57 protein-coding genes and 1 tRNA gene are annotated in these 55,284 nt (G+C 63.1%); 25 read left to right on the forward strand and 33 right to left on the reverse strand.

What is annotated here, in order from left to right:
- The first annotated feature begins 250 nt into the window (after nucleotides 1-250).
- Nucleotides 251-1,210: a patatin-like phospholipase family protein gene (locus KYK29_RS00825; protein ID WP_254688956.1), complete on the forward strand. Its 960-nt coding sequence runs from the start codon at nucleotides 251-253 to the stop codon at nucleotides 1,208-1,210.
- A gap of 82 nt (nucleotides 1,211-1,292) precedes the next feature.
- Here the strand turns inward: KYK29_RS00825 and KYK29_RS00830 are convergent, their stop codons facing one another.
- On the reverse strand, nucleotides 1,293-1,721 hold the full coding sequence (locus tag KYK29_RS00830; RefSeq protein WP_254688957.1) for a CBS domain-containing protein: 429 nt from the start codon (nucleotides 1,719-1,721) through the stop codon (nucleotides 1,293-1,295).
- Between the two features lie 164 nt (nucleotides 1,722-1,885).
- Nucleotides 1,886-2,638, reverse strand: coding sequence for a rhomboid family intramembrane serine protease (locus KYK29_RS00835; RefSeq protein WP_254688958.1), 753 nt, complete (start codon nucleotides 2,636-2,638; stop codon nucleotides 1,886-1,888).
- A 293-nt stretch (nucleotides 2,639-2,931) separates the two neighbouring features.
- Between KYK29_RS00835 and KYK29_RS00840 the strand changes: the two genes are divergently transcribed.
- From KYK29_RS00840 to KYK29_RS00865, 6 genes are all read left to right on the forward strand, one after another.
- Complete coding sequence (locus KYK29_RS00840; RefSeq protein WP_254688959.1) at nucleotides 2,932-3,540, forward strand: PAS domain-containing protein; 609 nt, start codon at nucleotides 2,932-2,934, stop codon at nucleotides 3,538-3,540.
- Nucleotides 3,541-3,674: 134 nt separating this feature from the next.
- A complete protein-coding gene (locus KYK29_RS00845) occupies nucleotides 3,675-4,286 on the forward strand; it encodes a PilZ domain-containing protein (protein WP_254688960.1) in 612 nt (203 codons plus the stop codon).
- 502 nt (nucleotides 4,287-4,788) lie between these two features.
- The gene (locus KYK29_RS00850) at nucleotides 4,789-5,337 is read left to right on the forward strand and encodes a transglutaminase-like cysteine peptidase (RefSeq protein ID WP_254690040.1); all 549 of its coding nucleotides are present in this window, start codon (nucleotides 4,789-4,791) and stop codon (nucleotides 5,335-5,337) included.
- Between the two features lie 249 nt (nucleotides 5,338-5,586).
- Nucleotides 5,587-6,339 (forward strand): hypothetical protein, encoded by a 753-nt coding sequence (locus KYK29_RS00855; RefSeq protein WP_254688961.1) that lies wholly within the window; start codon nucleotides 5,587-5,589, stop codon nucleotides 6,337-6,339.
- A 139-nt stretch (nucleotides 6,340-6,478) separates the two neighbouring features.
- Complete coding sequence (locus KYK29_RS00860) at nucleotides 6,479-7,906, forward strand: SPOR domain-containing protein (protein WP_254688962.1); 1,428 nt, start codon at nucleotides 6,479-6,481, stop codon at nucleotides 7,904-7,906.
- Between the two features lie 170 nt (nucleotides 7,907-8,076).
- Nucleotides 8,077-8,349, forward strand: a complete 273-nt coding sequence (locus KYK29_RS00865) for a hypothetical protein (RefSeq protein ID WP_254688963.1) — start codon at nucleotides 8,077-8,079, stop codon at nucleotides 8,347-8,349.
- Between the two features lie 12 nt (nucleotides 8,350-8,361).
- On the opposite strand, the gene KYK29_RS00870 is transcribed toward KYK29_RS00865, so the two are convergent.
- Complete coding sequence (locus KYK29_RS00870; RefSeq protein WP_254688964.1) at nucleotides 8,362-8,799, reverse strand: DUF1489 family protein; 438 nt, start codon at nucleotides 8,797-8,799, stop codon at nucleotides 8,362-8,364.
- A 181-nt stretch (nucleotides 8,800-8,980) separates the two neighbouring features.
- Nucleotides 8,981-10,381, reverse strand: coding sequence for an L-serine ammonia-lyase (locus KYK29_RS00875; RefSeq protein ID WP_254688965.1), 1,401 nt, complete (start codon nucleotides 10,379-10,381; stop codon nucleotides 8,981-8,983).
- A 618-nt stretch (nucleotides 10,382-10,999) separates the two neighbouring features.
- On the opposite strand from KYK29_RS00875, the gene KYK29_RS00880 reads away from it, so the two are divergent.
- The 3 genes from KYK29_RS00880 to KYK29_RS00890 all read left to right on the forward strand — a co-directional run bounded on the left by KYK29_RS00880 (nucleotide 11,000) and on the right by KYK29_RS00890 (nucleotide 13,268).
- Nucleotides 11,000-11,689 (forward strand): DUF599 domain-containing protein, encoded by a 690-nt coding sequence (locus KYK29_RS00880; RefSeq protein ID WP_254688966.1) that lies wholly within the window; start codon nucleotides 11,000-11,002, stop codon nucleotides 11,687-11,689.
- Between the two features lie 63 nt (nucleotides 11,690-11,752).
- A complete protein-coding gene (locus KYK29_RS00885) occupies nucleotides 11,753-12,790 on the forward strand; it encodes an acetyltransferase domain-containing protein (RefSeq protein ID WP_254688967.1) in 1,038 nt (345 codons plus the stop codon).
- A 4-nt stretch (nucleotides 12,791-12,794) separates the two neighbouring features.
- The gene (locus tag KYK29_RS00890) at nucleotides 12,795-13,268 is read left to right on the forward strand and encodes a methyltransferase family protein (RefSeq protein ID WP_254688968.1); all 474 of its coding nucleotides are present in this window, start codon (nucleotides 12,795-12,797) and stop codon (nucleotides 13,266-13,268) included.
- A 30-nt stretch (nucleotides 13,269-13,298) separates the two neighbouring features.
- On the opposite strand, the gene KYK29_RS00895 is transcribed toward KYK29_RS00890, so the two are convergent.
- Together KYK29_RS00895 and mgtE are read right to left on the reverse strand one after the other, a co-directional pair.
- Nucleotides 13,299-13,685, reverse strand: a complete 387-nt coding sequence (locus KYK29_RS00895; protein ID WP_254688969.1) for a MerR family transcriptional regulator — start codon at nucleotides 13,683-13,685, stop codon at nucleotides 13,299-13,301.
- Between the two features lie 62 nt (nucleotides 13,686-13,747).
- Complete coding sequence (mgtE, locus tag KYK29_RS00900) at nucleotides 13,748-15,178, reverse strand: magnesium transporter (RefSeq protein WP_254688970.1); 1,431 nt, start codon at nucleotides 15,176-15,178, stop codon at nucleotides 13,748-13,750.
- 435 nt (nucleotides 15,179-15,613) lie between these two features.
- Here mgtE and KYK29_RS00905 point away from each other — a divergent pair, with 435 nt between their 5' ends.
- Nucleotides 15,614-16,327, forward strand: a complete 714-nt coding sequence (locus KYK29_RS00905) for a hypothetical protein (protein WP_254688971.1) — start codon at nucleotides 15,614-15,616, stop codon at nucleotides 16,325-16,327.
- Between the two features lie 116 nt (nucleotides 16,328-16,443).
- Here the strand turns inward: KYK29_RS00905 and KYK29_RS00910 are convergent.
- Together KYK29_RS00910 and KYK29_RS00915 are read right to left on the reverse strand one after the other, a co-directional pair.
- Nucleotides 16,444-16,520 (reverse strand) — tRNA-Arg (locus KYK29_RS00910).
- Between the two features lie 11 nt (nucleotides 16,521-16,531).
- Entirely contained in the window at nucleotides 16,532-16,837 is a 306-nt protein-coding gene (locus KYK29_RS00915) for an ETC complex I subunit (RefSeq protein ID WP_254688972.1), read from the reverse strand.
- Between the two features lie 317 nt (nucleotides 16,838-17,154).
- Here KYK29_RS00915 and lexA point away from each other — a divergent pair, with 317 nt between their 5' ends.
- Entirely contained in the window at nucleotides 17,155-17,868 is a 714-nt protein-coding gene (gene lexA, locus KYK29_RS00920; protein ID WP_254688973.1) for a transcriptional repressor LexA, read from the forward strand.
- On the opposite strand, the gene KYK29_RS00925 is transcribed toward lexA, so the two are convergent.
- The gene (locus KYK29_RS00925) at nucleotides 17,862-20,339 is read right to left on the reverse strand and encodes a ComEC/Rec2 family competence protein (RefSeq protein WP_254688974.1); all 2,478 of its coding nucleotides are present in this window, start codon (nucleotides 20,337-20,339) and stop codon (nucleotides 17,862-17,864) included. The genes lexA and KYK29_RS00925 overlap by 7 nt on opposite strands.
- A 430-nt stretch (nucleotides 20,340-20,769) precedes the next feature.
- Between KYK29_RS00925 and gltA the strand changes: the two genes are divergently transcribed.
- On the forward strand, nucleotides 20,770-22,059 hold the full coding sequence (gltA, locus tag KYK29_RS00930; RefSeq protein ID WP_254688975.1) for a citrate synthase: 1,290 nt from the start codon (nucleotides 20,770-20,772) through the stop codon (nucleotides 22,057-22,059).
- Between the two features lie 33 nt (nucleotides 22,060-22,092).
- On the opposite strand, the gene lpxB is transcribed toward gltA, so the two are convergent.
- The 14 genes from lpxB to KYK29_RS01000 all read right to left on the reverse strand — a co-directional run bounded on the left by lpxB (nucleotide 22,093) and on the right by KYK29_RS01000 (nucleotide 36,414).
- Nucleotides 22,093-23,265: a lipid-A-disaccharide synthase gene (lpxB, locus tag KYK29_RS00935; RefSeq protein WP_254688976.1), complete on the reverse strand. Its 1,173-nt coding sequence runs from the start codon at nucleotides 23,263-23,265 to the stop codon at nucleotides 22,093-22,095.
- A gap of 45 nt (nucleotides 23,266-23,310) precedes the next feature.
- Nucleotides 23,311-24,213, reverse strand: coding sequence for an LpxI family protein (locus tag KYK29_RS00940; RefSeq protein ID WP_254688977.1), 903 nt, complete (start codon nucleotides 24,211-24,213; stop codon nucleotides 23,311-23,313).
- A gap of 4 nt (nucleotides 24,214-24,217) precedes the next feature.
- Entirely contained in the window at nucleotides 24,218-25,030 is an 813-nt protein-coding gene (lpxA, locus tag KYK29_RS00945) for an acyl-ACP--UDP-N-acetylglucosamine O-acyltransferase (RefSeq protein ID WP_254688978.1), read from the reverse strand.
- The gene (fabZ, locus tag KYK29_RS00950) at nucleotides 25,027-25,500 is read right to left on the reverse strand and encodes a 3-hydroxyacyl-ACP dehydratase FabZ (RefSeq protein ID WP_254688979.1); all 474 of its coding nucleotides are present in this window, start codon (nucleotides 25,498-25,500) and stop codon (nucleotides 25,027-25,029) included. Before fabZ ends, lpxA begins: the two co-directional genes overlap by 4 nt.
- Entirely contained in the window at nucleotides 25,493-26,560 is a 1,068-nt protein-coding gene (gene lpxD, locus KYK29_RS00955) for a UDP-3-O-(3-hydroxymyristoyl)glucosamine N-acyltransferase (protein ID WP_254688980.1), read from the reverse strand. Before lpxD ends, fabZ begins: the two co-directional genes overlap by 8 nt.
- A 49-nt stretch (nucleotides 26,561-26,609) precedes the next feature.
- Nucleotides 26,610-28,943 carry an outer membrane protein assembly factor BamA gene (bamA, locus tag KYK29_RS00960; protein ID WP_254688981.1) on the reverse strand — a complete coding sequence of 778 codons (2,334 nt, stop codon included), beginning with the start codon at nucleotides 28,941-28,943 and terminating at the stop codon, nucleotides 26,610-26,612.
- A gap of 243 nt (nucleotides 28,944-29,186) precedes the next feature.
- Nucleotides 29,187-30,320, reverse strand: a complete 1,134-nt coding sequence (rseP, locus tag KYK29_RS00965; RefSeq protein WP_254688982.1) for an RIP metalloprotease RseP — start codon at nucleotides 30,318-30,320, stop codon at nucleotides 29,187-29,189.
- A 24-nt stretch (nucleotides 30,321-30,344) separates the two neighbouring features.
- Nucleotides 30,345-31,178 (reverse strand): phosphatidate cytidylyltransferase, encoded by an 834-nt coding sequence (locus KYK29_RS00970; RefSeq protein ID WP_254688983.1) that lies wholly within the window; start codon nucleotides 31,176-31,178, stop codon nucleotides 30,345-30,347.
- Nucleotides 31,178-31,945, reverse strand: coding sequence for an isoprenyl transferase (locus KYK29_RS00975; protein WP_437437221.1), 768 nt, complete (start codon nucleotides 31,943-31,945; stop codon nucleotides 31,178-31,180). Before KYK29_RS00975 ends, KYK29_RS00970 begins: the two co-directional genes overlap by 1 nt.
- 17 nt (nucleotides 31,946-31,962) lie before the next feature.
- Entirely contained in the window at nucleotides 31,963-32,523 is a 561-nt protein-coding gene (gene frr, locus KYK29_RS00980) for a ribosome recycling factor (protein ID WP_254688985.1), read from the reverse strand.
- 54 nt (nucleotides 32,524-32,577) lie between these two features.
- On the reverse strand, nucleotides 32,578-33,300 hold the full coding sequence (pyrH, locus tag KYK29_RS00985) for a UMP kinase (RefSeq protein ID WP_254688986.1): 723 nt from the start codon (nucleotides 33,298-33,300) through the stop codon (nucleotides 32,578-32,580).
- A gap of 186 nt (nucleotides 33,301-33,486) precedes the next feature.
- Entirely contained in the window at nucleotides 33,487-34,410 is a 924-nt protein-coding gene (tsf, locus tag KYK29_RS00990) for a translation elongation factor Ts (RefSeq protein ID WP_254688987.1), read from the reverse strand.
- Nucleotides 34,411-34,657: 247 nt separating this feature from the next.
- Nucleotides 34,658-35,422: a 30S ribosomal protein S2 gene (gene rpsB / locus KYK29_RS00995; protein WP_254688988.1), complete on the reverse strand. Its 765-nt coding sequence runs from the start codon at nucleotides 35,420-35,422 to the stop codon at nucleotides 34,658-34,660.
- Nucleotides 35,423-35,595: 173 nt separating this feature from the next.
- Complete coding sequence (locus KYK29_RS01000) at nucleotides 35,596-36,414, reverse strand: cell envelope integrity EipB family protein (RefSeq protein ID WP_254688989.1); 819 nt, start codon at nucleotides 36,412-36,414, stop codon at nucleotides 35,596-35,598.
- 165 nt (nucleotides 36,415-36,579) lie between these two features.
- Here KYK29_RS01000 and KYK29_RS01005 point away from each other — a divergent pair, with 165 nt between their 5' ends.
- Genes KYK29_RS01005 through KYK29_RS01020 form a run of 4 tightly spaced genes read left to right on the forward strand, consistent with a single transcriptional unit; the run spans nucleotide 36,580 to nucleotide 39,403 of the window.
- Nucleotides 36,580-37,044 carry a RidA family protein gene (locus KYK29_RS01005; protein ID WP_254688990.1) on the forward strand — a complete coding sequence of 155 codons (465 nt, stop codon included), beginning with the start codon at nucleotides 36,580-36,582 and terminating at the stop codon, nucleotides 37,042-37,044.
- The gene (locus KYK29_RS01010) at nucleotides 37,041-37,766 is read left to right on the forward strand and encodes a glycerophosphodiester phosphodiesterase family protein (protein ID WP_254690041.1); all 726 of its coding nucleotides are present in this window, start codon (nucleotides 37,041-37,043) and stop codon (nucleotides 37,764-37,766) included. Before KYK29_RS01005 ends, KYK29_RS01010 begins: the two co-directional genes overlap by 4 nt.
- Before the next feature lies 1 nt (nucleotide 37,767).
- Complete coding sequence (locus KYK29_RS01015; RefSeq protein WP_254688991.1) at nucleotides 37,768-38,964, forward strand: GNAT family N-acetyltransferase; 1,197 nt, start codon at nucleotides 37,768-37,770, stop codon at nucleotides 38,962-38,964.
- A 13-nt stretch (nucleotides 38,965-38,977) separates the two neighbouring features.
- The gene (locus KYK29_RS01020; protein WP_254688992.1) at nucleotides 38,978-39,403 is read left to right on the forward strand and encodes an HIT family protein; all 426 of its coding nucleotides are present in this window, start codon (nucleotides 38,978-38,980) and stop codon (nucleotides 39,401-39,403) included.
- Between the two features lie 9 nt (nucleotides 39,404-39,412).
- On the opposite strand, the gene KYK29_RS01025 is transcribed toward KYK29_RS01020, so the two are convergent.
- The 8 genes from KYK29_RS01025 to KYK29_RS01060 all read right to left on the reverse strand — a co-directional run bounded on the left by KYK29_RS01025 (nucleotide 39,413) and on the right by KYK29_RS01060 (nucleotide 46,296).
- Nucleotides 39,413-39,754 carry an AzlD domain-containing protein gene (locus KYK29_RS01025; RefSeq protein WP_254688993.1) on the reverse strand — a complete coding sequence of 114 codons (342 nt, stop codon included), beginning with the start codon at nucleotides 39,752-39,754 and terminating at the stop codon, nucleotides 39,413-39,415.
- Nucleotides 39,751-40,506 carry an AzlC family ABC transporter permease gene (locus tag KYK29_RS01030; RefSeq protein ID WP_254688994.1) on the reverse strand — a complete coding sequence of 252 codons (756 nt, stop codon included), beginning with the start codon at nucleotides 40,504-40,506 and terminating at the stop codon, nucleotides 39,751-39,753. The genes KYK29_RS01025 and KYK29_RS01030 overlap by 4 nt, the downstream gene beginning before the upstream one ends.
- A 72-nt stretch (nucleotides 40,507-40,578) precedes the next feature.
- Nucleotides 40,579-43,089: an ATP-dependent Clp protease ATP-binding subunit ClpA gene (gene clpA, locus KYK29_RS01035; protein WP_254688995.1), complete on the reverse strand. Its 2,511-nt coding sequence runs from the start codon at nucleotides 43,087-43,089 to the stop codon at nucleotides 40,579-40,581.
- Between the two features lie 10 nt (nucleotides 43,090-43,099).
- Nucleotides 43,100-43,450 carry an ATP-dependent Clp protease adapter ClpS gene (gene clpS, locus KYK29_RS01040; protein WP_437437204.1) on the reverse strand — a complete coding sequence of 117 codons (351 nt, stop codon included), beginning with the start codon at nucleotides 43,448-43,450 and terminating at the stop codon, nucleotides 43,100-43,102.
- 269 nt (nucleotides 43,451-43,719) lie between these two features.
- The gene (locus tag KYK29_RS01045) at nucleotides 43,720-44,082 is read right to left on the reverse strand and encodes a phasin family protein (RefSeq protein WP_254688996.1); all 363 of its coding nucleotides are present in this window, start codon (nucleotides 44,080-44,082) and stop codon (nucleotides 43,720-43,722) included.
- A gap of 173 nt (nucleotides 44,083-44,255) precedes the next feature.
- Nucleotides 44,256-44,459, reverse strand: a complete 204-nt coding sequence (locus tag KYK29_RS01050; RefSeq protein WP_254688997.1) for a DUF3126 family protein — start codon at nucleotides 44,457-44,459, stop codon at nucleotides 44,256-44,258.
- Between the two features lie 95 nt (nucleotides 44,460-44,554).
- Nucleotides 44,555-45,388, reverse strand: coding sequence for a serine O-acetyltransferase (gene cysE / locus KYK29_RS01055; protein WP_254688998.1), 834 nt, complete (start codon nucleotides 45,386-45,388; stop codon nucleotides 44,555-44,557).
- A gap of 116 nt (nucleotides 45,389-45,504) precedes the next feature.
- Entirely contained in the window at nucleotides 45,505-46,296 is a 792-nt protein-coding gene (locus KYK29_RS01060) for an alpha/beta fold hydrolase (protein ID WP_254688999.1), read from the reverse strand.
- Between the two features lie 163 nt (nucleotides 46,297-46,459).
- On the opposite strand from KYK29_RS01060, the gene KYK29_RS01065 reads away from it, so the two are divergent.
- Together KYK29_RS01065 and KYK29_RS01070 are read left to right on the forward strand one after the other, a co-directional pair.
- A complete protein-coding gene (locus KYK29_RS01065) occupies nucleotides 46,460-46,708 on the forward strand; it encodes a zinc-finger domain-containing protein (RefSeq protein ID WP_254689000.1) in 249 nt (82 codons plus the stop codon).
- Between the two features lie 23 nt (nucleotides 46,709-46,731).
- Entirely contained in the window at nucleotides 46,732-47,898 is a 1,167-nt protein-coding gene (locus KYK29_RS01070; protein WP_254689001.1) for an FAD-dependent monooxygenase, read from the forward strand.
- 3 nt (nucleotides 47,899-47,901) lie between these two features.
- Here KYK29_RS01070 and KYK29_RS01075 read toward each other — a convergent pair whose 3' ends face one another.
- Complete coding sequence (locus KYK29_RS01075; RefSeq protein WP_254689002.1) at nucleotides 47,902-49,092, reverse strand: cystathionine beta-lyase; 1,191 nt, start codon at nucleotides 49,090-49,092, stop codon at nucleotides 47,902-47,904.
- 337 nt (nucleotides 49,093-49,429) lie between these two features.
- Between KYK29_RS01075 and KYK29_RS01080 the strand changes: the two genes are divergently transcribed.
- The 5 genes from KYK29_RS01080 (at nucleotide 49,430) to KYK29_RS01100 (ending at nucleotide 54,322) form a co-directional block, all read left to right on the forward strand.
- Complete coding sequence (locus tag KYK29_RS01080) at nucleotides 49,430-50,458, forward strand: amino acid ABC transporter substrate-binding protein (protein ID WP_254689003.1); 1,029 nt, start codon at nucleotides 49,430-49,432, stop codon at nucleotides 50,456-50,458.
- A 98-nt stretch (nucleotides 50,459-50,556) separates the two neighbouring features.
- Nucleotides 50,557-51,765 carry an amino acid ABC transporter permease gene (locus KYK29_RS01085; protein ID WP_254689004.1) on the forward strand — a complete coding sequence of 403 codons (1,209 nt, stop codon included), beginning with the start codon at nucleotides 50,557-50,559 and terminating at the stop codon, nucleotides 51,763-51,765.
- A 1-nt stretch (nucleotide 51,766) separates the two neighbouring features.
- The gene (locus tag KYK29_RS01090; protein WP_254689005.1) at nucleotides 51,767-52,924 is read left to right on the forward strand and encodes an amino acid ABC transporter permease; all 1,158 of its coding nucleotides are present in this window, start codon (nucleotides 51,767-51,769) and stop codon (nucleotides 52,922-52,924) included.
- A gap of 18 nt (nucleotides 52,925-52,942) precedes the next feature.
- A complete protein-coding gene (locus tag KYK29_RS01095; RefSeq protein WP_254689006.1) occupies nucleotides 52,943-53,719 on the forward strand; it encodes an amino acid ABC transporter ATP-binding protein in 777 nt (258 codons plus the stop codon).
- 183 nt (nucleotides 53,720-53,902) lie between these two features.
- Complete coding sequence (locus KYK29_RS01100; RefSeq protein ID WP_437437205.1) at nucleotides 53,903-54,322, forward strand: BA14K family protein; 420 nt, start codon at nucleotides 53,903-53,905, stop codon at nucleotides 54,320-54,322.
- A gap of 117 nt (nucleotides 54,323-54,439) precedes the next feature.
- Here the strand turns inward: KYK29_RS01100 and KYK29_RS01105 are convergent, their stop codons facing one another.
- Nucleotides 54,440-54,631, reverse strand: coding sequence for a KGG domain-containing protein (locus KYK29_RS01105; protein ID WP_254689007.1), 192 nt, complete (start codon nucleotides 54,629-54,631; stop codon nucleotides 54,440-54,442).
- A gap of 259 nt (nucleotides 54,632-54,890) precedes the next feature.
- Between KYK29_RS01105 and KYK29_RS01110 the strand changes: the two genes are divergently transcribed.
- Nucleotides 54,891-55,253, forward strand: coding sequence for a lysozyme inhibitor LprI family protein (locus KYK29_RS01110; RefSeq protein ID WP_254689008.1), 363 nt, complete (start codon nucleotides 54,891-54,893; stop codon nucleotides 55,251-55,253).
- The last annotated feature ends 31 nt before the right edge of the window (nucleotides 55,254-55,284 follow it).

A 55,284-nucleotide genomic window follows, 5' to 3' on the forward strand; every position in this document is an offset into this window, starting at 1 on the left:
AAATAATGGAACCCTTTCGCTGGAATGCGTCACGACCGGCTTCGAGTCTCCGCCTATGTGGGACCAGACAGGCGTGCACGGATTTCCCGCTTCTCAGTCCGCCGCCGCTTTCGACGGGCAACCAGACGCAAAATCTCGTCCCCGCAGTCACGGATTGCGCTATCCTTGTCTTCGAACGTGAAGCCATCGCGGCCTATTGGGAGGAACCGATTGCGCGGCTGCGAATTTCTCTTCAGGAGGGAGACGTGGCATGTTGAACTGGAGTCTTAATCGCAATCTGGAAGCCAGCGCCTCCGACTTTGGCGACCCGACCTTGAACGACATGCCCCCCGAGCCAATTGCAGCCCCGCCCGTCAAGCCGAAGATAGCCCTCGCATTGGGCGGCGGTGCCGCGCGCGGCTGGGCGCACATCGGCGTCCTGCGTGCGCTCGACGAGGAGGGGATAGACGTCAGCATGATTGCCGGGACCTCCATCGGCGCGCTGGTCGGCGGCTGTTATCTGGCCGGCAAACTCGATGAACTGGAAGCCTTTGCCCGCTCGCTCACCATGCGGCGTATCGCAAGCCTTCTCGATTTCACGATCCGCGGTTCCGGGCTTTTTGGCGGCATGCGGCTGACGCGGCGCATGCAGGAGCATCTGGAAACCCATCTGATCGAGGATCTCGGACGGCCCTTCGTGGCCGTTGCGACCGAGGTCAACAGCGGTCACGAGGTCTGGATCAACAGCGGATCGCTGATCACCGCCATCCGCGCCTCCTATGCGTTGCCGGGTATCTTCGAACCGGTCAAATGCAATGGCCGCACGCTGGTCGACGGCGCACTGGTCAATCCAGTCCCGGTTTCCGTCTGCCGCTCCTACGAGGAGCAGCTGGTGGTGGCCGTCAATCTCAACTACGACCTCTACGGCCGATCGGCGGTGATCAAGCACAACGCCGGAACGCAGGGGCCGGAAGAGCCCCGGCAGGAGAGCGGCGCCGCCCGGCTGGGCCTTGCCGCCGTCATGGTGCAGTCCTTCAACATCATTCAGGACCGCGTGACCCGGGCGCGGCTTGCCGGCGATCCGCCGGACATGGCGCTGCACCCGAAATTGTCGGATATCGGTCTGTCGGAATTCCACCGCGCCGGCGAGGCGATCGAGCGGGGCTATCTGGAAGCCAAGGCGCGGATTTTCGAGATCACACGGATACTGGACGTGATACACGCCCGATAGGCGATGGGAAGAGCTGTGACCGGAATTTCTCGGGGGTATGGGTTGGCGGGCGAAGCGGAACAATCCCTCCGCCCGGCAAAAATCAGCTGGCGATATAGGCCTTGATGGCGTCCGCTTCCCGTTCGATGACGCGGATATGGGATTTCACCACGTCGCCGATGGAGATGATGCCGACGAGACGGCCGTCCTTTTCGACCGGGATATGACGAGCGCGGAAATTGCTCATCATTTCCATGATCTCCTCGACGGTCTGGGTTTCGTCGCACCGGTGGACGTTCCCCCACATGATGGAGGATATCGGCTTATCCAGGCATTCGCCTCCGACCCGGGCGATGGCCGCCACGATATCGCGCTCGGTAAGGATTCCGGCGATCCGGTCGTTGCGGTCGACAATGACGATGGCGCCGATATGGTTTTCATGAAGATAGACGGCGGCCTGCCGAACCGTCAGTTGCGGACCGCCGGTAACGACGTTACGGCCCTTCTCGTCCAGGATCGTCTTCACATGCATGCTTACCTCCCGTGTACATCATGACCAGAGAGGCGGGGCCGCCGTACAGGCTCGCCCTGCCAGCCTCGACGGCTCCCTCCTCCAGAGAGAAACCGCCGAACCGGCCGCATGCGCGACCGGAACACGATCATGGTGCGTCACGAAAAAGGCGAATGCAAGACCGCTCACGGACTATCGTTAATCCCGTGCGTGGCCCGGCCCACCGCATCGAAAAGCGGGAAGAATATGAAACCGAACAGGAAACCGCCGATATGCGCTTCCCAGGCGATCGCCGCGCCGGAGGCCGCACCGAAAAGCTGGCCGAAGCCGATCAGGAAATTGGTCAGGAACCAGATACCGGAGAAAACGAGGACGGATCGGTTCGACAGGGACTGGCGGATCGTCAGCCGGCGATTGAGGTGGGAAAACTGGCGGCTGATCCGCCCGCTCGGCGAGAAGACGAAGCGCGCCGCAGCACCCATCAGCGCCGAGACAACGCCGGAAGCGCCGACGACCACGATCATCTCGCCCCAATGCATCGCCGAATGCAGGGCCACGGCCGCCGCCGCCGAAAGGCACCAGAAAAGAACAAAACGCGCCGGGCCGATGCGGCGGGCGACGGGCGCGCCGAAGGCGACCATCCAGAAGGCGTTGAAGACCAGATGTTCCCAGCTGCCGTGCAACAATGAATAGGTGACCGGGCTCCACAGCCAGCCAAGGTCCTGGCCGGCCAGCGGCATGGCGTAGCGGGCAGGAATGAAGGCGAACGTCAGGATGACGAACTCATCGGTGGAGGGCGAAAGAAGGTAGCTGCGCAGGATATGGATCGCCGTCAGCAGGGCCAGCGCCGCCACCAGGCTTCCCGGCAGGTTGAATGCGGGCTCCCGCCGGGAAAGACGCATTTCCGCACCGCCCTCGTTTTGTTCCGTGTCATTCATCGTCGGCCCACCGCTTCCTCAATCATGCGTCATTTTCCAATACAGACCGGAAACGGTCTTGCAGTCGATACCGGCCGCCGGGGCTCCGGATCCCGATGATGAATCAAACGGGCCGCAGACACATTTGCCGATGGAGAAGGCCGGACGTTTTCCCAAGATGCGCGACAAGGCAACGCAATGCGGTCATTAACCTTAACGGCGAGGTGGCACGAAACTCGCAAGTTCCGGTTCGACGATCCCTTCCGGCGCCATTTCGTACCGGAACGGGACGATTGGCCATTGGAATTCGGAATATGCAGACCACAGCAGCGATTACCCTTCATAGCTACTGGACGGAACGACGCGGCAGGCGACCGGCGCCGTTGCGCAGCGAAATAGAGCCGGCGCACCTTGCGACCATCCTGCCGGACGTCTTCATTCTGGAAAGCGACCGGCGGGGTCCGCGTATCCGCCTTGCCGGCACGCGCTTCTGCGCACAGTTCGGCCGGGAACTGAAAGGCTGCGCTTTCGCGGAACTCTTCACAATGGCCGGGCGCGAGCGCGTCCTGCGCGCCGCCGACCGGGTGTTGAAGGATCAGATGCCCGTCGTCCTGACCGCTCATGCCGAAGGCGCAGACCGGGATACAACCGTTGTGGAAATGGTCCTTCTCCCCCTCGCCTCGCGTGAACGCACAGTGGATCGGATCCTCGGCGCCTTCGCCCCCTTTGCCAACCAGCGCATGCCGCTTGCGGCGTTCCGGCATATGATGCTCGGGAGCCTGGCAGTCGTTCGTGACCATCCTGTGGCCGACGACAACGCGATCCACGCACCCGCGTCCCTCACCATCGCCCGGCCGGCCGAAGCCGGCGGAACCATGCAGCGCGTCCTGCACCTGCGAATCTTCGATGGCGGCAAACGATAGGCCGGAATACAACCCGACACATCCAAAAGCTGCACAAGGCGCCAGAAAGTCATCCGCCCGCGGGTAAGGCAAACCTTCTATTAACCCGGTAAGCTTAAGGCTGTAGCCGATAGTATAGGCGGGCGCTCGCACTCATGTATTCACCTCAGCAGACATCCTTCTCCTCGGCAAGGCCGCAGCCGGAGCAACGCAGTTTCCAGCACGTCACGGTCAACCTGCCCGGTCGCCTGATGCTGCCGAGCCATGAGGAATACAACTGCACCATCATCGACATGTCGCCGGGTGAAGCCACCTTCACCTGCCCGGCCCGTCCGCGCCTCGGCGATCGTGTTATCGCTTACATGGACCATATCGGCCGCCTTGAGGGAACCGTCACGGGATTTCAGGCCGACGGCTTCGAGTTGCAGCTGACCGCGACGGAACGCAAACGCGAGAAACTCGCAGCGCAACTGACGTGGATCGCCAACCGCCATGAACTCGGCCTTCCCGAAGATCGGCGTCACGGGCGGCTTACGCCCCGCAACACCCTCACCGAACTCACGCTGGACGACGGCAGCCGGGTCCATTGCAGGATCATCGACCTCTCGCTTTCGGGAGCGGCCATCGACACCGATCTGCGCCCTGCCCTTCAGACGCCGGTGCGTCTTGGCCATATGCAAGGGCGCGTCGTCCGGCATTTCCAGGAGGGAATCGCCATCGAATTCTCTTCCATCCAGCCAAAGGAAGCGCTGACGGCGTTCCTCTGAGGGAAAAAGCCGCAAACCAACCACGAGACAAGGGCCTGCGAGGCCCTTTTTTTATCTCTGGCATGCGTGGTTTTCCGAATAAAAAATCGAAAGATTTTTTCCAGCGTCCGGCCTCCCGCGAGCAACGGGAGCGTTCGATCCGCTCTCCTTCCCGTTGGACTTGCGGAACGGGCGCGAGCCGTCATGCCGTCGATACGATCTGCGGCGAAAGGCTGACGATGCGCGCTTCCAAAGATACACCGTCTTTTCAATAGGTTGCAGGATTCCCTCCAGCGACCCGCCGATGCGATTTCACTAAAATTCTAATCAAATTTTCCTAAATATAGATTCAAATATATCTCTAATTCTATTCTTTATTTAGTCTTATTTTTCGAAAAATATACTTCGCAACTTGGCGGAGAAGCAAAACATCCGTGTCATTGTCGACCCATCAAACGGGGACAAGGCAATGACAAAAAGAAACTTCAGGACAGGGACGCTCGGTTTTCTCTTTTCCCTCGCGATGGCACAGGCGGCCGTCGCGCTTCCGGCCAACATTCCGGTCGCGGGTACGACGAACCAGCCCATCGGCCATTACGAATTCTGCAAGCGCGCTGCCGGCGAGTGCCGGGCGATCGCCAAGGACGCCGGTCCTCTGGTTCTGACGCAGGACAACTGGAAAACGATCCTGCGCGTGAACTACGACATCAATGCCGCCATCGAGCCGATGACCGACATGGAACTCTACGGCGTCGAGGAACACTGGGTTTATCCGACCACCGCCGGCGACTGCGAGGACTATGTCCTGCTGAAGCGCAAATTGCTGATGGACGCCGGCATTTCGGCGTCGAATCTCCTGATCACCGTCGTATTGCAGCCGAACGGCGAAGGCCATGCGGTCCTGACGGTCCGCACCGATCGCGGCGACTTCATTCTCGACAACATGCGCAACAAGGTCATGCTCTGGTCGGAAACGGAATATCGCTACCTGAAGCGTCAATCCTCCAGGCATGCCGGAAAATGGGTCAAGCTTCAGGACGGCCGCGCCGATCTCGTCGGCAGCGTCAGATAGGATCCCGCATGAATTTCGCCCCGGCCGTCGTCGTCCGGGGCGCGAAACGGGCCCGGTCAGTCCCCTATCCCTGTCCCAGACCACGGCCCCGCGGCCGGCTCTCCTGTCCCGGAGCCGGCCGCTTTTCTTTTGCCCCTCCCCGGCCTTTACGGGAAATTAACCACATTCCCCGACGCTTGCGCATGACGCACCGGCAGAACGCCCCGCCACACTCCTGAGCGGCGACGCGCCGGCAAGGCGGAGAGGATAATGACGACGGCATCGCCAGGCACATCCATCGGCAGCAAGGATGACGCCCCCCTGCTCTCCACCCGGTTTCTCACCCGGCTGACATTGGGGATCGCGATCCTGGCCGGTCTTTCGGTCGCTGTCAGCCTTGCCGGCCGGACACTCGGGCAACGGATAGCCCTTGCCGGCCATAGCGAAAGCACAAGACCGGTCGATCTTCACGTCGGACAGGACCATCTGCGCCTCCCGGAAAACGTCATCCGCTTTGCCGAGCAGCGACAGGACGGGCGCGCCGAGCGGATCGACCTCTACCTCGCCTGGCCTGAAATGCAGGGTTACTCCCATGCCGGGCGCGACCGCTTCAACAACGGGTCACGCCCCGAGGGGCTGATCTTTCTCAATATTTCACAAAGCACCATGTCGAAAGACATGTCCGGCCGGCTTGCGCCGATCTATCGCCACATCTTCGCCGGCACAGCGGAAAGCGGCCCGGCCGGCCTCTCCCTCCATCGCCTCAAGCCGCAATCGGGCTATGGTGACGAAATCTTCTTCACCGGCCGCCTGACGGATGGTTCCGATTATGTGGTGCGCTGCATGATCCCGGCGGAAGAAAGCCGGACGACGAGCGCGGATTGCCAGCGCGACATCCATCTCGGCAGGGATCTTTCCGTACTCTACCGCTTTTCGAGCAGACTTTTGCCGCAGTGGCGCAGCATGGAGAAGGGCGTGCGCGCCTATCTGGCCGACGCGCTCACCGTCGGAGGCAGTCGATAAAATACGTGAGATTCCTGAAACCGATGATTCATCATAAACCGATTGGTAACGCTATGCCGATAGCCTCAAGGGCACGGTCATCTCCGGGAGAGGCACCGTCCGCCCCGTAATTCGCAATCCGAGACTGAAGAGTACCCCTGTGTCCCGATCCGTGTTCTCCGCCTTTCTCCCCCGCCCCTGCCGCGCTTTTGCAGCCGCTGCGAAAAGCCTGATACTGGCGGGCGCGATCGTCACCGTCGTGCACGCGGCGCCAGCCGAGGCAAATCCGAAATATGCCGGAATTGTTGTCGATGCGCGATCGGGCAAGGTTCTCTACAGCGAAGATGCGGATGCGCTGCGCTATCCGGCCTCCCTGACGAAGATGATGACGCTCTATTTAACCTTCGAGGCTCTGGAGGCCGGCAAAATCCGCCTCAACACGCGCGTTCCGGTTTCCAGGAACGCCGCCGCGGAACCGCCTTCGAAGCTCGGCGTCGGCGCTGGCAATTCACTGACCGTCGAGCAGGCGATCCTCGCCCTCGTCACCCGTTCGGCCAACGACGTGGCGACCGCGCTCGGTGAATTTCTCGGCGGTTCCGAAGAGCGCTTCGGACGGATCATGACCCAGAAGGCGCGCGCACTCGGCATGACGCGCACCGTCTACCGTAACGCCCATGGCCTGCCGAACACCGCACAGGTGACGACCGCTCGCGATCAGGCGCGACTCGGCATGGCGCTGCGCCAGCATTTCCCGCAATATTACAGCTATTTTTCCACGCGCAGCTTTCGCTTCGGCAAGAGCGTGATCGGCAATCACAACCGTTTGCTCGGCAATGTGACCGGCGTCGACGGCATCAAGACCGGTTATACGCGCGCTTCCGGCTATAATCTCGTCACCTCCGCTGTCGTCAACGGCCGCAGCGTCGTCGGTGTCGTCATGGGCGGCCGTTCCGGCGCGTCCCGCGACCAGCAGATGCGCAAGCTCATCGCCGCCTACCTTCCGAAGGCCTCGCGCCGTGGCGGCGGCAATTTCATTGCCGAAACCCGCAACGCGCCGACGCTCACCGCCCAGGCGGCAGAAAATGCCGTCGCAAGCCGCATGGCGGAATTGCCGGAGAACGGCCCGGTCCCGGCCGTCCGCTATGAGACCAGCGGTTTCGAGACCGCCTATGCCGCCCCCATGAATTCCGCCGATGTCGTCGGCAAGCGGGCGCTCGCCGCCACGCTGAAGCAACAGCAGGCCGTCGCCGTGCCGCAACCCGCACCGGTCGAGGACGTGGCCGCCGAAGTCGATGCGCTGACCACATCCTCCACCACGGCGGCATCATCCGACGCACTCCCCTCCGGCTGGGTCATCCAGATCGGCGCCACGCCCGATCGCGGCATGGCGGAAGAACTTCTGGCGAAGGCCCACAGCCAGGGCGGCAAGGCCCTCTCGGGCACGAAGCCCTTCACCGTTGCGGTGTCGAGCGGCGGCGGCCAGCTCTATCGCGCCCGGTTTGGCGGCTTCGCCAGTCAGGATAGCGCATCCACGGCCTGCAAGGCGCTGAAACGAAAGGGTTTCGCCTGCTGGGCCAGCATGCAGTGAGATCGATGCGGCGGCCGCAAGCTTGGCTCGCCGCGTCCCGATAATTCTGCCTTGCGTTCCCCTCGATCGCCGGACCGGTATCGCGTACCGGAGATCGGGAATGCAAGGCGGGTGAAGCCGGCGCAGGCAGGCTCCACCATCCTCGATAGGTATTGCGTACGAGGCAGATCATGGCGATGAACGAAAACCGGTTCGATATCCCGGCAACACCGCACGACGAAAGGCGCAGGTCGCTGAGGGGCACGTTGCATCCCCTGCACGAGGCAGCGATGCGGATCGCCGATATCGGGCTTGGCCGCTCGCGCAATCGGACGAAGGACCTGGTGGGCGCGCTGCTTGCCCATGGCGCGCGCGCCTGGCGCTCCGGCCAGCCCGTGGCCGGCCTTCATCTCCATATCGGCGTATCCGGCCGGCGCTATCCCGTCCGTCTTCGCCTGCGGTAGGAGCCGGGACGATCAGAGCAGGCCGAGTTCGGCCAGTTCGCGCCGCAGTTCCAGCGGCAGATCGGTTGCCCCGTCGCCAAGTCCGGCAAGATCGCGCGGGGCATCGTCCTGCTGGAGATAGCGCCATCCCTGGAATGCCCGACGCGGCTGTAGCACCGTCTCGATGACCTCCGGTCCCAGAACCAGTTCGCAGCGTGAAATGCCGTTGGAATCGGTGAAGGGCTTGATGTCCAGCAGCCGTTGCCTGGCCTGCACCTGCCCCTTGATGACCCAGTAAAGCGATCCGCCATCCAGCAGTTCACCATCCCGTTTCGGGATCATCCGCGTGATATGGGTCGAATGCGGCTCTTGTCCTGCCGCAATGGCGATAAGCGCGCGCTCCGACACCCATTCACGCAGATCGTCGATGGTGTCGGCTCCGACGCAGAGTTTGAGAAGATGAAGGGTCATGCCCTTTTGAACGCCGTTGCGGCGGCCGGGTCAAGGGGCCGCCGTGTCGCACCCACAGGCTGGGGATAGAGCGGTTCCGGCTTTCACAGAAGCGGTAGAATCGCTCTATCTCTTTGTTCCAGCCGCATTTCCGGACACAAAACCGTTTCACGCTTTTGCTGGAAATGCTCTAGCCGGCGCCTCAGCACTCCACCACATTGACGGCGAGGCCGCCGGTCGAGGTTTCCTTGTACTTCTCGTTCATGTCGGCGCCGGTCTGGCGCATCGTCTCGATACAGGCGTCGAGCGGCACGAAATGCTGGCCGTCCCCCTTGAGCGCCAGGGACGCCGCCGTGACGGCCTTGACCGCGCCGAGCGCATTGCGCTCGATACAGGGCACCTGCACGAGACCGGCGATCGGATCGCAGGTCATGCCGAGGTGATGCTCGAGCGCGATTTCGGCGGCATTCTCCACCTGTTCCGGCGTGCCGCCCATGACGGCCGCAAGTCCGGCCGCCGCCATGGCGGAAGCGGAGCCCACCTCCCCCTGACATCCGACTTCCGCGCCGGAGATCGACGCATTATGCTTGATGATGCCGCCGATCGCCGCCGCCGTCAGAAGATAATCGCGGATGCCCGCGTCATCGGCGTCGTCATGAAAATGCATATAATAGCGCACGGTCGCCGGCACGACGCCGGCCGCGCCGTTGGTCGGCGAGGTGACGACGCGTCCGCCGGCGGCGTTCTCCTCATTGACGGCCATGGCGTAGACCGACAGCCAGTCGTTGGCCATCAGCGGGTTCGCCTTGTTGGAGCGCCATTCCTCCTGCAATTTGTCATGGATCGAGCGGGCGCGCCGGCGGACTTTCAGGCCGCCCGGCATGATGCCTTCGTTGCGCAGTCCGCGATCGATACAGTCCTTCATCGCACCCCAGATCCGGTCGAGCCCGGCGTCCAGGTCCTCGCGCGACATCGTGGCTTCCTCGTTCGCGCGCTTCATCTGCGCAATGGTGAGGCCCGAGCGTTGCGACATTTCCAGCATCTGCTTGGCACTGGCGAAGGGAAAGGGCACCTTCTGGCCCGGCGCAACCGCCTTTCCGGAGCGCATCGTCTCCAGTTCGGTATCCGTCACCACGAAGCCGCCGCCCACGGAATAGTAGATGCGCTTCAGAAGCAGCCTGTCGTCGCGATCATAGGCGGAGAAGGTCATGCCGTTGGCATGGCCGGGCAAGGGATTCTTCTTGTCGAAGACGAGATCGGTCTTCGGCTGAAACGCATAGCCCGGATGCCCCGGCGGCGTGACGCGCCCGCTGCGTTCCACCGCCGCGACGATATCCTCCATGCGATCCGGATCGACGGTGTCCGGCCGCTCGCCCATCAGGCCGAGGATAACCGCGCGATCGGACGCGTGACCGACGCCGGTATAGGCGAGAGAACCATGCAGGCTCATGCGGATGGCGGCGACCTGCGCCCCGGCCGGCCGCGGCCAGTCCGGCGACAGGATCAGTTCGAGAAACCGGTTGGCGGCCGACATCGGCCCCATCGTATGCGAACTCGACGGACCGATGCCGATCTTGAAAACATCAAATACCGAAAGAAACATGCCCGGACTTCTCCCTGCCATGAAAGGCTGCGCTCGCCTGCTGAGGCTACGTTATCATAGCGGCAGTCTAAGGCGATCTGCCGACATCGGGTTTTACAACCGCGACATCATCGATGCCATCGTATGACACCGGAATCGAAACGGCGCGCCCGGAGGGGCGCGCCGTTCGAAAAAGAGTTGAGTCTTTAAGCCGACTCAGACGCCGCCAAAGAGATAGGCGAGAAGCAAGACAGTCGTGAAACCTATGACTGCTCGGACGGCGACGCCCCAGCAGGACTTCTGAACGGTGCTTTCCATGATTTCCCTATTTGACGAATTCCTTGCAGAGCACGCGGCGTCTGCATGGGCGCCTTAATAATGAACACTGGGTAAAACCTCAACCTTCAAAGATGGCGAAAACGTGGCAAGGTCTGCATAGGAGGGTTGCGCCCAGCACATGGCGGCCCCCGTTCAATGGCGGTTTGCGGCGAAAACCGTTTCCACGGCGGGCCGGCTTTCCGCCCCGCTTTCGCCGCAAGTCTGAACGAGGGTGCGCAGGCTTCCGGCCGCAACCGAAGTCTCCGGCCCGGATCCTCACTGACGGCTTGCAAATCGCCGAATCCATGGCACAAACCTTTCATGATCAATGCCGATTTCATCGCCCTTGCCGTCTTCGCCTTCCTGTGGATCGGCTATTCCTGGCTCACCGACCGGGCCCGGCTGTTCGACCGGGTCAGCCTGTCGCGGGCAATGACCGCGCAGCGCGCGATATGGATCCGCACCGCCATGCATCGCGACCTGCGGATGATCGATACGCAAATCATGTCCGGACTGCAAAACGGGACGGCCTTCTTCGCCTCCACCTCGATGTTCGCGCTCGGAAGCTGTTTTGCGCTGCTCGGGGCGACGGATCAGGTCTTCGCGCTCTTCGATCACCTGCCTCAGTTGTTCCAGGCAAGCCGCGCGAGCTTCGAACTGAAGGTCGGCGGCCTTGCCTGCATCTTCGGCTATGCCTTTTTCAAGTTCGGCTGGTCCTATCGGCTGTTCAACTATTGCACGATCCTGCTCGGCGCCATTCCCATGAACAGCGAGATCGAAAAGGACCCAGCCGCAGCGGAGCTTGCCGCCGACAAGGTCATCCACATGAATGTCCTTGCCGCCAAGCATTTCAACAAGGGGCTGCGGGCGATCTTCCTGTCCATCGGTTATCTCGGCTGGTTCGTCAGTCCCTATCTCTTCATGGCGACCAGCGTGGCGATCATCGTCGTCCTCATCCGGCGGCAGTTCTATTCCGAAGCGCGGCTCGCCATCCTGCACGGGATGGAGTGACGCCGCCTTTCACTCACCCGCCCGGCGCAAGCCCGGCGTGACATATTCTTGCGGAACCAGACCATGCGGCGACCCCGAACCATGACCCCGACGGTGATAGACGGCTGCCCCGACGACGCCAGCGCTCCGGCGCGCCGGCCGCCGCGCATCCCGCTGATCGACTGGTTGCGCGGCTTCGCCCTCGTCGCGATGGCCGTCTATCATTTCACCTGGGATCTCGGTTACTTCGGCTATATCGATCCTTCGACGGCGACCACCGGCGGATGGCGCTTCTTCGCGCGGATGATCGCCAGCAGTTTCCTCTTTCTCGCCGGTTTCAGCCTCGTGCTGGCGCACGCCCGCGGCCTGCGGCCGAAGCCGTTCATGATCCGGCTTGTCCGTATCCTCGCAGCGGCCCTCGTCATCACCGCTGGCACCTGGTTCGCCTTTCCCGATACGTTCATCTTCTTCGGCATCTTGCATGCGATCGCGGCGGCAAGTGTGATCGGACTTATCTTCCTGCGCCTGCCGGTCGCCGCCATCCTTGTCGCCGCCGTCGCCGTCACCGCCGCGCCGCTTTATCTGCGCGCACCGGTTTTCGATCACCCCGCCCTCTGGTGGGTCGGTCTTTCGCTACAGATCCCGCGTTCCAATGACTATGTCCCGCTCCTGCCCTGGCTTGCGCCCTTTCTCGCCGGCATGGCCGCCTGCCGGTTGCTGCTTGCGGGAAAACTGGCGGAACGGCTGGCGGCAATCGGAACAGGCGTGCATTCCCGGTGGATAACCCTGTTGGAAAAGGCCGGCCGCCACAGTCTCGCCATCTACCTTGTCCATCAGCCGGTCCTGATTGCGCTTCTCTATGGCATCTCGCTGGTTGCGCCGGCGCCTGCGGTCGACCTGGCCGCGGCCTACCGGTCCAGCTGCATCGACGCCTGCGAGGTCGAGCGGGAGGAAACGTTCTGCCGGTCTTTCTGCCCCTGCACCCTGGAGCGGCTGATAGAGCAGAACCTTTTCAGCGATCTCATGCGCAACGCCATCGACGTGGCGCAGGATGACCGCATCGCGGAAATCTCGTCGCAATGCACGATGGCGACCGAATCCGGGAGCGCCGCAAAGGAGTAGGACCGTGAATGCCTATCGCATGAAGCCGCTTGCCTTTCCCTGGCCGCCGTTCATCTATGCGCTGGCGGTCGCCGCCGCGTTCCTGCTCGACGCCTGGCTTCCGCTTTCGGTTGCCGCAACCGATGTCTGGCTGGCGCGGGCCGCAGGATGCGCGCTGATCGCCATGGCGCTGACGCTCGACATATGGGCCATGCGCACGCTGCTCGATTGCCGCACCACCATCCTGCCGAACCGGGGGTCCTCCCACCTCGTGACGACAGGCCCCTACCGCTTCACCCGCAATCCCATCTATCTCGGCTATACGCTGACGACCGCCGGCCTCGGCCTCATCATGCTCAATCCCTGGTGCCTGATCACCGCGATGATCGCCGCCGGCGTTACCCATCTGGTCGCCATCCGCCGCGAGGAGATGCATCTGCTCTCCCGTTTCGGCATCGATTTCGAACGGTACTGCATCCGCACGGCGCGCTGGATCTGAAGAACCCGACGGTTTCCCGGCATCAGGTCATCAGGTACTGACGCCGATTTCGGCGAGCCGCGTCAGACAGGCTTCCTCGACATTGTCGAGTTCGGCCAGCGTTTCCTCGATATCGCGCCGTTTCTGCCGCAACTCATCGCGCTTCTCGTTCACTTTCTTCATCAGAAGTTCGAGCTGCCCCACCTCGCCCGGCGGATCCTTGTAGACCTGAATGATCTCGCGGATCTCCGCGATGGTGAAGCCGATGCGCCGGCCGCGCAGGATCTCCTGAATGAGGCGACGGTCGGCGGGGCGGAACAGCCGCGTGCGGCCCCGTCGCTCGGGAAAGAGCAATCCCTCGTCCTCATAGAAGCGTAAAGTCCGGGTGGAAATTCCGAATTCGCGCGTCAGCTCGGTGATGGTATAATATTTGTCCACGCCGCAACGGCCTCTTCTGGTGGCCGGCCATTGTATTGACTTTTACGTGCAAGTCAATTTTGTCACCGTATGACGAACCACCATGTGGCGATCCCGAGAAAGGCGAAGAAGCCGACGATATCGGTGACGGCCGTGACGAAAACCGCCGAGGAAACGGCCGGGTCGGCGCCCGCGCGGTCCAGAAACAGGGGGATGGCGATCCCGGCAAGGGCCGCCGCCGTCATGTTGATCAACATCGCCGCCGCTATGACGAAGCCGATATCGGGACTTTGGAACCAGAACCCGGCGACGACGCCGATCACCATCCCGAAAGCGACCCCGTGCAGAATCCCGACACCCGCTTCGCGCCGCACCACCCGCCAGGCGTTGTGAATATCGAGGTTGCGCGTGGCGAGCGCGCGCACCGTCACGGTCATCGTCTGGGACCCGGCGTTGCCGCCCATGCCCGCCACGATCGGCATCAGCACCGCAAGCGCGACGATTTCCTCGATGGTCGCCTCGAACAGCGAGATCACCGAGGCCGCGATGAAAGCCGTCAGCAGGTTGACGAGCAGCCAGGGCGCCCTTGAGCGCACGGTGTCCAGCGTCGTATCCGACAGTTCTTCGTCGCCCACGCCGCCAAGACGCAACAGGTCCTCCTCCGCCTCCTCCTGAATGACGTCGACCACATCGTCGATGGTGAGCACGCCGACGAGCCTATCGTTCTCATCCACGACGGCCGCCGACAGCAGGTCGTATTGCTCGAAAAGCTGGGCGGCTTCCTCCTGATCCATCTCCGCGGGGATGGGATGGTTGGTCTCCCGCATGATCGCCTCGATCCGCGTGCCCCGCGGCGCGCGGAGAAGACGGTCGAGATCGACCGCCCCCAGCAACCGGAAGGTCGGGTCGATGACGAAGATCTGTGTGAAGCTTTCGGGAAGATCCCGGTCCTCGCGCATGTAGTCGATCGTCTGGCCGACGGTCCAGAATGGCGGAACGGCGACGAACTCCGTCTGCATGCGCCGCCCGGCCGTGCTTTCCGGATAATCGAGCGACCGGCGCAGACGGACGCGTTCGGTAAACGACAGCTTGGAAAGAATCTCTTCCTGATCCGCCTGGTCGAGATCTTCCAGGATGTAGACCGCGTCGTCCGAATCCATTTCCCCGATGGCAGCGGCGATCTGGTCGCTCGGCAGATGCTCGACGATGTCGAGACGGATCGCCTCATCGACCTCCGTGAGCGCGGCAAGGTCGAAGTCGCTGCCGAGCAGGGAGACGAGTTTTCGCCGCTGCTCGGGCTGGATCGCCTCCAGCAGGTCGCCCATTTCCGATTCGTGCAGCCTTGCCACATGCCGGCGCAGGAAAAGCAGATCGCTATCGGCGATCGCCGCCCCGACATACATGAGGAAGTCGGAGCGGATGGAGCCATCCTCGGCATAGATATCCTCGCCGCTGAAAGCGTCGCGAAGGGTCGCGGCCGGCTCCCTGCGGTCGTCTTCGCCGGTGTTTTCCATCGGACCGCTCCTCCGGGGAAGTCGTCACGGGCCGGTCAGGCAACCGCTCGCCGACGACGGGGACTGCATATGGGTCAAAGCCCCGCGGACACCCGCGACGGCCGTTTTCCTGCTAACGCAAAGCGTGTTTCCGGTCCACCGTTGATAAAGCGCAAAGCTCTCGGGAGCCGAAGTTTTGTGCCGCTGTCGCAAATCCGCGCGCACCAGGAAGCGGCCCGTGGCTGCGAGAGCATTTCCAGCCGAAGCGTGATCGCTTCCGCGCCGGACAATGCGGGCAAACAACAAACCAGCGCAATTCCAGCAGAAGGGGATTCGGGTTTCGCGGGAAAGGAGCGACACTCTACCTATGAGTGCCCCTTGTTTTTAGAGTGCCGGTGAGATTGGATGCACGATCGAGGGAACGCCGGACGCCAATTCGAAAGAGAGCTATCGAGAATGCCAACCAATTTTGCTGTTTTCGCCTATCCGAGAACCGGATCGTATCACCTGGTCAGCCTGTTGAACTCCGCTCGTGACGTGGTCTGTCACGGCGAGATCTTCAAAGGCGGCAAGGTCGAGCTCAACAAATGGCACAAGCGGCAATTTCCCGGCCTTTCTCCGGATCATCGCGACCAGAACGGGAAAGAGTTCATCGAAAAACTCAGGAGCCTCAACCCACACAAGCACTTTGGCTTCAAGTTTTTCCTCGACCACGCGAAGCGCGCCGATCACCTGCATACCGTCATGAACAGCGATGCATGGAAAAAGATCGCCTTGGTTCGGGATCCGGTCGAGGTTTACGCGTCCCATATCCGCGCCAGAAAGACGAGTATCTGGGGCGTGAAAGTCGACCGTGAAAAGCCGGACGACAGCCTATTGAACATGCAGGTCGATTTCACGCCGGAAAGCTGGGACGGGCACGTCAGACATTACGCATTGTTCCTGCAGAAAGTGGCCTCGCTGCGTAACGTCATCATTGCCCGATATGGTGAGTATGCGACCCCTGAAGGGCTTGCGCCGATCCTGGATTTCATCGGATCCCGCGCAGATCCGGAGACCCTTCAGGAAGGAAGGGTGAAGCAATTCACCCGGTCCACCCAGGAGGCGTTCTCCAACTGGGCCGAATTCCAGGATTATCTCGCCCGCAAACCGGCCCCGGCCATTCCATGACAAAGGCCGCTTCCCGGCGGCCACGCGACCATGACCATCTGGCCCGAACACGTCGGATGAAAGTCAATGCAGATAATTAGGAATTCATACTATACTGCTGAATTTCCAGCGAAATTTGGTGACCCCTGCAGGGCTCGAACCTGCGACATTCTGCTTAGAAGGCAGATGCTCTATCCAGCTGAGCTAAGGGGCCGGCCGGGAACCTCAGTGGGTCCAGGGCTGCATGCGGTTGAAACGAAAATTGTCCGGATAGGCCACGCGCTTGCGCGTTTCCTCATTGGGTTCGATGACGCGGTATTCGATGCCCTCGCGCTCGGCATAGGCGATGGCCTGCTCGCGGCTGTCGAAGGTCAGCTTCACCTGCTGATACATATCGCCCGAACTGGTGTAGCCCATGATCGGGTCGATCGTCCGCGGCTGGGCGGGATCGAATTCCAGCACCCACAGGCGGGTCTTGGCCTTGCCGGACTGCATGGCGGTCTTGGCGGGACGATAGATCTTCGCAGGCATCGAAACGGCTCCAGAATTCTGACCAGGGACACATGCGCCGGCCCAGCCCGGCGACATGCCGCTTTGCAATTTCCCGATCGTCCCACGCATCGGGACGAACCGGTATCGCAGCGCTCGTTTTCCGGCGTCTATAGCCGTGAACCGGCGCTGGAGCAACGAGGAAATAACGGCATTCCTATTACCATTCATCTCCAGGCGCCATTCCCGATTAACGTGCGCGCCTCCACAACCCGGAGCGGGTTTTGCCCCTTGCGGAACACATATGGAACAGATACTGTATGTTCTGTATTTGTTTCCCGATTCCCGATGGAGCGGCCATGCTGACGCGCAAGCAACAGGAACTTCTTTTGTTCATCCACGAGAGGATGAAGGAAAGCGGCATTCCGCCGTCCTTCGAGGAGATGAAGGAGGCGCTGGATCTTGCGTCCAAATCCGGCATTCACCGGCTGATCACCGCGCTGGAGGAACGCGGCTTCATTCGCCGTCTGCCGAACCGGGCGCGGGCACTGGAGATCATCAAACTGCCGGAGGCCTATGCGGCGGAAAAACCGCCGCGCCGGGGCTTTTCCCCGGCCGTCATCGAGGGAAGTCGCGACAAGGCGCCCGTTTCGGGATTGAAGCCCCGTCCGGTGGAGGAATTGTCGGCATCCGTTTCCGTTCCGGTGATGGGCCGTATCGCCGCCGGCGTTCCGATCTCGGCGATCCAGAACAATACGCACGACATCACCGTGCCGTCCGAGATGATCGGCGGCGGCGAACATTACGCGCTGGAAGTGAAGGGCGATTCGATGATCGAGGCCGGGATCCTGGACGGCGATACGGTGATCATCCGCAACGCCAATACCGCCAGCCCGGGCGAAATCGTCGTGGCGCTGGTCGACGACGAGGAGGCGACGCTCAAGCGGTTCCGCCGCAAGGGCGCTTCCATCGCGCTGGAGGCGGCGAACCCGGCCTATGAAACACGGATATTCGGCCCCGAGCGCGTGAAAATCCAGGGCAGGCTTGTCGGCCTCATCCGCCGCTATCACTGATCGGCGGCGGTATCGGGCAGGAAACTGTCGCTACGCCAGTCATAGGCCCGATGGCGAGACCAGGCGCGATCGAGGACAAGGAAGGACGGGCGGACCACGGCGCTGGAAAAAGCGCTCTTTCGCCCTTGTTGTGGACCGCTGTCCAACCGCCCTTCTTCGGTCGAATAGATTTCCAGGGCTCCGGTCTTTCGCAGGTGCCTGGCCGTCACAAGCGTTGCGCCGGAACGGCAGGCCTCGATCCGCAAAGGCAGGGAAATGACGACGAGATCCGCACCGTCGCAGGCGGTCCCGAGGAAGGCCGGCTCATCGAGGGTCACGACACGCCAGCCGCTCGGGGAGACGCCTGCGCAAAAGGCGCGCCTTTCGCAGACGAACCGGTTCTCGCGGCGGGCCTTATCCAGGGCTGCGACGAGGGCCGCGGCGGCCTTCTCGCGATCCGCCTTGCGGCGGGGATAACGGGTGTCCGGCGTCGCAGAGGGAGTGTCCTGCGGCAGCAGCAATCCGGCGGTCTTTCGCATGGCGGGCGTATCCATCTCGCCGAGGCCCAGCGCACGCCGCCACTGGGCATAGATGAAATCGGGCGGTTTCGTCCGGTTGATCAGGGTCGGGCCGTCCCTCAGCATCGCGACGAGGCGGCCGTCCTCCGATACCAGCAGCTCTGGTCGTTTTCCCGCCCCTCCGGCAAGGCCCGCCAGAGCCCCCACCAGAACCATGGCAAGACCCGTGAGACGCAGGCGCGTGCGCAAGATGCAGGCAAGCCCGCCCCCGAGCGCGACCAGCAGGAAAACCGATGGCGCAATCCGCCCGGTGACGATCTCGCCTTCCCAGCCGGCAACCCACTTCGCCAGCAGCACCATGCAGTCGATACCTTTTCCCATGATCGCGAAAGGCAAGGCGTCGAGGCCGAAAGGCATGAGCAGCATCGCCAGCAGGCCGAACGGCATGACCACGATGCTGATGACAGGCATCGCCACGATATTGCCGATCAGGCCATAGGCCGGAATGCGGTGGAAATGGCCGATCGAATAGATCAGCGTCGAGAAGCCGCCGATCAGCGAGGACAGGACGAGGCCGCCGAGGAAGCGTCCGAACGCCCCGGTGAACGGACCGGAAAGCCCGGGCGCGCCCTCCGGACGATAGGGCCGTTCCCGCCAGGCGGCATAGCCGGCGATCAGGCCGAGCGTGGCCGCATAGGACATCTGGAAGCCGGCGTTGGTCACCGCGGAGGGTGTCACCGCCAGAATGAGAATGGCCGAGAGCGCGACGTTCCGCAGGCTGATGGCCGACCGGTTGAACAGGACCGCGATCAGCATGATGCAGATCATGATCCAGGAGCGAACGGCGGAAATTGCACCGCCGGAAACGAGGATATAGAGCGTCACCATCACCAGCGCGCCGAGCGCGGCGATCTTCTTGGCCGGATAGCGCTCGGCAAACCCTGGGACGATGGCCAGCAGCATGCGCGCGCCCACCATGAAGGTCCCCGCCGCCAGAACCATATTGAGGCCGGAGATCGCCAGCACATGGGCAAGGCCCGCCTGACGCATCGCCTCGATCGTTTCCTCGCTGATCGTACGCTGTTCGGCGGTGACGAGCGCGGCGGCGATAGCGCCGGCGTCGCCGCCGATACGTCCACGGATGTGGTCGGTCAGGCTGGCCCGCCAGGTCGCGATACGCTGGCCGAGACGCGTCATGACATCGGCTTCGCCGACATCGATGGCCACCGGCGGCCGATAGAAGAAGCCGACGGCCCCCGTTCCGGAAAAATAGGCGTTGAACGCGAAATCATTGAGCCCGGCGAGCGCCGGTCCGGACGGCGGACTGAGGCGGGCCGTGCCGGCGATGCCGCTGCCGATGGCAATCGGCTCGCCGCCGCCCCGCGCCAGCGCCGTCACGACCTCCGGCGGCCGGCGGATCGTCGGATTTTGTGTCGTCTCGAGGGCGATGCGGTAGCGGATTGCCCCCTTGTCGTTGCTTTCGCGCGCCAGAATGCGTCCGGTGATCTGCGTCGTGACGGGCGAGTCGAGAATGACGGTGTCGAGGCGCGCCGTCTCGAAAGCCGCAAGCAGCATACCGACCGGCACGAAAAACGCCGCGCCCGCCGCAAGCGCCGTCCAGTCGTCGCGATGGCGAAAGCGCCAGGCCGGCCAAAGGGCGGCCACGGCGAAAAACATTATCACGGCAAGCGGCGGATCGCGTCCGGCGGAAAACCAGACGCCGGCCCCGATCCCGAGGAAAACCGGGACGAACAGGAAAAAATGACCGTAGGCCCTTTCCACGACAAGGGCGCGCGAACGCGCGGAGCCGCCCGGGCGTGCGCCGACAAGCGTCGCCAGCAGTCGCTGCCGCTTATGCAGGAGCGCCCTTGCGGTTATGTCGTCAGGCGACAGGGCAGCGCCCGCCGCCGCGGCAGGCCAGCGGACCGTGGCTTTGCGGCTTTCCGCCCCGTCTTCCAGCTGCGTGCCCGCCATGGCGACACCCGCCTCCCCGTCTCCATAGTGCCGGGCGCAGCAGGGATATTCAATCCTTCAGAAAATTCGCGACACGACGCCTTCACAGAATCCGCATTACTAAGGAAGGCATAAGAAATGCTCCCTCCGAAATTTTGAAACTACGCTCAAAGATTGCTTGCAACTTGCCCGGAACCGTAGATATTGCGTTGCCAGAACTTGGCTTTTGCAGCGCACAAACCGGCCCTTCGTCTTGCTTGGCACGGGTGAAAAAATGGGATAGCAAACGAGCACATTCGTGAGCGCGGCCCGGTTCCGCGCCGGATTCTAGGGTAATTCCTGCAAAAGCGTGCAGCGGTTTTGCGTCCGGAATTGCGGAAAAACAAAGAGATGGAGCGTTTTCGCGATTCGAAGAAAAGCGGAAATACTCTAAACACAACGGAGGATCGTCATGACAGGAACAAGTGCGGGTGTATCGATCGGTGATAAATCAATCGAGCTGCCCACCCGATCCGGTACGATCGGCCCGGATGTCATCGACATCGGAACGCTCTACAAACAGACGGGCGCCTTCACCTACGACCCGGGTTTCACATCCACCGCGTCCTGCGAATCGAAGATCACCTATATCGACGGCGACGAAGGCGTGCTGCTGCATCGCGGCTATCCGATCGAGCAGCTGGCCGAACATGGTGACTTCCTGGAGGCCTGCTACCTTCTTCTTTACGGCGAGTTGCCCACCAAGGCGCAGAAGGACGATTTCGACTATCGCGTGACGCATCATACGATGGTGCATGAGCAGATGACGAAGTTCTTTACCGGCTTCCGTCGCGACGCCCATCCGATGGCGGTGGTCTGCGGCGTCGTCGGTGCATTGTCGGCCTTTTACCACGATTCCACCGACATCACCGATCCGCACCAGCGCATGGTCGCCTCGCTGCGCATGATCGCCAAGATGCCGACCATCGCCGCGATGGCCTATAAGTATCATGTCGGACAGCCGTTCGTTTATCCCAAGAACGATCTCGACTACGCGTCGAATTTCCTGCGCATGTGCTTCGCTGTCCCTTGCGAGGAATATGTGCCCAATCCGGTTCTGTCGCGCGCCATGGACCGAATCTTCATTCTGCATGCCGATCATGAGCAGAACGCCTCGACGTCCACCGTGCGGCTTGCCGGCTCGTCGGGAGCCAATCCCTTCGCCTGTATCGCCGCCGGCATCGCCTGCCTGTGGGGCCCTGCCCACGGCGGGGCAAACGAGGCCGCGCTCAACATGCTGGCGGAAATCGGCACGGCCGACCGCATTCCCGAATATGTCGCCCGCGCCAAGGACAAGAACGATCCCTTCCGCCTGATGGGCTTCGGTCATCGCGTCTACAAGCATTACGACCCGCGCGCCCGCATCATGCAGAAGACGACGCATGAGGTTCTGAGCGAACTCGGCATCAAGGATGACCCGATGCTGGAGGTCGCGCTGGAACTGGAGCGCATCGCCCTCACCGACGACTATTTCATCGAGAAGAAGCTCTATCCGAATATCGACTTCTATTCGGGCATCACGCTCAAGGCGCTCGGCTTCCCCACCACCATGTTCACGGTGCTTTTCGCACTCGCCCGCACGGTCGGCTGGATCGCCCAGTGGAACGAGATGATCGAGGATCCGGAACAGCGCATCGGCCGTCCGCGCCAGCTCTATACCGGCGCACCACAGCGCGATTACGTGCCGCTCTCCAAACGCTGAGCCGGCGCGCGCCATGTCGACGAAAAAGCCCGGTCAGATACGACCGGGCTTTGTTTTATGCAAGAGATCGAGAACCACCGCGGCGGCCGTCTCGCCCGGCGGCCGCGCCGTTCGCATACGGTCATGGACCGTGTCGAAGCCCTGGAGCATCGCCGCGCGCTGAAGCGTATCCGTGGAAAGCCGCTCGAACCAGCGCGTCAGGCTGCCGGGACGAACCACCTCGTTCACATATTCCGGAACCACGGCATAATCGGCGATAAGGTTCGGCAAGGCGGCCGTCCAGATGCGGATGCGACTCGTCATCAGCTTCACCAGCCAGTCGACCTTATAAGCAGAGACGACCGGCACACCGGCAAGCGCCAGCTCAAGAATGACCGTCCCCGACGCGGCGATCGCGGCATCGGCCTCGGCGAAGGCCGCCCACTTCTCCCCGGGTGTTACGGTGATCTCGGGCTGCACCGTCCAGCCCGCGGTCAGGTGACGGACCAGCCGCTCCTGCCGGGGCACGGTCGGAAGCAGGAACCGCACCGCGGAATTGCGGGCATGAAGCTCCTCCGCGGCCTGGCCGAAGACGGGCAGGAGCCGTTTGATTTCGCCGCCCCGCGATCCCGGCAACAACAGGCAGGTCTTGCTCTCCGCCGCGGCCCGCCGGCTGCGGGCGGCGCGCACATGCCCGACATCCTCGTCCGTCACGAGGCGATGGCCGACATAGGTGGTCGGCGGCCCGGCCAGACGCTCCATGACCGCCGGCTCGAAGGGCAAAAGCGCCAGCACATGATCGACATAGGCGCGCATGCGGGGAGCGCGCTCCGCCTTCCAGGCCCACACGCTCGGGCAGACATAATTGACGACCGGCATTCCAGGCAGGATCTTGCGCACCCGCCGCGCCACGCGATGGGTGAAATCCGGACTGTCGATGATGATCAGCACATCCGGGCGGGCGGCGACAATGGCATCGGCCGTCTGCCGGATGCGCTTGAGAAGCAACGGCAGGCGCGCCAGCACCTGCGAAAGTCCCATGATGGAAAGCTCGGAAAAATCGAACAGCGAAACGAGCCCCTGCCGCTGGAGCGCTTCGCCGCCGACGCCGACCAGTTCCACCGGCCGATCCGTCTGTCGCCGGAGGGCGGCCACGAGGTCGCCGCCGAGAAGATCCCCGGATACTTCCCCGGCGATCACGCCGATCTTCAGGGGTCTGTCGCTCATGCCACCTTGCTTTCGAATGGACACGCCATCGGCGCGTTTTTCGGATCAATCGTCTCTTGCGGCCGATGCCCCATCGTCCGCCATGACGCGCTGCGGACATATTCCAACGATGAAAAGGCCTGCGGCATCCGCCTCTGCGATCAGCTTTTCCCGCTCGAGAACCAGCGAGCGCCCGGCCTCGACCGCGATCCCGGCCAGCCCTGCCGCGACGGCCCGGCGCAGCGTATCGAGACCGATCGACGGAAGATCGGCGCGCATATCCTGCCCGGGTTTGCAAAGTTTGACCAGAACGCCTTTTCGCCGCGTCGAGATACGGCCAAGCCGCCGCAGCTCCGCCACACGCTCCAGCATCAGGTCCGTGCCTTCCGCCCCCTCCAGCGCCACCACACGGCCACCGACGGCAACGCATCCCTGGCCGATATCGAGCCGCCCCAGAACGAGGGTCGCCGCAGTCGCCGCCGCAATATCGGCGCGCGCCTTCGCGTCGGCAGACCGGTTTCCGAGCGGCCCTTCCGCACCGAGAAGGTCGGGAACGATCTCATGGGCGCCGACGACGCGAACGCCATCGGCTTCCAGCAGCCGGATGACCATGCGCAGCACCGCGTCGTCGCCGCCGCGCAGAAGCGTACGCACCACCGCCGGCAGCAGCGGGATGGCGCGCAACGGCGCGCGAATATCCCGCCATTCAGGCCGGCGGCGCACCCAGCCGGAAAGCACCACGCGACCGATCCCCTCCTCCGCGATCGTCCGGCGGATACCGGCATAATCGCCGACGGAAACGGTCCTGTGGTCGAAATCGGACCAGTCCTGCATGGATTCCCGGGCGAGCGCGAATATATAGGGGTTCTCGCCGCGCGCGCGCGCCGCCTCGGCGACGAAATGCGGCAACAGCCCGCCTCCGGCGATAACGGCCAGCCGGTTGGACACCTCTGGCCGGTCCCTCGCCATGGCGTCAGCCCTTCTTGCCCCGATTGGGCGAGGAGATCGCCCGCTCGCCGCCGGCGGCGATGAAGTCGAGAATATGCAGCACAGGCGCGCAATCGAGATAATCCTCGCGAATGGCGGCCGCATTGTTCCGGATCGAGCCGGTTTCCTCGAAAATCTGCTTGAAGGCGCGACGAACGCGATGGATTTCCGAACGTTCGATGCCGCTGCGCGTCATGCCGACGACATTGAGCCCTCCGAGAATCCCCGGATTGCCATTCAGCATGCCGTAGGGAATGACATCGTAGGAGACGGCGGAAAGGCCGCCGACAAACGCCTGCCGGCCGATCCGCGTGAACTGATGAACGGCGCTGCCGCCGCCGAGGATCGCACGGTCCTCGACCGTCACATGACCGGCCAGCATGACATTGTTCGAGAGGATGACATTGTTGCCGACCTGGCAATCGTGAGCGACGTGGGAATAGGCCAGGAACAGGTTGTTGTCGCCGACGACCGTCTTGCCGCCGCCCTCGGTCGTGCCGGCGTTCATCGTCACCCCTTCGCGGATGGTGCAATTGTCGCCGACCGTAAGCGTCGTTTCCGCGCCGTCATGATGGACGCTCTGCGGTTCGCCGCCGATCACCGCGGAAGGAAAGATGCGCGTGCCGCGACCGATGACCGTTCGGCCGGTCACGACCACATGCGAGAGCAGTTCCACGCCATCCCCAAGAACGGTTTTCGCGCCGACATGACAGAAAGGACCGACAACGACGTTCTCGCCGATCACCGCCCCCTCGTCGACGACGGAGAGCGGATGGATCTTCGCGCTGGAAGCAATCATTGGCCGGCATCTTCCTTCTTGACAATCATCGCGCCGATATCAGCTTCGGCCACGAGTTGCCCGTCAACTTTTGCGTCGCAGTGAAACTTCCAGATATTGCCGCGCTGCTTCTGCTTGACGACATGGAACTCCACCCGGTCTCCCGGTATGACGGGCTTGCGAAAGCGGGCGTTGTCGATCGTCATGAAATAGACGAGGCTGGAGCCGCTGCGCGACTTGCGCGCGCAGATGGCGCCCGCCGTCTGCGCCATGCCTTCGATCAGCAACACGCCCGGCATGATCGGATGCTCGGGAAAATGGCCCATGAAATGAGGCTCGTTGACCGTCACATTCTTGATGCCGATCGCCGATTCGTCATCGTCGATCTCGATGATCTTGTCGACGAGAAGGAACGGGTAGCGATGGGGCAGTAGCGTCAGGATCTCCCGCAGATCGGCAACCCCGAGCGTGGCCTTCGTTTCTTCACTCATCACGACCCCCTTTCCTGCGATTCCTATTGGTCGCGCGCATCGACATTTCGGCGACGTCGCGCAGAAAATCGCGCAACGGGCGTGCCGGAACGCCGCCATATCGTTCACCGGCCGGCACATCGGCCGCGACGCCGCTCATGGCGGCGATCTGGGCGCGATCGCCAATCGTGATATGGCCGTTGACGCCGCTGGCGCCGCCGATCATGACGCCGTCGCCGATGCGGGTGCTGCCGGCAATACCGACCTGGCTGACGATGCCGCAATGACGGCCGATGCGCACGTTGTGGCCAACCTGCACCAGATTGTCGATCTTCGTGCCCTCGCCGATCACCGTGTCGTCCATGGTGCCGCGGTCGATCGTCGTATTCGCGCCGATCTCGACATTGTCCTGAATGATCACGCGGCCGACCTGCACGATCTTGATCATCCCGCCCTTCGGTCCCGGGCCATAGCCGAAACCGTCCTGGCCGATGCGTGCGCCGGGATGGATGATGACATCATTGCCGACGAGCGCGCATTGTACCGTCGCACCGGCCGCAATCGTGCAATTGCGACCGATCCGGACGCCGGTTCCGATCACCGCGCCCGGACCGATATGGGTCCCTTCGCCGATTTCCACGTCCCGGCCGATCACGGCCATCGGCTCGACCACGACATCGGCCTCGAGCCGCGCGGTCCCGTCGATGAAGGCTGCGGCCGAAATCCCCCCGGCCGACACGGTCATCGGTTCCGGCTTCATGGCGGAGGGATGCAGCAATGCACCTGCGAGCGCGAAAGCCGTATGGGCATGCGGCGTGAAAAGGATAGCGACATCGGCCGGCACGATATCGCGAAGCGCCGGATCGCAAATGATCGCTGTCGCCTGACAGGTCGCGAGATCCGCCTTGAACTTGCGGGAAAGGATATAGCAGAGATCGCCATCCTGCGCCCTGCCGACCGGCGAAACGCTGCGCACCATCCGATCGGCATGCGCAGCATCAGCCAGTTCCGCCCCGACGGCTGCCGCCAGGTCTGCCAGACGGATGCCTTCGTGGGGCGGGAAAAACCGGTTGCTCTCCATCAGCGAGACTCCGGAACATCCGTGTAGCTGCGGTTCTGGACTGCCGGCATCAGAACTGCGTGGCAATGCCGAACTTGAAGCGCTGGACCTCGTCGAAGGATTCCTTCTTGACCGGGATTGCGTAGTCGAAGCGCAACGGTCCGAACGGCGACGCCCAGATGATGCTCGCGCCGACCGAAGCGCGCCAAGCGAGATCCGTGCCGTCCACCATATCGGCAGCGACGGTTTTTACATCGTTGCCGTAGAGCGTGCCGACATCGGCGAAGAATGCCCCCCGGAAGCCCGAGTCGCGGGAGATGAAGGGCAAGGGGAACGACGCTTCCGCCGAAGCCGTGAAATAGGTCGTTCCGCCCAGCGAGTCGCCGGTGGAGGTGGCGCGCGGGCCGATACCGCCGTTCTCGAAGCCGCGGATATCGTTGCCGCCCAGCGTGAACTGGTCGAACACCTTCAACCGGCCGCTGGTGCCGACGACATGGCCGGCTCCTGCCGTGATCGAGCCGATGACATCGGCGTCATCCATCAGGAGATGATAGTAACGCGCCTTGCCGGACACCTTGTAATAATTGGAATCGCCGCCGAGGCCCGCGAATTCCTGCGTGAAGTTCGCCAGAATGCCCTCGCGCGGCAGGATCCGATCGTCCGTGGTGTCATAGGTGATCACATGAGAGACCGACGAGCGAACCCACGGGCTGCCGTTGACCGCATCCACGTAAGGAGACGACAGTCTCGTCGGATCGGAGGACTTATATTTGAACTGCGTATAATTGTAGCGCAGCGATGTCGACAGATTCTCGGTGATCGGGGCCGTCACCCGCAGGGTGAAGCCGCGCGTATCGACGGTGTAGAAATCTTCGCTATCGTCGGAATTGCTGAAGATATCGAAGCCGGCGGCAAGGCGGTAGCCGAGGAAATAGGGCTCGGTGAAGGACAAGGAGTAGTCCCGCGAGTCCCGTCCCGTACCGGCCGCCAGTCGGATATACTGGCCGCGGCCCAGGAAGTTCTTTTCCTCGATGGAGGCCTCGAACTTGAAGCCGGATCCCTTGCCGGTCTCATAGCCGGCGCCGATGCCGAACGAACCGGTCGACTGATCCTCGACGTCGACGATGATCACGACGCGATCGGGTTCGCTGCCCGGCGCCGTCGAGATGTTGACGGCGGAGAAGAAGCCGAGGGCATCGAGCCGGCGCTTCGCCCGGGCGATCATTTCCTGATTGAAGGCGTCGCCTTCGCCGATGTCGAACTCACGACGGATGACGTAGTCGCGGGTGCGGGTATTGCCGCGAATCTCGATCCGCTCGACATAGGCGCGCTCGCCCTGGTCGACGAGATAGTCGACGGCGATCGTGCCGCTGCCGATATCGCGGTTGCCGCGCGGCGTCACGCGCGCGAAGGGATACCCCTTGGCCGCAACGCTTTGCGAAATTTCCGACATCGTCCTTTGAACGTCACGGGCGCGGTAGACGCCGCCCGAACGCGAGCGCACGAGACCCTGCAACTCCTCGGCATCGAGGCCTTCGACGGTGGACTCGACGTTCATCTGCCCGAAATCGTAACGCGGCCCTTCATCGACGGTGAAGGTGATGGCGTATTCGTTCGTCGATTCGTCCAGTGTCGCCTGCGAGGAAACGATCCGGAAATCGGCATAGCCGTGGTTGAAATAGAACTGGCGCAGCGCTTCCTCATCGGCCTGCAGCTTGCGCTCGTCATAGATGTCGTTGCGCGTCAGGAAGGAGAAAAGGCCTGATTCCTTCGTCGCGATGACCGACTCGAGGCGGCTGTTGCTGTACGCCTGATTGCCGACGAAGTTGATCTGCGAAATCTTGGTGCGGTCGCCTTCGTTGATGACGAAGGCGAGGTTCACGCGGCCGTTGCCGAGCGAATGGATCTGCGTCGTCACCGTGGCGTCGCTACGGCCGATCGCCGCATAGGCCTCGCGGATGGTCTGGATATCCGCCTGGATGCTGGTCTCGCTATAAGGGCCGAGCGACTGCGAGCGGACCATGCCGCGCAGCTTGTCGTCCTTGATCTTGCGGTTACCGTTGAAGACGACCTGATTGATCAGTTCGTTCTCGCTGACCGTCACGACGAGCGTGCTGCCGGAGACCGAAATCCTCACATCGGAGAAATAACCGGTCGAGAAAAGCCGGCGGATCGATTCGTCGATATCGGCATTGGAAAAGTTCTGACCGGGAACGATGGACAGATTGGCCTTCACCGTATCGGCGCTGACCCGGTCCGCGCCGTGAACCTGAACGCTGCGAACGACGGCGGCGTGGGCGGAGGTGACGGAGACGAGCGTGCCAACGGAAGCTCCCGTGACAATCATGCTCGCCGACAGTGCAACAGCCGACACCGCGTTCAAAAGGTTTGAACCAGCTTTCATCTTCACCACTTACCTTCGCTTCCACGCTCCGAGGGGCCTTGGCCCCATTCCGGTCACGTTTGCCGTTTTAACCGCTTTTGCCATACAAGCAAGGTCGAGCGTTAATTTCTGTTTACTTCAATTCCAACCGTGGCCCTAAGGTCACTACGCGATTGGAACAAGGTAAACAGACGGTTAGCGTTCCCCGCTTGCCGCAGCCTGCGGCATCTTCCCTGTCGTCCGTCGATGGCGGTCGCCGCCGGATCAGCCCAGCAGCATCGAGATATCGTTCCAGGTCGCAAAAACCATCAGCATCAGCACGAGCGCCATGCCGATACGGAACGCAACCTCCTGCGCCCCGGGACCGACCGGTCGTCCCCGGATTGCCTCAACCGCATAGAACATCAGATGTCCGCCATCAAGTACCGGAATCGGCATAAGGTTCAAAAGCCCGATCGAGACCGACAGAACGGCGGCAAGCTGCAACAGCGCCGCCACGCCGAGCGTCGCCATCTGGCCGGAGGCCTGCGCCACGCGGATGGGACCGCCGAGCTGATCGGCCTTCATGCGCCCCGCCACGAGATTCGACAGATAGTCGAATGTGCCGGTGACGATATGCCAGCTTTGCAGGGCGCCCTGCCCGATCGCCTCGACCGGCCCGTATTCCACGACCCGGAAATTCCCGGTTTCCTGATTGGTGACGACGCCGATGATTCCGAGTTCCATCTTGTTGCCGAACTGGTCGGTCATTTCGGTTCTCTGCGGCACGACCGGCAGTTCCATCGTCTCGCCGTCACGCTTTACGGTGACGAGAATGCGCATTTCCGGGCGAACGCTGACATAGCGGCGCACATCGTCGAATGTGGTAACGGGCGCGCCGTCAAGCGCCACGAGGAGGTCGCCCGGGCGAATCCCGGCCGCCGCCGCCGCGCTGTCCTCGCGAACCTCGGCCACCACCGGATCGGCGACCTGGCGGCCGTAGATGGAAAACATCACCGCAAAGATCGCGATGGCGAGAATGAAATTGGCGATGGGGCCTGCCGCAACCGTCACGGCGCGCTTCCACAGGGCCGCTCCCATGAAGGTGCCGCGCCGCTCCTCCTCGCTCAGCGAATCGAAGGCCTCGTAATCCGGAATCGAGGCGGCGTCCTCGTCGCCACGGAACTTGACGTAGCCGCCGAGCGGAATGGCCGAGAGCTTCCAGCGCGTGCCGTGGCGATCCGTAAAGCCGAAAAGCTCCGGTCCGAAACCGACGGAAAAGGCCGTGACGCCGATGCCGGACCATCGCCCGGCCAGATAGTGCCCCATTTCGTGCACGAAGACGATCAGCGTCAGCACGATGAGGAAGGGAACGATGTAGCCCGTCAGAAAACCGGCGGAGCCGATCAGCAATTCCATGATTCTTTCCCCAGTCCTGCGAGATTACGGGCCGGCGGGCAACACTCCCGCCACACCGATCGGCTGTCCCGAAACGACCGCGGCGACCATCATGATGAGGAACGCGGCGAAACAGGCGAAAACAAGGCCATCCACCCGGTCCATGACGCCGCCGTGTCCCGGAATGAGGCGGCCGGAGTCCTTCACGCCGAATCGGCGCTTGATGAAGGATTCGAACAGGTCGCCAATCTGGCTGAACACCGACAGTACAAGCGCCAGCGCCGGAACCAGAAGGCTTGCCAGCGGAACGAAGGCCATATGGACGAGCGCTCCGGCGATCACGGCGGCAATCGCCCCGCCGATGGCGCCCGACCAGGTCTTGCCGGGCGAGATCCTGGGCGCAAGCTTCGGCCCGCCGATGGCCCGGCCGACGAAATACGCGAGGATATCCGTCGCCCAGACCACGGCGAAAATGAAGAGCATGGCGGCAAGCCCGCTCTGCGTATCGCCGCGGATAGCCGAAAGCGCCACCGCCGTCAGGCCGGAATAGGCGATCCCGCCCGCCAGCCAGCCGCTTGCCCGCGTTGCGATCCCATAGACGACGGCAAGCACCACCGCGCCGGCCAGCGCCGCGACCGCATAGCCGGTAGAACCGGCGACGGCGAGCGCACAGACGAGGGCCATGGCCACCCAGCCAGCCGCATGGCCGCGAAAATCCCGCGCGGCAATGCCCGCCATCGTCGTCCACTCGGAATAGACCAGAAGGGCGATCGCCGCCGCCAGCAGGCGGAAGGTGATGCCGCCGAGCCAGGTCGCCATGAGAACGACGACGGCCAGGACGATGCCCGAAACGACGCGCAACCTGAGTTCTCTCGACATCACGACCCCACTGCCAGCGTCGTCGCCGGCTGCAAGCCGCCGAAGCGCCGCTCGCGGCCCGCATAACGCGCCAGCGCGGCGCGGAAGGTCTCGCGCGAGAAATCGGGCCAGAAATCGGGAATGAACATCAGTTCGGCATAGGCTGCCTGCCACAGCAGGAAATTGGACAACCGCTCCTCCCCGCTGGTGCGGATGATAAGGTCCGGATCCGGGATCCCGGCGGTGTCGAGCGCCGCCTCGATGCGCCCGGCGGTGATGTCTTCCGGATCGATCCGGCCCGCCGCCACCTCGCCCGCCAGCCTGCGCATCGCCCGGACGATCTCGTCGCGCGCGCCGTAATTGAAGGCGATGACCAGCGTGATGCCGCTGTTGTCCTGCGTGGTCTCCTCCGCCTCCAGCAGGAGCGGCAGGATGTCGCTTGCAAGGGTGGTACGGTCGCCGATCACCCGGATGCGGACATTCTCGCGGTGCAGAACCGCAAGATCACGCCGGATGAACGTTCTCAGCAGTCCCATCAGGTCGGAGATCTCGCCTTCGGGGCGGCTCCAGTTCTCCGAGGAGAAGGCAAACAGCGTCAGATAGGAAATGCCGCATTCCGACGCGGCGCGAACCGCCTCGCGCAGGGCTTCCACGCCCTTGCGATGCCCCATCGCCCGCGGCAGGCCGCGGGCGCTCGCCCATCGTCCGTTGCCGTCCATGATAATGGCGACATGCGACGGGATACGGCTTGGGGAAAGATGTGTCATGTGCGATCCGGATCGGGGAATCGGAGGTGCCGCGGCGCCTAAACCTGCATGATTTCCTTTTCCTTGTCGGCAAGCAAGCGATCGACCTCGGAAATCGTCTCGTCGGTCATCTTCTGCACCCGGTCGGACTGGCTTCGGCTGATATCCTGGCTGATATCGCCGTCCTTTTCCGCCTTCTTCAGCGTTTCCATGCCGTCACGACGGACGTGACGCGCCGCGACCTTGGCTTTTTCGGCATAGTCATGCGCGACCTTCACCAGAGACTTGCGGCGCTCCTCGTTCAGTTCCGGCAGCGGGATGCGCAGGTTCTGCCCGTCGACGATCGGATTGAGACCGAGGTTCGATTCACGGATCGCGCGCTCCACCGCCGCGACCATGCTCTTGTCCCAGATCGACACGCCGAGCATGCGCGGCTCGGGAACCGTGATATTCGCCACCTGGTTCAGCGGAACGCGGGAGCCATAGGCTTCCACCTGCACGGGGTCGAGCACATTGGCCGAGGCCCGGCCGGTGCGAAGCGACGCGATGTCGTTCTTGAAAGCGGAAACAGCGCCGTCCATACGACGCTTCAGTTCGGTGAGGTCCACACCTTCGCTCATCGGAATACTCCCGTTGTCAAATGGCGGCCGCCTGATGCGCCGGCCGGTTCGGAATCAATTGTCGGTTACGATGGTGCCGCGACCGCCACCGGTCAATATTTCGGCAAAGCCGCCCTTCTCATGGATCGAGAAGACGATGATCGGGATGGCGTTTTCCCGCGCGAGAGCAACGGCGGCCACATCCATGACCGCAAGCCCCTTTTCCAGAACCTCGCCATGGGTCAGCCGGTCGAAACGGGTGGCGGTCGGGTCCTTCTTCGGATCGGCGGAATAGATGCCGTCGACCTGGGTGCCCTTGAAGATCGCCTCCGCGCCCACTTCCGCCGCGCGCAGCGCCGCGGCCGAATCGGTGGTGAAAAAGGGATTTCCCGTCCCGCCGGCGAAGATGACCACGCGGCCCTGGGAAAGATGATGGATGGCGGCGCGCTGCGAGAAGCTCTCGCAGATTTCCGGCATGGCGATCGCCGACAGAACCACCGTGTCGATCTGAAGCTTGCGCAGCGAGGTGGCCAGTGCCAGGGCGTTGATGACGGTCGCCAGCATGCCCATGTAATCGCCCGTCACCCGGTCTCCGCCCTTGGAAGCGACCGCGACGCCGCGGAAGATATTGCCGCCGCCGACAACGACACCCACTTCCACGCCCAGCGCGCGCGCCTCGGAGATATCCGAAGCGATGCGATCGGCGACGGCGACATCGATCCCGAAGCCCTGCGAACCCATCAGCGCCTCACCGGAGGCTTTCAGCAGAACACGTTTATACAGTGGCTTGGCAGTCATCGTCGCTCCTGAATTCTCAATTCTTCCGCCTCGCCGGCAGGCGCTCCGGAACGGGGCGGCCCTGTTCCGGACATGACCTTGGCCGGGAGAAAATATCGGGCAGGCATTTCGGCCTTGCCGGATACACGAAGGGCGCCGCGTTGTCACGCGGCGCCCGGGTTCTTTTCCCTTCAGGGTTTAGGAAAATCAGCCCTTGGCGGCCGCAGCGACTTCGGCAGCGAAGTCGCCCGCTTCCTTTTCGACGCCTTCGCCGAGCATCAGGCGCACCATGCCGACGACTTCGATCGGCGCGCCGACCGTTGCTTCGGCTTCCTTGACGGCAGCGGCGACGGTCAGGTCGGGGTTGATCACGAAAGCCTGCGAAAGCAGCGCGACTTCCTCGAAGAACTTGCGCATGCGGCCTTCCACCATCTTCTCGATGATGTTGTCCGGCTTGCCGGATTCACGCGACTGCTCGATGAAGACGTTGCGCTCGCGCTCGGCGACGGCGGCGTCGACTTCCTCGGCGCGGACAGCGAGCGGGTTGGTGGCGGCGACATGCATGGCGACCTGGCGGCCGATCGCGTTGAGAGCCGCCTTGTCGCCCGTCGACTTCAGGGCGACGAGGACGCCGAGCCGGCCGAGGCCGTCGGCCACACCGTTGTGGATATAGCTTGCCACGACGCCGTCATCGACCGACAGCATCGCCGAGCGGCGCAGGTTGATGTTTTCGCCGATGGTGGCGACGGCGTCGGTGACGGTGTCCTGAACCGACTTGCCGGTTGCCGGGTAGTTCGCGGCGGCCACGGCCTCGACGGAACCGTCCGTTCCCATCGCCACTTCGGCAACGCCGCGGACGAGGTCCTGGAAGGCCTCGTTGCGGGCGACGAAGTCGGTTTCGGAGTTGATTTCCACGACGACGGCCTTGTTGTCGGAACCGGTGATGCCGATCAGGCCTTCGGCGGCGGTGCGGCCGGACTTCTTGTCAGCCTTGGCGATGCCCTTGGCGCGCAGCCAGTCGATGGCGGCTTCCATGTCGCCGTTGGTCTCGGCCAGAGCCTTCTTGCAATCCATCATGCCTGCGCCGGTCTTCTCGCGCAGTTCCTTCACCATTGCTGCTGTAACAGTCATCGTATCGCCTCTTTGCGGGTTCTGGGGAAACAGGCCGGCGCGACGTGCGCCACGGTTCCCGGTTTGCAACAGGGAATGGCCCCTGAATGTAACGGGGTGATGTCCGGCACCACCCGCTTTCCGGCCCGACGCGTCAAAGCGGTGCCGGGACTGGAAAACGAACAAGGCCGCTCGACCTTTCGGCGGGAACGGCCTTGTCCTGATTTTTCACCGGGAGGCGACACATTGCCGTCGCCGCCCTGCCCGATCAGGCTTCGGCTTCGTCGAGCGCCGGCTCGATCGGAGCCTCGGCGGACGCGCCGAGGTCGCGGCCCGAAGCGCCCTGCTGGCGCGCGATGCCGTCGATGGCAGCACGGGCGACGAGGTCGCAGTAAAGGGCGATGGCGCGCGAGGCGTCGTCATTGCCGGGGATCGCGTAGTTGATCGGATCCGGATCGCAGTTGGAATCGATGATGGCGACGATCGGAATGCCGAGACGCTTGGCTTCCTCGATGGCGATCGATTCCTTGTTGGTGTCGATGATGAACATCAGGTCCGGCGTGCCGCCCATATCGCGAATACCGCCGAGCGCCTTCTCAAGCTTCTCGCGTTCGCGCTCGAGGTTCAGGCGCTCCTTCTTGGAGTAGCCGGACGTTTCCGACGCCAGGATGTCGTCGAGCTTGCGCAGGCGCTGGATCGAGTTGGAGATCGTCTTCCAGTTCGTCAGCATGCCGCCGAGCCAGCGGGAGTTGACATAATACTGGGCCGAACGCTTGGCGGCGTCGGCGATGATCTCCGAAGCCTGGCGCTTGGTGCCGACGAAGAGAACGCGGCCACCGCCTGCGACGGTGTCGCTGACGACCTGAAGGGCGCGGCTCAGCATCGGAACGGTCTGGGCCAGATCGATGATATGGACGTTGTTGCGGTCGCCGAAGATGTAGGGCTTCATCTTCGGGTTCCAGCGGTGGGTCTGGTGGCCGAAGTGAACGCCGGCTTCCAAAAGCTGACGCATGCTGAAATCAGGCAATGCCATGCCTTGTCTCCTTTTCCGGTTGAACCTCCGCGAGACGATCAGCCGGCCTTTGCGGACCGGCCACCGGCGGAACCGCCCGGATTTCTCCCGGGCCATCCCATGCCTCACGTGTGGAATGCCTGCCCCTTAACCGCAGATTCCCGAAAAATCAAGAGGAACCCGGCAGAAAGCCGCTATTTGCAGGCCGCTTCCTTGAACAGCTCCAGCTTCGCGAGCTTTCCGGTCAGAACGAATTCGCCGTAGTCCATCGTCAGGTCGCGCGTGATGCCGTTGTCGTAAAGCTTGAAGGACATCCGGTAAGTCGGAACGGCGTCCCCCGTCTCGCCGTCATCGTAATAGGCGATCGACACCGGCCAGAAGGCCTCTGCGGAAAATCCGCCGGCCCTGGCGGCGTCCGGATCGCCCGCCGCAGGCAGCGTCTTGTCGCCGACCACCGTCGTCGTCATCATCGCCTTGTCGCCGGAATCCGAACCGTCGAAGATGCGCGCCTCGAAGAAGCGCTCCCCCTTCTTCGCGCGGTCGATCACCTCGATCATGTGCTCGGTCGGGAAGCGGCTTTCCGCCAGTTCGACCTCGCGTTTTTCGGGCGAAGCGAGATCGACGTGCACGCCGCGGGCTTCCTCCTGCGCGGAGCCGCGCACCTCCTTGTCGAGTTTTTCGTCGGTGAACGTTCGCGTGAGGAAGCGGAAACTGCCGTTCTTCAGGTCCTCATAGGTAGTCGTCTGCTGGTCGGTCATCCGCGTTTCGTCGCCGGTATCGACCTGCGTCATGAAACGGAAGCTGACCGTATAGCCCTCGCAGGCGCTCCCGTTGAATTCGTAGACCATGCGACCGTACATGCCGGCGATCCCCGAACGGTCGGAGGCGTTCTTGAGCCTGAGATCGTAGACGGCGCGATGCGGAGCGAGCCCGCCGGGGGCGGCGGCGGCGGGAAAGCCGGCGGCCAGACATGTCCCGGCCAGCGCGGCCGCGACAAAGGATGAGCGAAACATCCGTTTCCTCCTGTTGAAGTCGGCCGCGATGTTATAAGAACTCTTCCGGCAAAAGCGAGGCAATATCGCCGGCCGCGTCACAATCGGACGCAAGCGGCCTCGTCGCTAGAAAACGGAACACCCGCCGGGCAGGCGCGTGACATTGGACAAGTGAAAGGAAGAGGCATGTCGGCTGACATCGAAAACCGCGTCAAGGAACTGGGTTACGAGATTCCCGTGGCGGCGGCGCCTGCGGCAAACTACGTGTCTTTCGTGATCAGCGGAAACATACTGCATATCTCCGGCCAGCTTCCGATGCTCGACGGCAAGCTTGCCGCCACCGGCCACCTCGGCCGCGATGTCGATGTCGCCGCCGGCCAGAAGGCCGCCGAACTATGCGCCGTCAACCTGCTCGCCCAGGCGAAGGCGGCCCTCGGCGATCTCTCCCGCATCAGGCGCGTCATCAAGATCAACGGCTTCGTCGCCTCCGCTCCGGAATTCGTCGAGCAGCATCTGGTGATCAACGGCGCCTCCAACCTGCTGGTCGCCGCGCTCGGCGAGGCCGGCAAGCACGCCCGCGCCGCCGTGGGCATGGCCGCGCTGCCGCTCAATGCCGCCGTCGAGGTCGACGCCATCATGGAAATCGCCTGATGAGCCTTGCCTGGCTGACCGAACGGCCCATTGCCCATCGTGGTTTTCACGACCTCAATCGCAGCGTGTGGGAAAACACGCTGACGGCCTTCGCCAGGGCGGCGGAGGCGGGCTTCAGCATCGAATGCGATCTGCAATATTCGGCCGACGCGATGCCGGTCGTCTTCCATGACGACGATCTTGGCCGCATATGCGGTATTCGGGGCGATGTGCGTCAGCGCATGGCCGGCGAACTCGGCCTGCTGCCCGTCGGCGGCACGGCCGATCGCATTCCGACCCTGCGGCAGCTCCTCTCGCTCGTCGCCGGCCGTGTTCCGCTGGTCCTGGAGCTGAAGGGCCGCCGGAATGAGGACGACGGCTTCGCCATGGCGGTCGTCGAAGCCGTCGAGAACTACGAAGGGCCCGTCGCCCTGATGAGCTTCGACCATTGGCTGCTGAAGGACCTGAAGGAGACGGGCACGGATCGCCCGGTCGGCCTGACGGCGGAGGGCCTTGCGCCGGAGGAACTGGCCGCGCATGAAGCGGCGATGCAGCTCGGGCTCGACTTCGTCTCCTATAATTACCGGCATCTGCCCAATGCCTTCGTCACGCGACAGCGCGCGCTCGGACGGCCGGTCCTCACCTGGACCGTCTGCGACGACGAGGGGCGCACGCGCACGGCCCTCCATGCGGACCAGATGACCTTCGAAGGGTTCGATCCGCGCGAAGCGCTCACGGCCTGACATGACGAAAGCCGTGCATATCCGCGTCGAAACGCAGTTCGCCGCCATCGCGGCGGACGCGTGGGGACGCCTTGCCGGAACCTCACGTGAAACTTCGGAAATTCCATACAACCCCTTCGTCAGTCACGCCTTTCTGTCGTCGCTGGAGGAATCGGGATGCGCCACGGCGGAAACCGGCTGGCTCGGCCAGCATCTGCTGCTGGAGGCCGGCGACGGGTCGCTCCTCGGCGCCCTGCCGGCCTATCTGAAAAGCCACAGCCAAGGCGAATATGTCTTCGACCATGGCTGGGCCGACGCCTTCGAGCGGGCGGGCGGACGTTACTATCCGAAACTTCAGGCTTCCATTCCCTTCACACCGGCGACCGGTCCGCGGCTGCTGCATCAAACCGGCCAGCCGGTCCTTGAGACACAGGCCGCACTTTGCGAAGGCTTGAAAGAACTGACGCGCCGCCACGGCATCTCTTCCGCGCATGCGACCTTCGTGCCGGCATCGGAAATGGCGGTCTTCGAGGCGGCCGGCTATCTGCATCGCACCGACCAGCAGTTTCACTTCATCAACGACCGCTACGGCTCCTACGACGATTTTCTTGCGACCTTGTCGTCGCGCAAGCGCAAGGCCCTGAAGAAGGAGCGCCGCGTCGCAACCGAGAACGACATCTCCATCGACTGGCTGAGCGGGTCGGACCTGACGGAAGCGGTCTGGGACCAGTTCTTCGCCTTCTACATGGATACCGGCGAGCGCAAGTGGGGAAGACCCTATCTCAACCGCCTGTTCTACAGCCTGATCGGTGACCGCATGGCCGAGGACATCCTGCTCGTCATGGCGAGGCGCGATGGCCGCTACATCGCCGGCGCGATCAATTTCATCGGCGGCGATACGCTCTACGGGCGGCATTGGGGCTGTATCGAGGATCATCCCTTCCTGCATTTCGAGATCTGCTATCATCAGGCCATCGATTTCGCCATCGCCCGCGGGTTGAAGCGGGTCGAGGCCGGCGCGCAGGGCGAACACAAGCTGGCGCGCGGCTATCTGCCGGTGACCACCCATTCGGCCCATTACATCGCCCATGCGGGCCTTCGCCGCGCGGTCGACGACTATCTTCAGCGCGAGCGCGAAGACGTGGCGGCGGTGGGCGACTATCTCACGCGGCACGGCCCCTTCCGCAAGGACGCCGGACGCAACGACGACACGGACTGAACAGGAGACCGGCATGACGGCCTATGACGACAGCAATATCTTCGCAAAAATCCTGCGCGGCGAAATTCCCTCGCATCGTGTCTATGAGGACGATCACGCAATCGCCTTCATGGACGTGATGCCACAGGCGGCCGGCCATACGCTCGTCGTTCCGAAGAGCCCCTCGCGCAATCTTCTCGACGCGGATCCGCAGGCGCTGACGCAACTGATTCCCGTTGTCCAGAAGGTGGCGGTCGCCGCGAAGGAAGCCTTTGCCGCAGACGGCATCACGGTCATCCAGTTCAACGAGCCCGCCGCCGGCCAGACCGTCTACCACCTGCATTTCCACGTCATTCCACGCATCGAGGGCGTCGCTCTCAAACCGCATTCGGGCACGATGGAAGACCCGGCCGTGCTGGCGGCCCATGCCGAAAAGCTGCGGCGGGCGCTGGCGCGCTGATCGGGCGGCTCAGGTCCCCGTCAGGGCGAGGCCGGCGGCCAGGAAAGCGACCGACGCACCGATGCCGACGATCTGGCGGCGGCCGGCCGCGAAGAAGCATGCCGCGCCGAACAGCACGGCCGCGATGCGCAATGCGAACGGCGAGCCCGCCAGCGCGCCGGTCGGAAACAGGATGAGCCGGGCGATCACGGCGGCGACGAGGGCGGTGGCGACCGCCCTCACCCATTGCAGCAGTTCCGACCTCTCGTCGATGCGATTGCCGAAGAGAACGCCGAGCCAGCGCCAGATGTCGGTCGCCAGCCAGCCGGCGACGACGATGAAGACATAGGGCCACAGACCGTCGTAACTCATGCCGCGCCGGCCTTGCGAAGCCTGAAGGCCCGCTCCGCCCACCAGGCCAGCGTGCCGCCGACGACGCCCGCGAGCAGGATATCGTATTGCGGCGCAACGACCGCGAAGATGCCGCCGAAGACCAGTCCCGCGCCGAGCGCCCAATAGACGACCCGATGCCTTGCCGACAGCCAGATGGAGGTGAGGAAATAGACCGGCGTCAGGAAAAACAGGCAGCCGGAGACCAGCGGCGGGAATTCCTCCACCGCGCCATAGGCGAGGCCGACCAGAACGACATTGGTCATCGTCAGCGTGATGCCGAAGCCGGCGAAAAAGGCGACGCGCCCTTCCCGCGGCACGGCCTGGATCCGCTCCATGGCGAAGACCCAGGCGGTGATGGCCACGAAATGCGACAGCAGCAGCAACAGCCATGTCGGCGTGCGCCTTGTGCGGATTTCCGGCACGAGCGAGGCAACCATCGGCATCATCCGCACCGAGGAGAGCGTGACCGCCAGAAAGGCCGTCACCAGATGCGCGCCCGACAGCATCGATCCGACGAGGATCACCTTTGCCGGCAGCGCCCAGACGATTCCCGTCATGAAGATCGCCTGTTCCACCGGAATGCCCGCCTCCGCTGTGAAGGCGGCGAAGCCGACGAAAGACAACGCGAGGATGAGCGACGGCAGGCTGAAGATCCCGCGCATGCCGAAGACAAACCAGCGGGCTTGTACCCGAAGGGGAGAAGAGGAAACGGTTTGCGGGGCTGCGGTCATCCGCGCTCTCGGGCCTTGAGACAAAAGAAAGCCGGGCAGTCGCCTGCCCGGCCCGGATGATCGATGGAAGGACTATTTCTTGCGCGGCACCTTGGGAACGGCGCCGGACTTGCGCGGCGCTTCCCCGGCCTGCGCCGGATCGTCCCCCGCCTTCGTCTCGGCGGTCTTCCTTCCCTTCGCGCGCGCCGGCGCGGCCCCGGCCGTAACGGCCTCCCGGGGCTTGCGCGGCTTCGCCGGTTTCCTGCCGGCCCCGCCGACCTCCGCCTTCGGCTTGATCGGTGCGGTTTCCGGAACGGCGTCGAGCATCAGTTCCCTGGTGCCGTCCTCCTTCGTTTCCACCGAGACACGGACGACGCCGCCCTTCTTGAGCTTGCCAAAGAGAATCTCGTCGGCGAGCTTCTTCTTGATGCTTTCCTGGATGACGCGGGCGAGCGGACGCGCGCCCATCCGCTCGTCGTATCCCTTTTCCGCCAGCCAGGCGATGGCTTCCGGCTGGAGGTCGAAGGTGACGTTGCGTTCGGCAAGCTGGGTCTCCAGTTGCATGACGAACTTCTGCACGACCTGATGGATGACCGGCGTCGGCAGCGAACCGAACGGGATGATCGCATCGAGACGGTTGCGGAATTCCGGCGTGAACAGGCGGTTGATCGCCTCCATGTCCTCACCCTCCCGCTTCGACGAGCCGAAGCCGATCGCCGCCTTCGCCATGTCGGACGCGCCCGCGTTGGTCGTCATGATCAGGATGACGTTGCGGAAATCGATCTTCTTGCCGTTGTGGTCGGTGAGCGAGCCGTGATCCATGACCTGCAACAGAATGTTGTAGAGGTCCGGATGCGCCTTCTCGATCTCGTCGAGCAGCAGAACGCAATGCGGGTGCTGGTCGACGCCGTCAGTCAGGAGGCCGCCCTGATCGAAACCGACATAGCCGGGAGGCGCACCGAGCAGGCGGGAAACCGTGTGCCGTTCCATGTATTCCGACATGTCGAAGCGCAGGAGTTCCACACCGAGCGAACTGGCGAGCTGCTTGGCGACCTCCGTCTTGCCGACGCCGGTCGGGCCTGAAAACAGGTAGCAGCCGATCGGCTTGTTCGGTTCGCGCAGGCCCGCGCGGGCAAGCTTGATCGCCGATGCCAGCGCGTCTATGGCCAGATCCTGGCCATAGACCACCGAGCGCAACTCCTTGTCGAGGTTGGCGAGAACCTGCTCGTCATCCTTGGAAACGGTCTTGGGCGGAATGCGGGCCATGGTGGCGACCGTCGCCTCGATTTCCCGTTCGGTGATCAGCTTGCGCCGCTTGCCGGCCGGCAGCAGCATCTGCGCCGCGCCGGTCTCGTCGATCACGTCGATCGCCTTGTCGGGCAGCTTGCGGTCGTTGATGTAGCGCGCCGACAGTTCCACCGCCGTCTTGATCGCCTCGTTGGAGTAGCGAAGCTTGTGATACTCCTCGAAATAGGGCTTGAGGCCCTTCATGATCTCGATCGTGTCGTCGATGGTCGGCTCGTTGACGTCGATCTTCTGGAAACGGCGGACGAGCGCCCGGTCCTTCTCGAAGAACTGGCGGTACTCCTTGTAGGTCGTGGAACCGATGCAGCGGATCGCACCGGACGAAAGCGCCGGCTTCAGGAGGTTGGAGGCATCCATCGCGCCACCGGAGGTCGCGCCGGCGCCGATAACCGTGTGGATCTCGTCGATGAACAGCACCGCGCCCGGATAGTCCTCCAGTTCCTTGACGACCTGCTTCAGGCGTTCCTCGAAGTCACCGCGATAGCGGGTGCCGGCCAGCAGCGTCCCCATGTCGAGCGAGAAGATCGTCGCATCGGCAAGCGCCTCCGGCACCTTGCCTTCGACGATGCGCTTGGCGAGACCTTCGGCGATGGCCGTCTTGCCGACGCCGGGGTCGCCCACATAGAGCGGGTTGTTCTTGGAGCGGCGGCAAAGGACCTGGATCGTCCGGTTGACCTCGGCATGGCGGCCGATCAGCGGATCGATCCTGCCGCTGCGCGCCTTCTCGTTGAGGTTGACACAGTAGGCGCTGAGCGCGTCCTGCTTCTTGGCGGCTTCCTCTTCGCCGCCGTTGCGGGCCGGCTTCTGCTCGCTCTCGCCTTCCTCCGCGCCGCGCACGGGGCGCTGCTCGGAGACGCCGGGACGCTTGCCGATGCCGTGGGAGATGAAGTTGACCGCGTCGTAGCGGGTCATCTCCTGCTCCTGGAGGAAATAGGCGGCGTGGCTCTCGCGCTCGGCGAAGATGGCGACGAGCACATTCGCCCCGGTCACTTCCTCGCGGCCGGACGACTGGACATGGATCACCGCGCGCTGGATGACCCGCTGGAAACTGGAGGTCGGTTTCGAATCCTCCTCGTATCCCGTGACGAGATTGGCCAGATCGTTGTCGACATAATCGCCCACCGTCTTGCGCAGCGTGTCGAGATCGACGTTGCAAGCGCCCATTACCGCGGCGGCATCCGCATCGTCGATCAGCGCCAGCAGGAGATGCTCCAGCGTCGCATATTCATGATGACGCTCGTTGGCGTAGGTCAGTGCCTGATGAAGGGCCTTTTCAAGGCTTGGAGAAAATGTTGGCACGTTTCGTTCCTCATTTCTTTTCCATGACGCATTGCAGCGGATGCTGGTGCTGGCGGGAGAAATCCATCACTTGCGTCACTTTCGTTTCGGCAACCTCGTAGGTGAACACTCCGCACTCGCCCACGCCATGATTGTGCACATGCAACATGATCCGCGTGGCTGCTTCCCTGTCCTTGTGAAAGAAGCGTTCCAGGATGTGGATCACGAACTCCATCGGCGTATAATCGTCGTTCAGGAGCAGCACGCGATAAAGGCTGGGTTTCTTGGTCTTGGGCTTCGTGCGGGTAATGACGGACGTACTGCGACCCGGAGTATCGCCGCTTCCGTCATTTCCCTGCATTCTGGCCCGTATCACATTCATTCGCATTCATTCCCTCGCGTGACCGGGCGCCCTTCCTGCGATCGGTCGGTGGCGGTCGACACATGGCCCTTATCTAGTGCTTCGCGACCCGATTGTAAGGCCATCGTCCTGCGCTGCAATCATAATCCCGACGATGCCGAATGAAATAGACAAATTTGCCGTCGGCCGGCCAGCCTCGCGCAACGTCCGGCGCGCCGGGATGCAAAAAGGCCGGCCCGCAGACGCCTGCGGACCGGCCTTCGAACAGGAATTTCAGGTGATCGGCCGGATTATGCGGCAGTGGCTGCGGCGGACTTCGCGGAAGCAGCCGGCGTCTTGGCGACGGGGGCTTCGTAGGGCTTGTAGGCCTCCTTGGCGAGATCGGCATAGATTTCACCGATCCGGGTCGCCTGCGCGACGAAACCCTCATAGGCGGACTTGGCATAGTCCGACTGGAGTTCGAAGGCCGCCTCGACGCTCTTGACCGTCGAAAGCTTCTCGACGTGGGCAAGGCCTTCCTCGAAAGAGCGCTTGGAATAGTCGGCCGTCTCGGCGGCAATCGACTGCATACCCTTCGACGCGGCGGCGCAGCTCTTGACGAACGTGTCGACGGCTTCCTTGCCCTTCTTGTTGGTGTCCTCGAAATTGAACATCTGCGTCTCCTTTGGATAGAGCGGATAGGAGACCAGGCTATGTGCAATGCACAATAAAGTCAATTCTTATATTGCAATGCAATATTTCCAAGGAAAAGCAACCGCTTGTCCAAAACGAAAAGGCCCGGCGCGTCAGCGGCCGGGCCTTCGTCCGCAGGTCGCGGACGTCATTCCTACAGGTCGATGTCGAGGATCGCCATCGAGAAGTTATAGGACAGTTCGCCGTCCTCGTCGTCGCGGAAGATGACGCCGAGAAATTCGTCGGCGAGATAGACTTCCGCGGATTCGTCCTTGCGCGGCCGGGCCTTGACGACGATCTCCTTGTTGAGATTGCGTTTAAAATAGGCCTCGAGCTTCCTGACTTCTTCCGGCTTCACGATCTTTCTCCGTCAACGATTGGGTTGGCGCGCTTCTCGCACCTGCTCTGGAGCATGTAAAGTGCCGGAGACGTGCGCTTTTCGACTTTTCCCGGTTACAGATCGTAATCGAAGGCGGCCAGAAGCTGGTCCATGGCGCGCGAAGGCTCCGAGCAACCGGCCTCGCCGATAACCCGCGCCGGAACGCCCGCGACCGTCGATTTCGGCGGAACCGTCTTCAGCACGACGGACCCCGCCGCGATCCGCGAGCAACTGCCGATGGAGATATTGCCGAGGATCTTCGCGCCGGCCCCGATCATCACGCCGTCGCCGATCTTGGGATGGCGGTCTCCGCCTTCCTTGCCGGTGCCGCCGAGCGTCACATTGTGAAGAATCGACACATTGTCCCCGATCACCGCCGTTTCGCCCACGACGAGACCTGTCGCGTGATCGAGGAAAATACCCTTGCCGATCCTTGCCGCCGGGTTGATATCGGTCTGGAAGACGCTGGACGACCGGCTCTGGAGATAGAGCGCCAGATCGCGCCGCCCGCGATTGTGCAGCCAATGGGCAAGACGGTGCGTCTGCATCGCCTGGAACCCCTTGAAATAGAGCACGGCGTCGAGGAACCGCAGACAGGCCGGGTCGCGATCGTAGACGGCCTGGATATCGACCCGCAGGATAGCGCCCCAATCCGCCCAGTCGTCCACCATCTCGTCGAAAATCTGGCGCAGGAGATTGGCCTGAAGATCCGGATGGTCGAGCCGTTCGCAGACGCGATGCACGATGCTGTCTTCCAGCGTGCGATGATTGATGACCGTCGAATAAAGGAAGGCGGCCAGCAGCGGCTCGTTTTCGGCGGCCTGGCGCGCTTCCTCGCGCAACGTGTCCCAGATCGGGTCCATCGTTTGCAGCCGCTCCCCGGCACGCTGTTCGTTCATCGCGACCATTGCCGCACTCCTTGTCGCCTGTTTCGCCCTTTATACAGGGCAATGCCGTCTGTTCCGCCCATTATATAGGGCAATCGGGCCTCATGCGAAATGGCAAAAGCCCGGCGCCTTCCCGTCTATATCCGATGATCGCCGATTTCGGCGTAAAATTCGAGCACCGCCCGCTTGAACACCCGGTCGCCGACCGCCAGCATGTGGTCGCGGTTCGGAATGTCGAGGGCGCGCGCGTCCGGCATCAGGTCCGCGAGCGGTTGCGGCGCGCCGGCGATATCGTCCTTCGTTCCGACGCCGATCAGCGCCGGAACGGCGATACGGCCCACGTCCTCCCGCGTCAACAGGTCACGCGAGGTCCGGATGCAGGCGGCAAGCGCCTGGCGGTCGGACTTCGTCTGTTCGGCGAAGGCGCGGAACATGCGTCCGCGCTCATGGGTGACGTCGTCGAGCGAGGGCGCGAGCAATGCGTCGGCGATCGGGTCCCAGTCGCCGACCCCCGTCACCATGCCGATGCCAAGCCCTCCGAAGACGACGGAACGCATCCGGTGGGGATGGTCGAGCGCCATGAAGGCGGCGATGCGCGCGCCCATCGAATAACCGAAGACATGGGCTTCCGGCAGTCCGAGATGATCCAGCAGCGCGGCCGCGTCCCCGGCCATCAGCGGCGTGCGGTAAAGCTCCGGGTCGTGCGGCTTGGCGCTGGCGCCATGCCCGCGATTGTCGATGGCGATCACCCGGTAGCCGGCCTCCCCGAGCGTCTTCAGCCAGCCCGGGTATACCCAGTTGACGCTGGCGCTGGAGGCAAAGCCGTGAATCAGCAGGACGGGATCGCCGGACGGATCGCCCGCATCGAAAAAGGCAAGGTCCAGCCCCTCGTGCGTGAAATGGGAGAAGGTCGGGGGATCGAGGTTCATCGCGGGATTCCTTCATTTTTCCGGCGGACGACAGAGGTCCGGCCGGCGGCAAGAGGCCGATCCGCACGAATTCTCGCCGGACGCGACCGTTTTGCATCTACACAATCCGGGCGAAGGCGACTATGGTCCGCCGCAAGAAAAGACCTATCGCATGGAGCATGACATGGCTGGCCACAGAATTCCCCATTTCCAGAACGACGGCGGTCATCGGTCGATCGAGATCGGTGTGAAGGAATTCATGTGCGTGGGCGCCTCCATCCCCTTCGACCATCCCCACGTCTTTCTCGACATGGGCGACGACGGCGAAAAGGTCTGCCCCTACTGCTCCACCCTCTATCGGTTCAATCCGGCCCTCAAGGCGACCCAGACGGAACCGGTCGGCTGTACCTTCACCAATATCGCGGTGGCGTAAGGGCGGCCGGGACCGGTGCGTTCATGACCGGGCCGAAACATGTCGTCATCGTGGGAGCCGGCATTGCCGGCCTCACCGCGGCGCTGGCGCTGGCGCAAAAGGGCATCGCCAGCCACCTGCTCGAACAGGCGGAAAGCCTTGAGGAAGTCGGCGCTGGGCTGCAACTTTCTCCCAACGCCACCCGCATCCTGGACGATCTGGGCCTTGCCGATGCCCTCGCCGGCCGCTGGAGCGAGCCGGATCACATTCTTCTTTCCTCCGGAAGTTCGCTTGCTCCGCTGGCATCGGTTCCCGCCGGCGCGGCGGCGAGGCGGCGCTGGGGCTCTCCCTATGGCGTCTTGCATCGGGCGGATCTTCAGGCGGTTCTGCTCGATGCGGTCCGGCGGGAACCGCTCTGCACGGTGACGAGCGGTGTCAGGATCGGGCAAAGCCGTCAGATCGTGGAGATCGCCGGGGACAAGGGTGATCTGGTGATCGGCGCCGACGGGGTCTGGTCGCGCCTGCGTCATGAGGTGAAGGGCGCCCTGCCGGCACGCTATTCCGGCAATATTGCCTGGCGCTTCATGTTGCCGCTTGGCGATGCGCCCGCCTGCCTCAATCCGCGCACGGTCACGGCCTTTCTCGGTCCTCGCGCCCATCTCGTCGCCTATCCCCTTGCCCGGCGGGGTGTCTTCAATATCGTCGCCATCCACCAGTGCGGACACGCCCCGGCGGAAAACTGGTCGTCCGAAGGCGACGAGGCCGCGCGCACACGGCTTGCCGGAGCGTTTTCGGGCTGGCATGCGCAATTGCGCCGGCTCGTCGAAGCGGCCGAAACGCCGCTGATGTGGCCGCTGCACGAGAGTCCCGACGGACCGTGGACGGACGGACGGCGCATCGTGCTGATCGGCGACGCCGCCCATGCGATGACGCCCTTCGCCGCACAGGGCGCGGCGATGGCCATCGAGGACGCCGCAGGGCTCGCCCGGCATCTCGCCGGCGCTGCGGACCTGCCGGCGGCGCTCGGTCGTTTCGAGCGGGAACGCCGCCAGCGGGTCGGCCGCGTGCGCGCCCGCGGGGCGTTCAACCGCTTCGCCTATCACGCGCGCGGCCCGCTGGCGCTCGGCCGCAACCTCGTGCTCTCGCTGCGCCGGCCGGAAAGCCTCGCCGCCGATTTCGACTGGCTTTACGGCTACCGCATGCCGGACTGACCCTCAGACCTCCCGCGCCGCCTTCAGGCCACGCTCGATATCCGCCTTGATGTCCTTCACGTCCTCCAGCCCGATCTGGAGCCGCAGGACCGGTCCCTCCGTCGGCCCCTTGCAGATGCGGCGGTCGGAAAGGTTCACATGGACGGCGAGGCACTCGAATCCGCCCCAGGAATAACCGAGGCCGAAGATGCGGAGCGCATCGAGGAAGGCATGCGCCTTGGCCCGGAAGCGCTCGGGCGAACCGCCGTCGAGAACGATGGAGAAAATGCCGCTCGCACCGGTGAAGTCCCGCTTCCAGAGGTCGTGGCCGGGAAAACTCGGCAGCGCCGGGTGAAGAACGCGCGCCACATCCTCGAAGCCCTCCAGCCAGCCGGCAACGTCCAGCGCGCTTTCCTGATGGCGCTCCAGCCGCAGGCCCATCGTGCGCAGGCCGCGCAGGACCTGATAGGCGTCGTCGGGCGCGCCGCAGGTTCCAAGCGTGATCTGCGCCTCGTGCAGGCGCTCCCAATGTTCGGCATTGGCCGAGACCGTTCCCATCAGGATGTCGGAATGTCCGGCCGGATATTTCGTGGCCGCATGAATGGAAATGTCGACGCCGTGATCGAGCGGGCGGAAATAAAGCGGCGTCGCCCAGGTGTTGTCCATCGTCACGACCGCGCCGTGCCGGTGGGCCGCCGCCGCGATCGCTGCGATATCCTGCATCTCGAAGGTATTGGAACCGGGCGCTTCGGTGTGAACGAGCCGGGTGTTCGGCCGGATCAGCGCTTCGATCCCCGCGCCGGCCGCCGGGTCGTAATATTCGACCGTCACCCCGAGACGCGTCAGCATCGTATCGCAGAAATGGCGGGTCGGATGATAGACGGAATCGACGATGAGCGCATGGTCGCCCGCCGACAGGAAGGCGAGGAAAGGCACCGTCACCGCCGCAAGTCCCGATGGCACGATGATCGTGCCGGCGGAGCCTTCGAGTTCGTCGATGGCGGCGCAAAGCGCATCCGTCGTCGGCGTGCCGCGTGTGCCGTAGGTATATTTCTGTTGCCGGTTCTCCATCGTCGCGGCATCGGGAAAGAGCACCGTCGACGCGTGGACCACCGGCGGATTGACGAAACCGTGGAAGTCGGCCGGATCGTTTCCAGCGTGGGCAAGGCGGGTGTTCACGCCAGCGCCGGCGAGGATTTCGTCTCTGTCTTTCATAGCGGGAATCCGGGAAAATCTGGAGGAATGAGAAGCCGGATTGTTTCGCCCGGCACGACGGCGGTCAAGCCCCGACCTGCCGTTTCCGGATCATTCCGGACATTGGCGGAGGCGGGTCGCGGATAGTGCCGACAGGTTTGCGCGAGCTTGCATCCGGGTCGGGCGGATTTCGGCCGGCGGCAGGAAAATGGCCCCGGTCCCTTGACCATCCGCGAATTTACGCATGAGATAGGTTGTCTCGCGCCGGGAGGGCGACGAGTTCCGCAAGGCCTGAATCCAAGGGAAAAGGGTTCGGCCTGCGACAAAAATAAAGACAACAGAAAAAGGTTGGGAAAACATGGCTAAAAAAATCGTGACCGCGCTCGCCGGCGTCGCTGCCCTGGGAATCGGTGTGACCACGGCCAACGCGGATACGCTTTCCGACGTCAAGGCGAAAGGCTTCGTGCAATGCGGCGTGAACGGCTCCAATCTTGCCGGTTTCGGAGCGCAGGACTCCTCCGGTAACTGGACCGGCCTCGACGTCGACCTCTGCAAGGCCGTCGCGGCCGCCATATTCGGCGATGTCAGCAAGGTCAAATACACGCCGCTTTCGGCCAAGGACCGCTTCCCGGCACTTCAATCCGGCGAGATCGACCTGCTCTCGCGCAACACGACGTGGAGCATCAGCCGCGACAGCCAGCTCGGCTTCGATTTCCGCGCCGTGAACTATTACGACGGCCAGGGCTTCATGGTGCGCAAGGAACTCGGCGTGAAATCCGCTCTGGAACTGAGCGGCGCATCGGTCTGCGTCCAGTCCGGAACGACCACGGAACTGAACCTCGCCGACTATTTCCGCGCCAACAACATGGATTTCAAGCCGGTCGTCTTCGAAGCGCAGGACGAAGCGGATGCGGCCTATAACGCCGGCCGTTGCGACGCCTATACGACCGACGCCTCCGGCCTTTATTCCATTCGCCTGAAGCTCGGCAATCCGGACGATCATATGGTTCTGCCCGAAATCATCTCCAAGGAGCCGCTCGGCCCGGCGGTGCGCCAGAACGATTCACGCTGGCTCGATATCGTGAGCTGGTCCTATTACGCCATGGTGGCGGCCGAGGAGTTCGGCATCACGCAGGCCAATGTCGACGAGATGAAGGGGTCCGACAATCCGGACATCAAGCGCTTCCTCGGCGAGGAAGCCGATTCGACGATCGGTTCCGACCTCGGCCTGCCGAAGGACTGGGCCTACCAGATCGTCAAATCCGTCGGCAATTACGGCGAATCCTTCGAGCGCAATGTCGGTCAGGGCTCGCCGCTGAAGATCGAGCGCGGCCTCAACGCGCTGTGGACGAAGGGCGGCCTGCAATACGCCCCGCCGGTTCGCTAAATCCGGCCTCGACGCCGAAACGGGAGGGCGGTCAACGCCCTCCCCCTTGATGAACGCCCGAAAAAACAGGGCGACGACAACAAAGAACGGGGAACAGTATGGCACTTGCGGACACCCGAGAAGGGTCCGGCGATCCGCCGAAGGTATCTCTTTTTTACAACCCTAAGCTTCGAAGCTACCTCTTTCAGGCGCTGACGCTTCTCTTCATCGTCTGGGTCATATGGTACGCTTGGCACAACGCGGCCCAGAACCTCGCCAGAGCCAATATGACCGCCGGCTTCGGCTTCCTGAAAAGCCGCGCCGGCTTCGACCTCGCCCAGAGCCTGATCATCTATTCGAGCGATTCCACCTATCTTCGCGCCTTGCAGGTGGGTCTCATCAACACGCTTGTGGTGGCGGCCGCAGGCATCGTCACGGCCACCATCGTCGGCCTGCTCATCGGCACGGGCCGGCTCTCGCACAACTGGCTGATTTCGCGACTGTGCACCGTCTATATCGAAATCTTCCGCAACATCCCGCCGCTGCTCGTCATTTTCTTCTGGTATCTCGGCGTTCTGGCGCTGCTGCCGTCGATCCGCAGCATTTTCCAGCATCTGGAGGAAAATCCCGACGCGGTCTTCTTCATTTCCAATCGCGGCATCTATCTCCCGGCCCCGGTCTCCGAGGACGGCTTCGTCGCGGTGGTCGTCGCGCTGGCGATCGGCATCGTCGCAGCCATCGCCTTCACGTTCTGGGCGAACGCCCGTCAACGGGCGACGGGGCGGAGGCCGCCGGTCGGCCTAATCAACATCGGCCTGATCGTCCTGCCGCCGCTTGCGGTCTTTTTTGCAAACGGCATGCCGCTCTCCTTCGATTACCCGGTGCCCGGCTCCTTCAACATGCGCGGGGGCATGGTCATCGGTCCCGAATTCCTGGCGCTCTATCTGGCGCTGTCGCTCTATACGGCCGCCTTCATCGCCGAAATCGTGCGGGCCGGCATCCGCGGCGTTCCGCAAGGCCAGACGGAAGCAGCCTATGCGCTGGGCCTGCGGCCGCGTGCGACGACGCGGCTGGTGGTGCTGCCGCAGGCGCTGCGCATCATCATTCCGCCGCTGACCTCGCAATATCTGAACCTCATCAAGAACTCCTCGCTCGCCGTCGCCGTCGGCTACGCCGATCTGGTGGCGGTCGGCGGCACCATCCTCAACCAGTCCGGCCGATCCATCGAGGTGATCGCGATCTGGATGGTGGTCTACGTCTCGATCAGCCTCATCACGTCGCTGTTCATGAACTGGTTCAATGCCAAGATGGCACTGGTGGAGCGCTAGGATGACGACGAACAGCATGACCTACGTGCGCGACAACTTCATCGCACCGGAAGCGCCGCCCCTTTCCAACGCCTCCGTGATCGGCTGGATGCGCACGAACCTCTTCTCCAGCTGGAAGGACACGCTTTTGACGCTGCTGGCGGCGGCGGCCGTTCTGTACCTGCTGCCGCCGGCCATCGACTGGCTGTTCATCTCCGCCGTATGGACCGGCGTCGATCGCACCGCATGCCTCACCGTCGATCAGGGCGGTCAACTGGCAAGCGGCTGGAGCGGCGCCTGCTGGGCCTATGTCGGGGACCGTTTCGAACAGTTCATGTTCGGCTCCTACCCGCGCGACCTGCTCTGGCGACCGCTGTTGGTCGTGGGCCTCTTCGTGGCGCTGCTGACGCCGCTGCTCATCCCGAGGGTCCCGCGCAAGGGGCTGAACGCGCTGCTGCTGCTCGTCGCGCTGCCGATCGTCGCCTTCGTGCTGCTGCTCGGCGGCCCCTTCGGTCTTCGCCATGTGGAAACCACGCTCTGGGGCGGGCTGATGGTCACGCTGATCATCTCCTTTGTCGGCATTGCGATTTCCCTGCCGGTCGGCATCCTGCTGGCGCTTGGGCGCCGGTCGCAAATGCCGATCGTCAAGATGAGTTGCATCGCCTTCATCGAACTCGTTCGCGGCGTTCCGCTGATCACCGTCCTGTTCATGGCGAGCGTGCTCCTGCCGCTGTTTCTGGAGCCGGGGAACAATATCGACAAGTTCCTGCGCGCCCTGATCGGGGTGTCGATCTTCGCTTCGGCCTATATGGCGGAAGTGATCCGTGGCGGCCTCCAGGCGATTCCCAAGGGACAATATGAGGCCGCCGACGCGCTCGGCCTCAATTATCCCTACAAGATGATGTTCGTTATCCTGCCACAGGCACTGAAACTCGTCATTCCGGGGATCGTCAACACCTTCATCGGCATGTTCAAGGACACGTCGCTGGTCACCATCATCTCGATGTACGACCTCCTCGGCATCGTGAAAGCCAGCTTCGGCGACTCGGGCTGGATCACGCCGGTCACGCCTTTGACCGGCCTGATCTTCGCAGGCTTCGTCTTCTGGCTTTTCTGCTTCAGCATGTCGCGCTATTCGGCATTCGTGGAACACCGGCTCGACAAGAGCTACCAGAGATAAAACAAGGGGAATACGACAATGGCAAACCAGTCCCAAGCCCACGCGATGACCGTGTCGGCCACCGACGTCGCCGTTGAAATCATCAACATGAACAAGTGGTACGGTGAATTCCACGTCCTGCGCGACATCAATCTGAAAGTCATGCGCGGCGAGCGGATCGTCATCGCCGGCCCGTCGGGTTCCGGCAAATCGACGATGATCCGCTGCATCAACCGGCTGGAGGAACACCAGAAAGGCCAGATCCTCGTCGACGGCAACGAGCTTACCAACGACCTGAAGAAGATCGATGAAGTGCGCCGCGAGGTCGGCATGGTGTTCCAGCACTTCAACCTCTTCCCGCATCTGACGATCCTGGAAAACTGCACGCTTGCGCCGATCTGGGTGCGCAAGATGCCGAAGAGGGAAGCCGAGGAGGTCGCGATGCACTATCTGACGCGCGTCAAGATCCCCGAACAGGCCAACAAGTATCCGGGCCAGCTTTCCGGCGGCCAGCAGCAGCGCGTGGCGATCGCCCGCTCGCTCTGCATGAAGCCGAAGATCATGCTCTTCGACGAGCCGACCTCGGCGCTCGATCCGGAAATGGTGAAGGAAGTGCTCGACACCATGGTCTCGCTGGCCGAGGAAGGCATGACCATGCTGTGCGTCACCCACGAAATGGGCTTTGCCCGCCAGGTCGCCAATCGCGTGATCTTCATGGACCAGGGCCAGATCGTGGAAGAGAACGCCCCGGCCGAATTCTTCGACAATCCGCAGCACGAGCGCACGAAGCTGTTCCTCAGCCAGATCCTGCACTGACGATCGGACTCGCCCCTTCGCTTGCCGGAAAGCCCGCCCATTCACATGCGGCGGGCTTTTTTCCGTGTCGTGACACCGGTTTTCAGGAGCGGGGAAGGTCGCCTGCCTTTCTGATCGCAGATTACCGGAACCTGAGGCGCAGTCGTGCGTTTTCGCAACGAACGGAAAAGAAAGGGGTCTTTCATGTGGAGATTGAGAAGAATACTGACGATCGCCGCCCTGTCCGTCGCAGTCGGGCTGCCCACGATGTCTCCGGCCGCCGCTGTAACCTTCACGAAGGTGCCGGTTCCGAAGATGTCCGATGTCGAGCAGATACAGTACCGCCGCCACCGGGACCGCGACGCACGGCACTGGCATGGCCATCGCGGCTACAGGTATCAGCGTCCCGGCTATCGTCGCCATTCCGATGGCTGGTGGTATCCGCTCGCCGCGTTCGGCATCGGCACGGTCATCGGCGGCGCCATCGCCAATCAGCCGGCGGCCGGCAGTTCGTCCCATGTCAACTGGTGCGCAAACCGCTATCGCTCCTACAGGGCCTACGACAACACCTTCCAGCCCTACAACGGCCCGCGCCGGGAGTGCCTCTCCCCCTACTCCCGCTGACGGCACAGCGCGTGTCCGAACGGGCGGCCGCAACGCCGCCCGAAGTCTGACGAGGATCCGGATTCCGGACGAAAAAGCCCGCCACACGCCGGTGGCGGGCTGTCCGGCCGGTCGGCTTCAGTGCTGGCCGCCCTTGCGCCCCGCTTCGGAGGCCCGTTCACGGTCTTCCGCGAAATTGCCCTTGCCGCCGCGATGGCTGCTTTCATCCTGCTTCTGGCTGGCAGAGGCCTGACGGGTCTTGTCGTCGTTCTTGTGGCTCTGCTGGCCAGCCTTCACATGCTGCTCATGGGTTCCGCCTTGGTTCGGCATAATGCTTCTCCCGGGTTTGAACACGCAGGGCATTCTTCACCCTGCACCAGCCCCAAACGACAACTGCCGGGCTCCGTTCCTTCACGTAATATTACTTGATCGGAGGACCTTCCGGCGGGCACAGCGGCAATGCGCAGACGCCGCTTCTTTCCGTATCGGCGTTTTCTTCCCTACAATCCGGAAAGGCCGCCGGCGCTTGCCGCTCCGCGCCATTGGTGCTTTGCTGTGCGCCGTCTCGATGGGAACAGGGAGTTCGACGATGCGCCTGGCGATTGCGATTGCCGCCATGGCGGCGGGCCTCACCGCCGCCTATGCCTCCGACGATCCGGCTGCGGACCTTCAAAAGGCGGACCGGGAGTTGAACCGCCTTTACAAAGAGGTCGAAAAACGTCTCGCCGACGACCCCGCCGGCAAGACCCGCCTCGTCCATGCGCAACGGGCATGGATCGCTTTCCGGGACGCCGAATGCGCCTTCCAGTCCGGCGGCGAGGATGGCGGCAGCATCGCGCCCACCATCGCCGCCCTATGTCAGGCATCCTTGACGTCCGACCGCGCGGACCGGCTGCATCACTATCTCAAGTGCGAGGAAGGCGACCTGTCCTGCCCGGTGCCTGCCGATTGATGCAGGATTTCTTTCAAATCGGGCGGGATAG

Origin of the sequence: Shinella daejeonensis, assembly GCF_024281235.1 — a bacterium.
Lineage (GTDB): Bacteria > Pseudomonadota > Alphaproteobacteria > Rhizobiales > Rhizobiaceae > Shinella > Shinella daejeonensis.

Excerpts from the sequence above, each read along its gene's own strand:
- KYK29_RS01070 (WP_254689001.1), top strand. The coding sequence starts at position 46,732 with ATGACCGGGCCGAAACATGTCGTCATCGTGGGAGCCGGCATTGCCGGC.
- KYK29_RS00825 (WP_254688956.1), top strand. The coding sequence starts at position 251 with ATGTTGAACTGGAGTCTTAATCGCAATCTGGAAGCCAGCGCCTCCGAC.
- KYK29_RS01000 (WP_254688989.1), bottom strand. The coding sequence starts at position 36,414 with ATGTTTCGCTCATCCTTTGTCGCGGCCGCGCTGGCCGGGACATGTCTG.
- gltA (WP_254688975.1), top strand. The coding sequence starts at position 20,770 with ATGACAGGAACAAGTGCGGGTGTATCGATCGGTGATAAATCAATCGAG.
- KYK29_RS01060 (WP_254688999.1), bottom strand. The coding sequence starts at position 46,296 with ATGAACCTCGATCCCCCGACCTTCTCCCATTTCACGCACGAGGGGCTG.
- lexA (WP_254688973.1), top strand. The coding sequence starts at position 17,155 with ATGCTGACGCGCAAGCAACAGGAACTTCTTTTGTTCATCCACGAGAGG.
- KYK29_RS00850 (WP_254690040.1), top strand. The coding sequence starts at position 4,789 with ATGGCACAGGCGGCCGTCGCGCTTCCGGCCAACATTCCGGTCGCGGGT.
- fabZ (WP_254688979.1), bottom strand. The coding sequence starts at position 25,500 with ATGAGTGAAGAAACGAAGGCCACGCTCGGGGTTGCCGATCTGCGGGAG.
- KYK29_RS00915 (WP_254688972.1), bottom strand. The coding sequence starts at position 16,837 with ATGCCTGCGAAGATCTATCGTCCCGCCAAGACCGCCATGCAGTCCGGC.
- KYK29_RS00940 (WP_254688977.1), bottom strand. The coding sequence starts at position 24,213 with ATGGCGAGGGACCGGCCAGAGGTGTCCAACCGGCTGGCCGTTATCGCC.
- rseP (WP_254688982.1), bottom strand. The coding sequence starts at position 30,320 with ATGGAATTGCTGATCGGCTCCGCCGGTTTTCTGACGGGCTACATCGTT.
- KYK29_RS00905 (WP_254688971.1), top strand. The coding sequence starts at position 15,614 with ATGCCAACCAATTTTGCTGTTTTCGCCTATCCGAGAACCGGATCGTAT.
- KYK29_RS00865 (WP_254688963.1), top strand. The coding sequence starts at position 8,077 with ATGGCGATGAACGAAAACCGGTTCGATATCCCGGCAACACCGCACGAC.
- cysE (WP_254688998.1), bottom strand. The coding sequence starts at position 45,388 with ATGGTCGCGATGAACGAACAGCGTGCCGGGGAGCGGCTGCAAACGATG.
- rpsB (WP_254688988.1), bottom strand. The coding sequence starts at position 35,422 with ATGGCATTGCCTGATTTCAGCATGCGTCAGCTTTTGGAAGCCGGCGTT.
- KYK29_RS00875 (WP_254688965.1), bottom strand. The coding sequence starts at position 10,381 with ATGTTTCTTTCGGTATTTGATGTTTTCAAGATCGGCATCGGTCCGTCG.
- KYK29_RS01075 (WP_254689002.1), bottom strand. The coding sequence starts at position 49,092 with ATGAAAGACAGAGACGAAATCCTCGCCGGCGCTGGCGTGAACACCCGC.
- KYK29_RS00925 (WP_254688974.1), bottom strand. The coding sequence starts at position 20,339 with ATGGCGGGCACGCAGCTGGAAGACGGGGCGGAAAGCCGCAAAGCCACG.
- frr (WP_254688985.1), bottom strand. The coding sequence starts at position 32,523 with ATGAGCGAAGGTGTGGACCTCACCGAACTGAAGCGTCGTATGGACGGC.
- KYK29_RS01065 (WP_254689000.1), top strand. The coding sequence starts at position 46,460 with ATGGCTGGCCACAGAATTCCCCATTTCCAGAACGACGGCGGTCATCGG.
- clpS (WP_437437204.1), bottom strand. The coding sequence starts at position 43,450 with ATGAATGTGATACGGGCCAGAATGCAGGGAAATGACGGAAGCGGCGAT.
- KYK29_RS01020 (WP_254688992.1), top strand. The coding sequence starts at position 38,978 with ATGACGGCCTATGACGACAGCAATATCTTCGCAAAAATCCTGCGCGGC.
- KYK29_RS01080 (WP_254689003.1), top strand. The coding sequence starts at position 49,430 with ATGGCTAAAAAAATCGTGACCGCGCTCGCCGGCGTCGCTGCCCTGGGA.
- KYK29_RS01110 (WP_254689008.1), top strand. The coding sequence starts at position 54,891 with ATGCGCCTGGCGATTGCGATTGCCGCCATGGCGGCGGGCCTCACCGCC.
- pyrH (WP_254688986.1), bottom strand. The coding sequence starts at position 33,300 with ATGACTGCCAAGCCACTGTATAAACGTGTTCTGCTGAAAGCCTCCGGT.
- KYK29_RS00830 (WP_254688957.1), bottom strand. The coding sequence starts at position 1,721 with ATGCATGTGAAGACGATCCTGGACGAGAAGGGCCGTAACGTCGTTACC.
- KYK29_RS00840 (WP_254688959.1), top strand. The coding sequence starts at position 2,932 with ATGCAGACCACAGCAGCGATTACCCTTCATAGCTACTGGACGGAACGA.
- lpxA (WP_254688978.1), bottom strand. The coding sequence starts at position 25,030 with ATGATTGCTTCCAGCGCGAAGATCCATCCGCTCTCCGTCGTCGACGAG.
- bamA (WP_254688981.1), bottom strand. The coding sequence starts at position 28,943 with ATGAAAGCTGGTTCAAACCTTTTGAACGCGGTGTCGGCTGTTGCACTG.
- KYK29_RS01100 (WP_437437205.1), top strand. The coding sequence starts at position 53,903 with ATGTGGAGATTGAGAAGAATACTGACGATCGCCGCCCTGTCCGTCGCA.
- KYK29_RS01025 (WP_254688993.1), bottom strand. The coding sequence starts at position 39,754 with ATGAGTTACGACGGTCTGTGGCCCTATGTCTTCATCGTCGTCGCCGGC.
- KYK29_RS01095 (WP_254689006.1), top strand. The coding sequence starts at position 52,943 with ATGGCAAACCAGTCCCAAGCCCACGCGATGACCGTGTCGGCCACCGAC.
- lpxD (WP_254688980.1), bottom strand. The coding sequence starts at position 26,560 with ATGGAGAGCAACCGGTTTTTCCCGCCCCACGAAGGCATCCGTCTGGCA.
- KYK29_RS00845 (WP_254688960.1), top strand. The coding sequence starts at position 3,675 with ATGTATTCACCTCAGCAGACATCCTTCTCCTCGGCAAGGCCGCAGCCG.
- KYK29_RS00970 (WP_254688983.1), bottom strand. The coding sequence starts at position 31,178 with ATGTCGAGAGAACTCAGGTTGCGCGTCGTTTCGGGCATCGTCCTGGCC.
- KYK29_RS00835 (WP_254688958.1), bottom strand. The coding sequence starts at position 2,638 with ATGAATGACACGGAACAAAACGAGGGCGGTGCGGAAATGCGTCTTTCC.
- KYK29_RS00855 (WP_254688961.1), top strand. The coding sequence starts at position 5,587 with ATGACGACGGCATCGCCAGGCACATCCATCGGCAGCAAGGATGACGCC.
- lpxB (WP_254688976.1), bottom strand. The coding sequence starts at position 23,265 with ATGAGCGACAGACCCCTGAAGATCGGCGTGATCGCCGGGGAAGTATCC.
- tsf (WP_254688987.1), bottom strand. The coding sequence starts at position 34,410 with ATGACTGTTACAGCAGCAATGGTGAAGGAACTGCGCGAGAAGACCGGC.
- KYK29_RS01085 (WP_254689004.1), top strand. The coding sequence starts at position 50,557 with ATGGCACTTGCGGACACCCGAGAAGGGTCCGGCGATCCGCCGAAGGTA.
- KYK29_RS00885 (WP_254688967.1), top strand. The coding sequence starts at position 11,753 with ATGCGGCGACCCCGAACCATGACCCCGACGGTGATAGACGGCTGCCCC.
- KYK29_RS01105 (WP_254689007.1), bottom strand. The coding sequence starts at position 54,631 with ATGCCGAACCAAGGCGGAACCCATGAGCAGCATGTGAAGGCTGGCCAG.
- KYK29_RS00870 (WP_254688964.1), bottom strand. The coding sequence starts at position 8,799 with ATGACCCTTCATCTTCTCAAACTCTGCGTCGGAGCCGACACCATCGAC.
- mgtE (WP_254688970.1), bottom strand. The coding sequence starts at position 15,178 with ATGGAAAACACCGGCGAAGACGACCGCAGGGAGCCGGCCGCGACCCTT.
- KYK29_RS00880 (WP_254688966.1), top strand. The coding sequence starts at position 11,000 with ATGATCAATGCCGATTTCATCGCCCTTGCCGTCTTCGCCTTCCTGTGG.
- KYK29_RS01090 (WP_254689005.1), top strand. The coding sequence starts at position 51,767 with ATGACGACGAACAGCATGACCTACGTGCGCGACAACTTCATCGCACCG.
- KYK29_RS01030 (WP_254688994.1), bottom strand. The coding sequence starts at position 40,506 with ATGACCGCAGCCCCGCAAACCGTTTCCTCTTCTCCCCTTCGGGTACAA.
- KYK29_RS01005 (WP_254688990.1), top strand. The coding sequence starts at position 36,580 with ATGTCGGCTGACATCGAAAACCGCGTCAAGGAACTGGGTTACGAGATT.
- KYK29_RS01045 (WP_254688996.1), bottom strand. The coding sequence starts at position 44,082 with ATGTTCAATTTCGAGGACACCAACAAGAAGGGCAAGGAAGCCGTCGAC.
- KYK29_RS01015 (WP_254688991.1), top strand. The coding sequence starts at position 37,768 with ATGACGAAAGCCGTGCATATCCGCGTCGAAACGCAGTTCGCCGCCATC.